63 protein-coding genes (2 of these 63 running past the window's edge) are annotated in these 54849 nt (G+C 63.2%); 28 read left to right on the top strand and 35 right to left on the bottom strand.

Annotated elements, in window-relative coordinates; translation table 11 throughout:
* On the bottom strand, positions 1-189 hold the 5' end (the start) of the coding sequence (locus Q0X62_RS10235) for a DUF2066 domain-containing protein (protein WP_297735040.1). 909 nt of this gene lie to the left of the window's left edge; the window shows 189 of its 1098 coding nt (coding positions 1-189); the start codon lies at positions 187-189; its stop codon lies off the left edge, out of view.
* Between the two features lie 130 nt (positions 190-319).
* Between Q0X62_RS10235 and purM the strand changes: the two genes are divergently transcribed.
* The gene (gene purM, locus Q0X62_RS10230; RefSeq protein ID WP_297735038.1) at positions 320-1360 is read left to right on the top strand and encodes a phosphoribosylformylglycinamidine cyclo-ligase; all 1041 of its coding nucleotides are present in this window, start codon (positions 320-322) and stop codon (positions 1358-1360) included.
* Positions 1361-1376: 16 nt separating this feature from the next.
* A complete protein-coding gene (purN, locus tag Q0X62_RS10225) occupies positions 1377-2027 on the top strand; it encodes a phosphoribosylglycinamide formyltransferase (protein ID WP_297735036.1) in 651 nt (216 codons plus the stop codon).
* 34 nt (positions 2028-2061) lie between these two features.
* On the opposite strand, the gene Q0X62_RS10220 is transcribed toward purN, so the two are convergent.
* On the bottom strand, positions 2062-2652 hold the full coding sequence (locus tag Q0X62_RS10220; RefSeq protein WP_297735033.1) for a TetR/AcrR family transcriptional regulator: 591 nt from the start codon (positions 2650-2652) through the stop codon (positions 2062-2064).
* Positions 2653-2786: 134 nt separating this feature from the next.
* Between Q0X62_RS10220 and Q0X62_RS10215 the strand changes: the two genes are divergently transcribed.
* The 3 genes from Q0X62_RS10215 to arfB all read left to right on the top strand — a co-directional run bounded on the left by Q0X62_RS10215 (position 2787) and on the right by arfB (position 4607).
* Positions 2787-3647: an NAD(P)H-binding protein gene (locus Q0X62_RS10215; protein ID WP_297735030.1), complete on the top strand. Its 861-nt coding sequence runs from the start codon at positions 2787-2789 to the stop codon at positions 3645-3647.
* Entirely contained in the window at positions 3644-4120 is a 477-nt protein-coding gene (locus Q0X62_RS10210) for an anthrone oxygenase family protein (RefSeq protein ID WP_297735027.1), read from the top strand. The genes Q0X62_RS10215 and Q0X62_RS10210 overlap by 4 nt, the downstream gene beginning before the upstream one ends.
* Before the next feature lie 67 nt (positions 4121-4187).
* Positions 4188-4607 carry an alternative ribosome rescue aminoacyl-tRNA hydrolase ArfB gene (gene arfB / locus Q0X62_RS10205; protein WP_297735024.1) on the top strand — a complete coding sequence of 140 codons (420 nt, stop codon included), beginning with the start codon at positions 4188-4190 and terminating at the stop codon, positions 4605-4607.
* A 49-nt stretch (positions 4608-4656) separates the two neighbouring features.
* On the opposite strand, the gene Q0X62_RS10200 is transcribed toward arfB, so the two are convergent.
* From Q0X62_RS10200 to Q0X62_RS10190, 3 genes are all read right to left on the bottom strand, one after another.
* A complete protein-coding gene (locus Q0X62_RS10200) occupies positions 4657-6015 on the bottom strand; it encodes a pentapeptide repeat-containing protein (RefSeq protein ID WP_297735021.1) in 1359 nt (452 codons plus the stop codon).
* 109 nt (positions 6016-6124) lie between these two features.
* Complete coding sequence (locus Q0X62_RS10195; RefSeq protein ID WP_297735017.1) at positions 6125-7150, bottom strand: adenosine deaminase; 1026 nt, start codon at positions 7148-7150, stop codon at positions 6125-6127.
* A 71-nt stretch (positions 7151-7221) separates the two neighbouring features.
* Complete coding sequence (locus tag Q0X62_RS10190) at positions 7222-8436, bottom strand: winged helix-turn-helix domain-containing protein (protein WP_297735014.1); 1215 nt, start codon at positions 8434-8436, stop codon at positions 7222-7224.
* A 126-nt stretch (positions 8437-8562) separates the two neighbouring features.
* Between Q0X62_RS10190 and Q0X62_RS10185 the strand changes: the two genes are divergently transcribed.
* Entirely contained in the window at positions 8563-10020 is a 1458-nt protein-coding gene (locus Q0X62_RS10185) for a S41 family peptidase (protein WP_297735011.1), read from the top strand.
* On the opposite strand, the gene Q0X62_RS10180 is transcribed toward Q0X62_RS10185, so the two are convergent.
* The 4 genes from Q0X62_RS10180 to Q0X62_RS10165 all read right to left on the bottom strand — a co-directional run bounded on the left by Q0X62_RS10180 (position 10017) and on the right by Q0X62_RS10165 (position 12578).
* A complete protein-coding gene (locus tag Q0X62_RS10180) occupies positions 10017-10637 on the bottom strand; it encodes a LysE family translocator (protein WP_297735008.1) in 621 nt (206 codons plus the stop codon). The genes Q0X62_RS10185 and Q0X62_RS10180 overlap by 4 nt on opposite strands.
* Before the next feature lie 159 nt (positions 10638-10796).
* A complete protein-coding gene (ndk, locus tag Q0X62_RS10175; RefSeq protein ID WP_297735006.1) occupies positions 10797-11219 on the bottom strand; it encodes a nucleoside-diphosphate kinase in 423 nt (140 codons plus the stop codon).
* Between the two features lie 106 nt (positions 11220-11325).
* Positions 11326-11703 carry a hypothetical protein gene (locus Q0X62_RS10170; RefSeq protein ID WP_297734996.1) on the bottom strand — a complete coding sequence of 126 codons (378 nt, stop codon included), beginning with the start codon at positions 11701-11703 and terminating at the stop codon, positions 11326-11328.
* The gene (locus Q0X62_RS10165; RefSeq protein ID WP_297734993.1) at positions 11700-12578 is read right to left on the bottom strand and encodes a M20/M25/M40 family metallo-hydrolase; all 879 of its coding nucleotides are present in this window, start codon (positions 12576-12578) and stop codon (positions 11700-11702) included. Before Q0X62_RS10165 ends, Q0X62_RS10170 begins: the two co-directional genes overlap by 4 nt.
* Positions 12579-12672: 94 nt before the next feature.
* Between Q0X62_RS10165 and Q0X62_RS10160 the strand changes: the two genes are divergently transcribed.
* The 3 genes from Q0X62_RS10160 (at position 12673) to Q0X62_RS10150 (ending at position 15135) form a co-directional block, all read left to right on the top strand.
* Complete coding sequence (locus Q0X62_RS10160) at positions 12673-14553, top strand: ABC-F family ATP-binding cassette domain-containing protein (RefSeq protein ID WP_297734991.1); 1881 nt, start codon at positions 12673-12675, stop codon at positions 14551-14553.
* A 121-nt stretch (positions 14554-14674) separates the two neighbouring features.
* Complete coding sequence (locus Q0X62_RS10155; RefSeq protein WP_297734988.1) at positions 14675-14824, top strand: hypothetical protein; 150 nt, start codon at positions 14675-14677, stop codon at positions 14822-14824.
* On the top strand, positions 14821-15135 hold the full coding sequence (locus Q0X62_RS10150; RefSeq protein WP_297734983.1) for a hypothetical protein: 315 nt from the start codon (positions 14821-14823) through the stop codon (positions 15133-15135). Before Q0X62_RS10155 ends, Q0X62_RS10150 begins: the two co-directional genes overlap by 4 nt.
* Positions 15136-15147: 12 nt before the next feature.
* On the opposite strand, the gene Q0X62_RS10145 is transcribed toward Q0X62_RS10150, so the two are convergent.
* The 4 genes from Q0X62_RS10145 to Q0X62_RS10130 all read right to left on the bottom strand — a co-directional run bounded on the left by Q0X62_RS10145 (position 15148) and on the right by Q0X62_RS10130 (position 17842).
* Positions 15148-15495 (bottom strand): I78 family peptidase inhibitor, encoded by a 348-nt coding sequence (locus Q0X62_RS10145; protein WP_297734981.1) that lies wholly within the window; start codon positions 15493-15495, stop codon positions 15148-15150.
* A 13-nt stretch (positions 15496-15508) separates the two neighbouring features.
* A complete protein-coding gene (locus tag Q0X62_RS10140) occupies positions 15509-15844 on the bottom strand; it encodes an I78 family peptidase inhibitor (protein WP_297734978.1) in 336 nt (111 codons plus the stop codon).
* The gene (locus Q0X62_RS10135; protein WP_297734975.1) at positions 15841-16293 is read right to left on the bottom strand and encodes a DNA polymerase III subunit chi; all 453 of its coding nucleotides are present in this window, start codon (positions 16291-16293) and stop codon (positions 15841-15843) included. Before Q0X62_RS10135 ends, Q0X62_RS10140 begins: the two co-directional genes overlap by 4 nt.
* A gap of 64 nt (positions 16294-16357) precedes the next feature.
* Positions 16358-17842 carry a leucyl aminopeptidase gene (locus Q0X62_RS10130; RefSeq protein WP_297734972.1) on the bottom strand — a complete coding sequence of 495 codons (1485 nt, stop codon included), beginning with the start codon at positions 17840-17842 and terminating at the stop codon, positions 16358-16360.
* A gap of 142 nt (positions 17843-17984) precedes the next feature.
* Here Q0X62_RS10130 and Q0X62_RS10125 point away from each other — a divergent pair, with 142 nt between their 5' ends.
* The 6 genes from Q0X62_RS10125 to rsmA all read left to right on the top strand — a co-directional run bounded on the left by Q0X62_RS10125 (position 17985) and on the right by rsmA (position 25703).
* Complete coding sequence (locus tag Q0X62_RS10125; RefSeq protein WP_297734969.1) at positions 17985-19106, top strand: LptF/LptG family permease; 1122 nt, start codon at positions 17985-17987, stop codon at positions 19104-19106.
* A complete protein-coding gene (locus tag Q0X62_RS10120; protein ID WP_297734965.1) occupies positions 19103-20200 on the top strand; it encodes an LptF/LptG family permease in 1098 nt (365 codons plus the stop codon). Before Q0X62_RS10125 ends, Q0X62_RS10120 begins: the two co-directional genes overlap by 4 nt.
* Before the next feature lie 116 nt (positions 20201-20316).
* Positions 20317-22458, top strand: coding sequence for an LPS assembly protein LptD (gene lptD / locus Q0X62_RS10115; protein ID WP_297734962.1), 2142 nt, complete (start codon positions 20317-20319; stop codon positions 22456-22458).
* Between the two features lie 88 nt (positions 22459-22546).
* A complete protein-coding gene (locus Q0X62_RS10110) occupies positions 22547-23815 on the top strand; it encodes a peptidylprolyl isomerase (RefSeq protein WP_297734959.1) in 1269 nt (422 codons plus the stop codon).
* On the top strand, positions 23815-24837 hold the full coding sequence (pdxA, locus tag Q0X62_RS10105) for a 4-hydroxythreonine-4-phosphate dehydrogenase PdxA (protein ID WP_297734956.1): 1023 nt from the start codon (positions 23815-23817) through the stop codon (positions 24835-24837). The genes Q0X62_RS10110 and pdxA overlap by 1 nt, the downstream gene beginning before the upstream one ends.
* The gene (gene rsmA, locus Q0X62_RS10100) at positions 24834-25703 is read left to right on the top strand and encodes a 16S rRNA (adenine(1518)-N(6)/adenine(1519)-N(6))-dimethyltransferase RsmA (RefSeq protein WP_297734953.1); all 870 of its coding nucleotides are present in this window, start codon (positions 24834-24836) and stop codon (positions 25701-25703) included. Before pdxA ends, rsmA begins: the two co-directional genes overlap by 4 nt.
* Before the next feature lie 12 nt (positions 25704-25715).
* Here rsmA and gmk read toward each other — a convergent pair whose 3' ends face one another.
* From gmk to fabD, 8 genes are all read right to left on the bottom strand, one after another.
* On the bottom strand, positions 25716-26372 hold the full coding sequence (gmk, locus tag Q0X62_RS10095) for a guanylate kinase (protein WP_297734950.1): 657 nt from the start codon (positions 26370-26372) through the stop codon (positions 25716-25718).
* A complete protein-coding gene (locus Q0X62_RS10090) occupies positions 26362-27243 on the bottom strand; it encodes a YicC/YloC family endoribonuclease (protein ID WP_297734945.1) in 882 nt (293 codons plus the stop codon). The genes gmk and Q0X62_RS10090 overlap by 11 nt, the downstream gene beginning before the upstream one ends.
* 1 nt (position 27244) lies before the next feature.
* Positions 27245-28291, bottom strand: a complete 1047-nt coding sequence (gene mltG / locus Q0X62_RS10085) for an endolytic transglycosylase MltG (RefSeq protein ID WP_297734942.1) — start codon at positions 28289-28291, stop codon at positions 27245-27247.
* Between the two features lie 21 nt (positions 28292-28312).
* A complete protein-coding gene (fabF, locus tag Q0X62_RS10080; RefSeq protein ID WP_297734939.1) occupies positions 28313-29596 on the bottom strand; it encodes a beta-ketoacyl-ACP synthase II in 1284 nt (427 codons plus the stop codon).
* Between the two features lie 9 nt (positions 29597-29605).
* Positions 29606-29842: an acyl carrier protein gene (locus Q0X62_RS10075; protein WP_121212052.1), complete on the bottom strand. Its 237-nt coding sequence runs from the start codon at positions 29840-29842 to the stop codon at positions 29606-29608.
* Between the two features lie 159 nt (positions 29843-30001).
* Positions 30002-30739: a 3-oxoacyl-[acyl-carrier-protein] reductase gene (fabG, locus tag Q0X62_RS10070; protein WP_297734934.1), complete on the bottom strand. Its 738-nt coding sequence runs from the start codon at positions 30737-30739 to the stop codon at positions 30002-30004.
* Between the two features lie 15 nt (positions 30740-30754).
* Positions 30755-31039 carry a hypothetical protein gene (locus Q0X62_RS10065; protein ID WP_297734932.1) on the bottom strand — a complete coding sequence of 95 codons (285 nt, stop codon included), beginning with the start codon at positions 31037-31039 and terminating at the stop codon, positions 30755-30757.
* Positions 31040-31042: 3 nt separating this feature from the next.
* On the bottom strand, positions 31043-31996 hold the full coding sequence (fabD, locus tag Q0X62_RS10060; RefSeq protein ID WP_297734929.1) for an ACP S-malonyltransferase: 954 nt from the start codon (positions 31994-31996) through the stop codon (positions 31043-31045).
* Positions 31997-32238: 242 nt separating this feature from the next.
* Here fabD and rpsF point away from each other — a divergent pair, with 242 nt between their 5' ends.
* The 11 genes from rpsF (at position 32239) to Q0X62_RS10005 (ending at position 41897) form a co-directional block, all read left to right on the top strand.
* Entirely contained in the window at positions 32239-32592 is a 354-nt protein-coding gene (rpsF, locus tag Q0X62_RS10055) for a 30S ribosomal protein S6 (protein WP_297734926.1), read from the top strand.
* A gap of 11 nt (positions 32593-32603) precedes the next feature.
* Positions 32604-32858 (top strand): 30S ribosomal protein S18, encoded by a 255-nt coding sequence (rpsR, locus tag Q0X62_RS10050; protein WP_011643151.1) that lies wholly within the window; start codon positions 32604-32606, stop codon positions 32856-32858.
* Positions 32859-32871: 13 nt separating this feature from the next.
* A complete protein-coding gene (gene rplI / locus Q0X62_RS10045) occupies positions 32872-33507 on the top strand; it encodes a 50S ribosomal protein L9 (RefSeq protein WP_297734923.1) in 636 nt (211 codons plus the stop codon).
* Between the two features lie 195 nt (positions 33508-33702).
* Complete coding sequence (locus Q0X62_RS10040; RefSeq protein WP_297734919.1) at positions 33703-35187, top strand: replicative DNA helicase; 1485 nt, start codon at positions 33703-33705, stop codon at positions 35185-35187.
* A 4-nt stretch (positions 35188-35191) separates the two neighbouring features.
* Positions 35192-36283: an alanine racemase gene (alr, locus tag Q0X62_RS10035; protein WP_297734916.1), complete on the top strand. Its 1092-nt coding sequence runs from the start codon at positions 35192-35194 to the stop codon at positions 36281-36283.
* A gap of 125 nt (positions 36284-36408) precedes the next feature.
* Positions 36409-36972 (top strand): hypothetical protein, encoded by a 564-nt coding sequence (locus tag Q0X62_RS10030; RefSeq protein WP_297734913.1) that lies wholly within the window; start codon positions 36409-36411, stop codon positions 36970-36972.
* A 73-nt stretch (positions 36973-37045) separates the two neighbouring features.
* Positions 37046-38422, top strand: a complete 1377-nt coding sequence (gene radA / locus Q0X62_RS10025) for a DNA repair protein RadA (protein ID WP_297734909.1) — start codon at positions 37046-37048, stop codon at positions 38420-38422.
* Between the two features lie 14 nt (positions 38423-38436).
* Positions 38437-39081 carry a CvpA family protein gene (locus tag Q0X62_RS10020; RefSeq protein WP_297734906.1) on the top strand — a complete coding sequence of 215 codons (645 nt, stop codon included), beginning with the start codon at positions 38437-38439 and terminating at the stop codon, positions 39079-39081.
* Entirely contained in the window at positions 39078-40559 is a 1482-nt protein-coding gene (purF, locus tag Q0X62_RS10015) for an amidophosphoribosyltransferase (protein ID WP_297734903.1), read from the top strand. The genes Q0X62_RS10020 and purF overlap by 4 nt, the downstream gene beginning before the upstream one ends.
* Positions 40556-41272: an SDR family NAD(P)-dependent oxidoreductase gene (locus Q0X62_RS10010; protein ID WP_297734899.1), complete on the top strand. Its 717-nt coding sequence runs from the start codon at positions 40556-40558 to the stop codon at positions 41270-41272. Before purF ends, Q0X62_RS10010 begins: the two co-directional genes overlap by 4 nt.
* A gap of 121 nt (positions 41273-41393) precedes the next feature.
* A complete protein-coding gene (locus tag Q0X62_RS10005; RefSeq protein ID WP_297734896.1) occupies positions 41394-41897 on the top strand; it encodes a GNAT family N-acetyltransferase in 504 nt (167 codons plus the stop codon).
* Here the strand turns inward: Q0X62_RS10005 and der are convergent.
* The 13 genes from der to Q0X62_RS09940 all read right to left on the bottom strand — a co-directional run bounded on the left by der (position 41894) and on the right by Q0X62_RS09940 (position 52317).
* Entirely contained in the window at positions 41894-43375 is a 1482-nt protein-coding gene (der, locus tag Q0X62_RS10000; protein ID WP_297734893.1) for a ribosome biogenesis GTPase Der, read from the bottom strand. The genes Q0X62_RS10005 and der overlap by 4 nt on opposite strands.
* 10 nt (positions 43376-43385) lie before the next feature.
* On the bottom strand, positions 43386-44756 hold the full coding sequence (locus tag Q0X62_RS09995) for a PQQ-like beta-propeller repeat protein (protein WP_297734891.1): 1371 nt from the start codon (positions 44754-44756) through the stop codon (positions 43386-43388).
* Positions 44749-45513: a tetratricopeptide repeat protein gene (locus tag Q0X62_RS09990; protein ID WP_297734887.1), complete on the bottom strand. Its 765-nt coding sequence runs from the start codon at positions 45511-45513 to the stop codon at positions 44749-44751. The genes Q0X62_RS09995 and Q0X62_RS09990 overlap by 8 nt, the downstream gene beginning before the upstream one ends.
* 49 nt (positions 45514-45562) lie before the next feature.
* Positions 45563-46390 (bottom strand): 3-methyl-2-oxobutanoate hydroxymethyltransferase, encoded by an 828-nt coding sequence (gene panB / locus Q0X62_RS09985; protein WP_297734884.1) that lies wholly within the window; start codon positions 46388-46390, stop codon positions 45563-45565.
* 76 nt (positions 46391-46466) lie between these two features.
* Positions 46467-46808 carry a hypothetical protein gene (locus tag Q0X62_RS09980; RefSeq protein ID WP_297734881.1) on the bottom strand — a complete coding sequence of 114 codons (342 nt, stop codon included), beginning with the start codon at positions 46806-46808 and terminating at the stop codon, positions 46467-46469.
* Complete coding sequence (locus Q0X62_RS09975; protein ID WP_295692232.1) at positions 46805-47347, bottom strand: sigma-70 family RNA polymerase sigma factor; 543 nt, start codon at positions 47345-47347, stop codon at positions 46805-46807. Before Q0X62_RS09975 ends, Q0X62_RS09980 begins: the two co-directional genes overlap by 4 nt.
* A 13-nt stretch (positions 47348-47360) precedes the next feature.
* On the bottom strand, positions 47361-47744 hold the full coding sequence (locus tag Q0X62_RS09970; protein WP_297734879.1) for a DUF6249 domain-containing protein: 384 nt from the start codon (positions 47742-47744) through the stop codon (positions 47361-47363).
* 76 nt (positions 47745-47820) lie between these two features.
* Positions 47821-48378: an NnrU family protein gene (locus tag Q0X62_RS09965; protein WP_297734876.1), complete on the bottom strand. Its 558-nt coding sequence runs from the start codon at positions 48376-48378 to the stop codon at positions 47821-47823.
* Positions 48379-48462: 84 nt separating this feature from the next.
* Positions 48463-48786, bottom strand: coding sequence for a hypothetical protein (locus Q0X62_RS09960; protein ID WP_297734872.1), 324 nt, complete (start codon positions 48784-48786; stop codon positions 48463-48465).
* Complete coding sequence (locus tag Q0X62_RS09955; RefSeq protein ID WP_297734869.1) at positions 48783-49313, bottom strand: sigma-70 family RNA polymerase sigma factor; 531 nt, start codon at positions 49311-49313, stop codon at positions 48783-48785. Before Q0X62_RS09955 ends, Q0X62_RS09960 begins: the two co-directional genes overlap by 4 nt.
* A 9-nt stretch (positions 49314-49322) precedes the next feature.
* Positions 49323-49733 carry a hypothetical protein gene (locus Q0X62_RS09950; RefSeq protein WP_297734866.1) on the bottom strand — a complete coding sequence of 137 codons (411 nt, stop codon included), beginning with the start codon at positions 49731-49733 and terminating at the stop codon, positions 49323-49325.
* Between the two features lie 135 nt (positions 49734-49868).
* Positions 49869-50732 carry a GyrI-like domain-containing protein gene (locus Q0X62_RS09945; protein WP_297734863.1) on the bottom strand — a complete coding sequence of 288 codons (864 nt, stop codon included), beginning with the start codon at positions 50730-50732 and terminating at the stop codon, positions 49869-49871.
* 100 nt (positions 50733-50832) lie between these two features.
* Positions 50833-52317, bottom strand: coding sequence for an alpha/beta fold hydrolase (locus tag Q0X62_RS09940; protein WP_297734860.1), 1485 nt, complete (start codon positions 52315-52317; stop codon positions 50833-50835).
* 146 nt (positions 52318-52463) lie between these two features.
* On the opposite strand from Q0X62_RS09940, the gene Q0X62_RS09935 reads away from it, so the two are divergent.
* Complete coding sequence (locus tag Q0X62_RS09935; RefSeq protein ID WP_297734857.1) at positions 52464-54026, top strand: LytTR family DNA-binding domain-containing protein; 1563 nt, start codon at positions 52464-52466, stop codon at positions 54024-54026.
* Between the two features lie 35 nt (positions 54027-54061).
* Here the strand turns inward: Q0X62_RS09935 and Q0X62_RS09930 are convergent, their stop codons facing one another.
* Positions 54062-54271, bottom strand: a complete 210-nt coding sequence (locus Q0X62_RS09930; protein WP_297734854.1) for a SlyX family protein — start codon at positions 54269-54271, stop codon at positions 54062-54064.
* Between the two features lie 105 nt (positions 54272-54376).
* On the opposite strand from Q0X62_RS09930, the gene Q0X62_RS09925 reads away from it, so the two are divergent.
* Positions 54377-54849: the 5' portion of a glutathione peroxidase gene (locus Q0X62_RS09925; RefSeq protein ID WP_297734851.1), read on the top strand. It continues 7 nt past the right edge of the window; only the first 473 of its 480 coding nucleotides appear in the window; it begins with the start codon at positions 54377-54379; its stop codon lies beyond the right edge, outside the window.

Here is a 54849-nt window from a genome sequence, read left to right as displayed (position 1 = left end):
CAGTGTCAGGCGCTCAACCAGGCGCCGGGCGGCATCCAGTTGCCCCTGCCGCATCGCGGCCGTCTGGGCCTGGAGGGCATTCCCGGCAGTGGCATCGATTTCGACCCCGGTGACAGTGTAGGGGTCTTCCGCCCGGGCCGCCGGAAGGCAGGCGAGGCTCAGGCTAAGCACGGCGAGAATGAAACGCACGGTGGCGACTCCTGTAACTTGGGCTTTGGGCGCACTATAACGACCCGCTGTCGGGCGTGAAGCCCGCGGCTTGCGTCCGGGGCGTGTTTCGACATACACCGCGCCTGATTTTACAGACTGGGGAAACGGCATGTCCGGAACCGGAAACGACGATCGCCCGAACGGGCTGACCTATGCCGACAGCGGCGTCTCCATCGATGCCGGCGACGCGTTGGTCGACCGCATCAAGCCGCTGGCCGCAATGACGCGCCGCGCGGGCGCCGCAGCCGACCTCGGCGGATTCGGCGGCGCATTTGATCTCAAGGCGGCAGGCTACACCGATCCCATCCTGATTTCCGGCACGGACGGTGTCGGCACCAAGCTCAAGCTGGCGATTGCCACCGGCAAGGTCGACACGGTCGGCATCGATCTGGTCGCGATGTGCGTCAATGACGTGCTGGCCCAGGGGGCCGAACCGCTCTTCTTCCTCGACTACCTGGCCTGCTCGAAGCTCGATCCGGCTCGCGGCGAAGCCATTGTTTCCGGCATTGCGGCCGGCTGCAAGGAAAGCGGCTGCGCGCTGATCGGTGGCGAAACGGCGGAAATGCCGGGCATGTATGAGGGCGATGATTTCGATCTGGCCGGTTTTGTCGTCGGGGCCGCCGAACGCGGCCGTCTCCTGCCGGACCATGACGCCATGGCCGCCGGTGATGTCCTGATCGGGCTTGCCTCTTCCGGCGTCCATTCGAACGGCTTCTCGCTGGTCCGCAAGGTTGTCGAACTGGCCGGGCTGGACTGGTCCGACGAGGCGCCCTTCGCGCCGGGCCAGACACTGGGGGAGGCCTTCCTCGCGCCGACGCGTCTCTATGTGAAAGCCTGCCTGCCGCTGATCAAGTCGGGGCTGTTGACCGGCCTGGCCCACATCACTGGCGGTGGCCTGGTCGAGAATCCACCGCGCATGACGCCGGATCATCTGGTGCCGCATATCGACTATGACGCCTTCACCCTGCCGCCCGTCTTCCAGTGGCTGGCAGAGACCGGTGGCATTTCCGCTCACGAGATGCACCGCACCTTCAACTGCGGTGTCGGCATGCTGCTCGCGGTCAGCCCGCAGAATGTGGATGCGGCGATGGAAGCGCTTGCGCTGACCGGCGAGACCGCCATGATCATCGGCGAACTCAAACCGGCCTGACGCGAGGAGCACCCAAATGGCGAAGACCAAGATCGCCGTGCTCATCTCCGGGCGCGGTTCCAATATGCAGGCTCTGATTGACGCCACGCGGGACGAGAATTTTCCGGCGGAGATTGTGGTTGTCGTGTCCAATAATCCCGACTCACCGGGCCTCGAGATTGCCCGCGCCGCGGGCATCGAGATCGATGTCGTCAATCATCGCGACTTCGATGACCGCGAGGCTTTCGAGGAAGCGCTGGACGCGACCATCAAACTCTATGGCGCGCGCATTGTCTGCCTGGCGGGCTTCATGCGCATCCTGACGCCCTCATTCACCGAGCGCTGGCGCGATCTGTTGATCAATATCCACCCCTCCCTCCTGCCGGCCTTCAAGGGCCTTCACACGCATGAGCGGGCGCTGGAAGCGGGCGTCCGCATCCATGGCTGTACAGTGCATTATGTGCGCCCGGAAATGGATGACGGCCCGATTATCGGCCAAGCCGCCGTGCCGGTCTTGCCGGGAGATACGCCAGAAACGCTGGCCGAGCGCGTCCTGCAGGCCGAACACAAGCTCTACCCGCAATGCGTGGCTCTGGCCTGCTCCGGCAAGGCGCGCGTCGCGGGCGAACGCGTGCGCCTCCAGGTCCGCGAATTCGGTGCCGAATTGCTGATGAACCCGCACGATTGATTATCGGGCCCGCGGCGTCTCGCGCAACTCACACTCAGGACGGCTTTGTAATCGCCAAACGCGCCAGACGTTTCATTTCAGCGACATAAGCCACTTGCGCCCAGCCACAGCCCTCTACGAGCTGTTCCCAGTTGCGTATGGACAGCAGTGTCCAAAGCAGATCGGTCGCGGCAGAAGCGGGATGCTGAGCTGACAGCTCATTGTCACTCGCAAGGGCGTTGACTGCCGCCTCGCAGCCTTCCCGCAAAGCCGTCATCCGGTCGTCCCAGGCCAGGCGTGCGGCCTCGTCACCGGGCGCCATCTCCAGCAGTGCGCGGCAAACCGGATGGACGACCGGAATGTAATTGCCCCATGCCTCGATGAACGCGTCCAGGCGTTCCAGACCGCATGACGCCTGCCGGCTGGCAGCCAGCCGCGCATCAATCTCGCTACGCGCATCGATAAAACGGGTCACCGCGACCAGCAGCTCGGCCCGGTTGGAGAAATGCAGATAGACCGCCTGGCGGCTGACGCCGGCTGCCTTCGCGACATCGCTCATTCGGGTTTGGCCGCCATCACCCTCTTCGAGCAATCGCCAGCACGCCTGCAGGATCCGGTCCCGCGTTGACCTCCTGTCATCCGCCATCTGCGCATCTCCCCGCTTCCACGACCCGTCCGCCGGGTGAGCGTCCGCCAGTCTGATATCACTTGACACTATGTCAAGGTCGTGTCACTTGACGCGATGTAAACTTTACATCACGTCAAGTCACGGAGATTTCGATGCCTCACACAACCACCCCGACCGAAACCCTCATCATCGGCGCAACCGGCAAGACCGGCCGCCATATCGTTCAACAGCTGCAGGCCGCGCATCATTCGGTGCGGATTGGCTCGCGCCAGGCCGAACGGCCTTTTAGTTGGCAGGATCGCGAGGGCTGGCCCGATGCGCTGCAAAATGTCCGCGCCGCCTATATCGCCTATGCACCGGACTTGGCCGTACCGGGCGCACAAGCGGATATCGCCGCATTCGTCGAAGCTGCCCGGCAAGCCGGCGTCGAGCAGCTCGTCCTGCTCTCGGGACGCGGCGAAGCCGAAGCGCAAGCCAGCGAAGAGATCGTCATGACGAGCGGGCTGCGCTGGACGATCATCCGGGCCAGCTGGTTTTTCCAGAATTTTTCCGAAGGCGCCTTCCAGCCCATGGTCGCCGCCGGTGAACTTCCCCTCCCGGTCGGTCAGACACCCGAGCCCTTTATCGACGCGCGGGACATTGCCGATATCGCGGTCGCCGCACTGACCAGCGTAGAGCATGACGACGAGCTCTATGAAGTCACAGGCCCGCAAGCGCTCACATTTGGCGCGGTCGCTAAGTTGATCTCCGCGCACGTCGGCAAACCTGTTGCCCATATCGACATCCCTCATGCCGACTTTTTGCACGGTGCCCGCCAGGCCGGCCTGCCCGCAGACCATGTCTGGCTGCTCGACTATCTGTTCAGCACGGTCCTGGACGGCCGCAATGCGGTCACCACCGACGGGGTCGAGCGCGCGCTGGGCCGCAAGCCCCGCAGCTTCGCAGATTTCGTGGCCTCGCTGCCGGAGACTGTCTGGATGCCAGCACCAACCGAGACAGAGTCGGCGGCATGAGTATCCTCACCCTCGCCGCTCTCGGGCTAGGCCTCATGGCCGGGCTGGTCGCCGGTATTTTCCTCGCCTTCTCCGACTTCGTCATGCGCGGTCTGGCTTTGGCTGGCGCCGATGCCGGGGCGGCGGCCATGCGTGGCCTCAACCATACCGTCTACGGCTCGAAATTCCTGCTCATGCTGCAAGCCTTGCCGCTGCTGGCCCTGGCTGCAGCGGGAGCGGCATTCCTGCTGGATCGTTCCGACATGGCGGCCTGGCTCGGCTTCGGGGCCGTCAGCCATATCGCACTCGTCATGTTGGCGACACTGACCCGCAATGTGCCGATGAATACCCGGCTCGAAAACCTCGCCAGCGATGCGCTGGGCAGCGCCACCTATTGGCCCGACTATGTCAGCCGCTGGACCGGGTGGAATCATGTCCGCACGCTGGGTGCCATGATCAGTTGTGTCTGTTTCCTCATGGCGTCTGCCGCGTGAGTGAGGGCAAGGCCTTGCGAGCGCGCCTGAAAACACGGCAAGTAGGGGCGCACTCGCGAGGCCGGACATGTTGATCGCCGACACTATTCTGATTGACGAGGCAGAGATCGAGGAGCGTTTCATCCGCGCCTCTGGTCCCGGTGGTCAGCATGTCAACAAGACGGAAAGCGCCGTCCAGCTTCGCTTTGACCTCGCCGGCAACACCACCCTGCCCGAAGTCGCGAAACGGCGCCTGGTGCGCCTTGCTGGCTCGCGCATGACCAAGGACGGCGCCCTGGTCCTGCGCGCCGACACCCATCGCGAACGCGAGCGCAATCGGGCCGAGGCGAGAGACCGGCTTCGAAAACTGATCGAACAGGCGCTGATCGCGCCAAAACCGCGCAAGAAGGCGCGGCCCTCCCTCGCCTCGATGAAACGCGTGAAGACGGCCAAGGCCCAGAAGTCGCAGAGAAAATCCTTGCGCAAGCGGCCTGGCTCCGAGGACTGAGTGCTGAGAGTCAACCGTCGAGGGCTAAGCGTCCAGCGCGTCCAGTCGCCTATCTCACGTCAATTTCGGCATTCGGACAGGTATAGCTGAAGACACTTCCATCATAGCCGATTGTGCGACAGAAAATTGTCTGCTCGCTCATCAGGATGCTGGCTATGTTCCGAACGGCCATGAGATTGGCACCCGTCAGGTCAGCATCAGCGATATTGGCACGGCTCATATCGGCATGACCGAAGATCGCCCCGGTCAGGGTAGCGCCCGTAAAATTGGTTTCGATCAGGGTGGTGCTCGACATATCGGCACGGTTCAGATTGGCGCGGCTGAAATCAGCACCGGACAGGTTGGCTCGGAAGAAATTCGCTCCGCTGAGATTGGCCCCGACCAGGGTGGCGCGGGTCATCTCAAGCCGCATCAGCTGATTATTGCCGAGTGTCACCTCATTCAGGTTGGCGCGCGTCAGATTGGTGTTCCCGAACTGGGTATCATTGAGCCATTGCTGGTGCAGATCAGCGCCCGTCAGATTCGCTCCGACAAAAATCGTCGACCGAAGATTGGCGCCGCTGAAATTGGCGCCGGAGAGATCAGCGCCGGCAAAATTAGCGCCTGTCAGTATGGAGCCGCTGAAATCAACATTGCTCAATCGTGCCCCACGAAAATCTTCCTGCAGGAAGTGCATCCGCGTGAGGCTGGCACCGCGCAGGTCGAGGCCGGTCCAGGCATCGAGCCGCGTGTTCATGTCCATTTGAGCACGCTGTAAATTGACGCGCTGCAGATTGGCACCACCAAGCTGGGCACCGCGCAGGATGGCACCGGTCAGATTGGCATCCGTCAGATTGGCACCGGTGAGATTCGCACCGGTGAGATTCGCGCCCGAAAAGTCCGCGTTCGACAGATTGGCTTGACTCAGATTGGCGCCGGCCAGGCTGGCGCCAGTGAGGTTGGCATAGTCGAACACCGCGCGCGTCAGATTGGCATTCGCGAAGTCGTCATTGGCCAGTTGGGCTCGGCTGAAAACGCTCTCGGAGAAATCGAAATCGCCACCGATCGGAGCGCCGTTCCAGTTTCGGAAATCGCAGCGGCGGCAGGCGCCACCTTCGCGGTGGACAGCAGCCGCGCGCGCTTCGGCCATACGCCGCTCAGCAACACACTGGCCTGGCTCGGCGAGACGGTTGCTGCGGTAGATGCCGAGCCTGTTTTCGTAGGGCCCGGGAGCGGTATTGACCAGAAAGTCGCAATCCAGCGCATAAATCCGAGCAATGAGGTCATCGTGGGTGAGATGTTGAGCCCCTTGCGGATAGGCCCGTCGTGGCAAAGCATTCTGACCCGAGACTGTGGCTCCGCACAGGCTCATGCCAGCCAGAATGGCGACGAGCGACCTCGCCGATACCTGCAAAATATTCAACAACATGGGATATCCTGACCGTTTCGATGACGCGTCGAGACGACCCAGTGTCGTGCAAATCCACCCGTGGAAATCAGTGTTAGACTGAAACCCCGGATCGGCAAGCGAATTGACGTCAGCTGGCGACCATCACATCGCGGACCGCCTCATCGATCGCCGCGAGATGGGCCTCGATCTTGTCCTCGGGCAGGAAGCTGCCGCGGAAGGAGTTCTTGGCCAGCTCGATGATCTCATCGGCGGTCAGACCGATCGCTTCGGCCGTGCGGATATAATTGTCATTCAGATAGCCGCCGAAATAGGCCGGATCATCCGAATTGACCGTCGCACGCAGCCCCAGCGAGAGCATGCGTTTGAGCGGGTGGTCTTCCAGACGGTCAATCACGCACAGGCGCAAATTGGAAAAGGGACAGACGGTCAGGGCCATCTGCTCGCGACCGAGCCGCGCCACCAGCGTTCCGTCCTCAAGGGCGCGATTGCCGTGATCGATCCGGTCGACCTTGAGCAGGTCCAGCGCCTCATGGACATAGGATGGCGGACCTTCCTCGCCGGCATGGGCCACACGCTTCAGACCGAGCGCGCCGGCCGTATCGAAGACACGCTGGAATTTCGACGGCGGGTGCCCCAGCTCGGAACTGTCCAGCCCGACACCATGGATGCGATCAAGATGCGGTTTCGCCATATCCAGCGTCTCGAAGGCAGCCTCTTCAGAGAGATGGCGCAGGAAGCAGAGGATGAGGCGGGATGTCAGGCCCCACTCGGTCTCGGCCTTTGCCAGCGCCCGGCTGATCCCGTCCAGCACGGTCCCGAAAGCAATGCCGCGATCCGTATGGCCCTGCGGATCAAAGAACAGCTCGACATGACGGACATTCTCGGCGTGAACACGGGACAGGTAAGCCCAGGTCAGATCGAAAAAGTCCGCCTCGGTCACGAGCACGTTCATGCCGACATAATAGATGTCGAGGAAGTCCTGCAGATTGGAGAAGTCATAGGCCGCGCGGATCGCCTCGACCGAGTCATACGGGATCTCGATGCCATTTCGCCGGGCCAGCTCGAACATCAGCTCCGGCTCGAGCGAGCCTTCCAGATGCAGGTGAAGCTCGGCCTTGGGCAGGGCTTGAACGAGACGGGCAAGATCGGTCATGGCAGCGCTCCGGCGATTGGCTTGGCGCATGGTCTGTCAGCTCGCCGGTTGGCGCAAGCGTGGCAGCCGGTTCAGCAGGTCGCGTCGGTTGAGCGTGCCAGCCCGTCACATAGCGCCGCTGCATCGGCTGCATTGCCCGACTGTTCCAGCAAGGCGGCCAGGCCCCGCACCGCCCGCGCATTGAACGGGTCCAGCGTCAGCACACGTCGATACCAGAGCTCGGCCTCTTCCGGTGCCCCGTCCGCGAGCTTCGCTTCGGCGACCGACAATCCGACGCTGGAATGCCAGGGCCGGATCTCGACCGGGTCACGGGCGTATCGCCGCTCCATGGATATCCAGGCCTGTTCCAGATAGGGGGTCGAGCGCTCCGGCTGGCCCATGAGGCGGTGGAGTCCAGACAGATTGATCATCGTCCCCCAATCATCCGGATCGATGACCAGGGCGCGCTCATAGCTGCGCTCGGCCCAGCTGAACTCGCCGGCCGCAGAGACGGCGAGCCCCAGCGCCCGCCAGGCTCGCGCATGAGAGGGATCAAGCTCGGTTGCACGCCGGGCCATGGCCACCGCGCGCTCGAGACCGGCGCGCGCGGCCTCGCTCTCCAGCCAGCCTTCTTCCAGCGCCTGGCTGAGCGAGCTTCGCACATTGCCCTCGCTCTCAGAGCCCTGGAAGCGGATCAGGCGCTGGGTCAACGCATTGGCGAGACCGGCCAGGGCGGCCGCATTGTCAGCGTCGTCATCCAGCACGCTTTCATAGAGGCGCAGCGCGGCTTCATTATCGGCGCGGGTATACTGATGGTAGAAGCCGTCGGCACGGGCCAAGCGGTCACTGGCGGCATGATTGGCGGGCGCGCTTCCCTCGCCGAACATCAAGCCCCAGCCCAGCATCGCCACGAAAAGAACCGCCAGGGTCACGGCCATCACGCCGAAGCCCCGCCGCCAGCTTTCTGCGCTCGCGGCAAGCCGGTCAACCGGGGTCGAGACCTCTGCCACCAGGCGATAGCCGCGCTTGGGTACGGTCGCGATATAGCGCGCATTGCGGGCATCATCCCCCAGCGCCTTGCGCAATTTGAAGACTGTCCGGGTCAGCGCATCGTCATTGACATGAACCTCGCCCCAAAGGGCCGCCGCGATCTCGTCCTTGCTGATCACCTCGCCCGGTTGCCCGGCGAACAGCATCAACAAGTCCATGACGCGCGGCTCCAGCTCGATCTCCCCCGCCTCGCCGGAGATCCGGTTGGCGGTCGCATCAACCAGCCATTCCCCGATTGTCACGCGCTTGCCCAGCATGTGCTGCCTCTTGCGAATTCAGGGGTAAAAATAAAAAGGTCAGAACTTCAGGACCCCCCGGTCATGGCTTTCCTACACGAGCCGGCGCTTTCGTAAAGCCGCACCCCGCAATATGGAAGGTAACCCATGCGCCTGCTTGCCCAACCCGTCTGCGCCCTCGCTGCGGCCTTGCTGACCCTGTCCACCCAGGCCTGCGCCCAGGAGGACCACGTCACCGCGCAACAAGCGCGCGAAGACCTGGACCATCTTTATCACGGCCTACGCGCTTCCGCCGCTGACCTCTATTCGGAAACGCCCGAATCCGTGTTCGAGGCCCGCTACCAGGAAATGCGCGCGGGCTATGACGCCCCGATCACGCCGCACGCCCTCTACACGGACTTTCAGCGCTTCACCGCCCTGGCGCGCCAATCCCATAACCGGATGGACGGTCTCAGCCCCGGCTGGCCGGCTTTCTTCTCCCGGGGCGGCCCGATCTTTCCGCTACGTTTCCAGGTCGCTCATGGTGAGGTGATCGTCTCCGCCGCCCCGCAGGGCAGTGCGGTGCAGCCGGGCGACCGGTTACTCGCCCTGAACGGCGAGCCCAATCCGGTCTGGCTGCAACGCCTGACACAGCATGTCTCTGCCGACACTCCGGCCCTCGCCTACTCAATCCTCAGCCAGGGCGAGTTTTACTATGTGTGGCTGGAATACGGTGTCCGCGACAATTTCACCGTCGAGATCGAGCGAGAGGGTGTCGCGCAGACCCTCACCCTGGATGCCATTCCCGCCGAATCCATGTGGGAGCTGGAAGAAATCGAGCCGGGTTTTTCACTGGTCGGCCGCGAAGCGAGCATGTTGACCACGACGACCGCCTATCTGCGTCCCGGTCCCTTCTTCGATGTCGACGCCGAGACACCGGACCAGGCCTATGCGCCGGCAGCGGTGCAGCGTTTTACGGGCTTTATCGATGCGGCTTTCGAGCGCTTTATTGAGACCGGCGCGACCGACCTCATCCTCGACCTGCGCGACAATCCGGGCGGTGATATCTCATTTTCCGATCCGGTGGTCGCGTGGTTTGCCGACGAACCGTTCCGGTTCGCATCGGACTTCCGGGTTCGCGTGAGCGCACAGACCGCCGCGTCCATCCAGGCGCGGATTGATGCCAACCCGGACGGCGACCATGACGTCTCGCGGGACCTGATCGAATTGTTCGCCAACACCGAACCCGGCGACCTCGTCTCCTACGACCTGCCCTATGCTCAGCCTCGCCACGGCCAACAATTCACCGGCAATGTCCATGTCCTGGTCAACCGCAACAGTTTCTCCAACGCGGTGACCACGGCGGCCCTGATCCAGGACTACAGTTTCGGCACGATTTATGGCGAAACCACGCGGGACATGGCGACGACCTTCGGCGCGATGGAATATTTCACCCTGCCCCATTCCGGTTTCCGTGTCGGCTATGCCAAGGCCCACATCATCCGCCCCAATGGCGAGCAAGAGACCCATCCGGTAACGCCGGATGTCAGCCTGCCCGCTCCGACTGTGCGCGGCGCTGATGATGTGATGCTGGACGCATTGCTGGCCCGCCTCGCCGAGGACTAGCTGACGAGGACCATCGCGATGGTCGCGACAATGATCAGGGCAATCCCCGCATTGAGTATTCGGGCCCAGCGGGGGTCGCCCAGGAAACGTTTCAGCGTCCCGCCGGCAAACATCCAGGCCAACCCGCCGGGCGAGCCGAAAATGATGAAGGTCACCACCATGATCAATGCCCGCTCGGGGGCGGTCTCGGCCAGGGCAACATAGGCGCCCGCCGCCGAGATCGTCATCATCAGCGCCTTCGGATTGATGATCTGGAAGAGTGCCGCCTCATGGACCTTGAAGGGGCGCGTGCGCGTTTTCCCCTTGGCACGCTGGGCGGCCGGCAGGGGATGGACCGCCGCTCGAACAAACTGGCTCGCCATCCAGGTGAGCCAGAGCGCGCCGCCGATCTTCACCACAAGCAAGGCGACCGGATAGCGCTGCACCAGCTCACCGAGCCCGAAGACGCTGGCGACAAGCAAAAGGTTGAAGCCGATATTCACGCCCAGCCAGTGCGGCAGCGTCCGGCGGATGCCAAACAAAGCGCTCGACGACATCACCATGAGATTATTGGGTCCGGGCGTGTAGGACATCGCGCAAACGAAGCCCACCAGGCTGAACCAGAGCGCGATATCCATACACGTCCCCGCATAAAGTCAGGATTGCCAGTTAGGGTCGCCCGCGATCCCGCGCAATCCGTTTCCTGCGATCACCAGGACAGCTGCCACCGCGTCTTCAGCCAACAAAAAAGGCCCGACGTTTCCGCCGGGCCTGTCAAGCTCGATCAGGCGTATGCCCTAGCCGACGATCTCGTCGTCGGAGAAGAAGAAGGGGATTTCCTCGGCGGCGGTTTCCGGCGCGTCGGAACCGTGCACGGAATTGGCTTCGATCGACTCGGCGAACTCCTTGCGGATCGTGCCGGCATCGGCCTGTTCCGGGTTCGTCGCGCCCATCACGGTGCGGTATTTGGCGATGGCGTCTTCGCCTTCCAGGACCTGGACGACGACCGGGCCGGAAATCATGAAGGTGACGAGGTCGTTGAAGAAGGGACGCTCCTTGTGGACGCCGTAGAAGCCTTCAGCCTGCTCGCGCGACAAACGGATGCGCTTCTGGGCGATGATGCGCAGGCCGGCTTCCTCGATCTTGGCGTTGATGGCGCCGGTAAGGTTACGGGCAGTGGCGTCAGGCTTGATGATGGAGAAGGTGCGTTGGATCGCCATGGGAGAAGTCCTTGAGACTGAAACTGTGATTGTCCGGGCACACACCCGGCCTGTGGATTCGCGCGGCTTATAGCGGTCCGCCGTCCTCTTGAAAAGCGGCAGAGTGTTATCCGGTCACGGCCGGTTCGACGGGCTTGCGCCAGGCGGCAACAAGATAGGCCCCGGCAAGCAGATAAAGCGCAGAAACGAGCATGAAGACCCACCCCGTATTCGCGATCGCGTGCGGCGAGCTGACCGGGGCGACGACAAGCAGGCCGGCGAGGCCGAGCCGGAACACCCCGTAAATCACAAGCCATAGCGCCCAGACACGCACAGCTACACGTCCGGCACCACGCCCGGCCAAATGAGCTGTGATCAAGGCGAGTGAGACAGCGAAGATGAAGACCAATGGCAGGGGAGAACCAATCAGGGCGTAGATGACGGCCCGCACCGTGAAGGCAGCCAAGGTCAGAGCCAGAACGCCAACAGGTAGCGACAACCTCATGACGCCTGCCCCCGCATCAATCTCAACAAGACACCCTGCATGAGGCGCGTATTGCGAGCCAGATAGGCGTGATTGAGCGTGTCGGCCGTGTCGGTAGACCGGTGTCGGTGCGGCGAGGAATCGCGCAAGCGAAAAGCTTCGCCCAGACAGACGGCATCAATGCCGCGATCCCGAAAAGAGACGTGATCGCTGGAATCATAGGTCACACGCGTGATGGGAATATCCATCTCCCGCGCGGCCCGCTCATAGCGCGGGTACCAGCTGTCCGGGGCATCAATCTCGATTGCCCGGTCGCCATCACTGTCCCAGCCTGCCATGTCGATGGAGTGCATGGAATGAATGTCTTCGCCGGCATTCACCAACTGGCGCGCAAACGCCGCACTGCCGATCTTGCCCTCCTCTTCCTGGTCAAAGAAAACGAGGATCACGGTGTAGTCCCGCCTCGGCTCCGCAGCGATCGCCTCGGCAATACTCAGCATGGCCGCAATGCCACTGGCATTGTCGTCGGCCCCCGGACTGCCGGCTTCGCTGTCATAGTGGGCGCCAAGGATGACAACCGGAGCATCGTCGAGCGTGGCCGGGATCGTCGCGGTCACATTCACCCCGCTGAAGGGCGGCATGATCAGATCCAGCAGCGGATGGACATTGGGTGCGCGATAAGGCTTTCGCTCAGCCGTCAGACCCCGGCGCTCGATCTCCGCCATCAGAAAGTCAGCAGCGGCGCCGCGCTCACGGCTTGAGCTGCGGGCCGGCGCAGTCGCCGCCTGGAAACGGGCAATGAATTCGCGCTGCGAGTCGGCCAGCGCTTCCTGCGCCTGTCCCGGCCCTGCGGTGAACAAGACAATCGCCAAACTCGCCACAAGACGCAAAGCCATCGCATTCTCTCCCCATCGCGAAGCTGGGCAGCCTTTATGGCAAGAGTAAGACCTGCTTGCGCGCCCTGCCGCTCCGCGCTAACCGCGTCTCGCCATGTTGCACATCAATGACCTCACCTATCGCATTGAAGGGCGGATGCTCTTTGATCAGGCGACGCTCTTCCTGCCGGCCAAGACCAAGATGGGTCTGGTCGGTCGCAACGGGACAGGCAAATCGACCCTGTTCCGGCTGATCCGTGGCGAGGCGGCGACCGAGGGCGGTGAGGCGCGCGTGCAAAAGGGTGCCCGCGTCGGCTCGGTGGCCCAGGAAGCGCCGGGCGGTGATGACAGCCTGATCGATGTGGTGATGGCCGCCGATACCGAACGCGCTGCCCTGCTGGCCGAAGCGGAAACGGCAACCGAACCCAATCGCATCGCCGAGATCCAGACCCGACTGGCCGATATCGACAGCCACACCGCCGAAGCTCGCGCCGGGTCGATCCTGGCCGGGCTGGGTTTTACGGGTGAGGAACAACGCCGCCCCTGTCGCGAATTTTCCGGCGGCTGGCGCATGCGGGTGGCCCTGGCCGCCACCCTGTTCGCCCGGCCCGACCTCCTTCTGCTGGACGAGCCGACCAACTATCTCGATCTGGAAGGCGTGATGTGGCTGCAGGCCTATCTCAAGACCTTCCCCGGCGCCGCCCTGGTCATCTCGCACGACCGCGACCTGCTCAACGGCGCCATGCAGAAGATCGCTCATCTCAAGCAGGGCAAGCTGACCGTCTGGGATGGCGGCTATGATGATTTCGAGAAGGCGCTGGCGGAGCGGCAACGCTTGCAGATGAAAATGGTCGAAAAGCAGGAGGTCGAGCGGCGCCATCTGCAATCCTTCGTCGACCGCTTCAAGGCCAAGGCGTCCAAGGCCAAACAGGCCCAGTCGCGGGTCAAGCGGCTGGAGAAGATGCAGATCGTGGCGACCCAGGTCGAGGACCCGGTGGCGCCCTTCAACTTCCCCAGCCCGCAACGCCGCATGGCCCCGCCGATTGTGCGCATTGTCAATCTCCAGGCCGGCTATGCGCCGGGCAAGCCGGTCCTGCGCGACGTCAATCTCAACATCGACACCGAGGACCGGATCGGCATTCTCGGCCGCAATGGCGCCGGCAAGTCGACCATGGCCAAACTCCTGTGCGACCGGCTCGTTCCGCTCGAGGGGCATCTGCGCAAGCACAAGAAGATGCAGATCGCCTATTTCGCCCAGCACCAGATCGACAGCCTGTCACCGGACATGTCGGCCTATCAGCACATTATCGAGCTGATGCCGGACGCCACCGAGGCCCAGCGCCGCGCCCGGCTGGCGACATTTGGCCTGCCCGGGGACCGTCAGGAAACTCCGGCCGACACGCTGTCCGGCGGCGAGAAGGCGCGCCTCCTGTTCAACCTCATCACCTTTGAGGGCCCGCACCTCCTCATCCTCGATGAACCGACCAACCATCTCGACATGGACAGCCGCGCCGCCCTCATCCAGGCGATCAATGAGTATGAGGGCGCCGTCGTCCTGATCTCGCACGACCGGCATCTCATCGAGAGCTGTGTCGACCGGCTCTGGGTGGTCGGTGATGGCACGGTCAAACCCTATGACGAGGATATCGAGACCTATCGACAGTCTCTACTCGGCCGCGCCCCGAAGGATGGCCCGAAAAAAAAGACCGCCGCGATGGACGAAAAGACCGTCGCCCGCCGCTCCGCCGCGGACCAGCGCAAGGCCCTCAAACCCCTGCGCGACGAGATCGCCCGCTGGGACAAGGAAGCCGACCGCCTGCGCGGCATCATCGACGTCATCGACAAGGCCCTCGCCGCGCCGGGCCTCTACCAGAAAGACCCCAAGACCGCGACCGACCTCCAGATCAAGCGCGCCAAAGCCGTCGAGCTTCTGGATGCGGCGGAGATGAGCTGGCTGGAAGCGGAAGAAAAGCTGGAAGCGGCGCAGGCGGGGTAGAGCCCATTCCTGTTTTATGACGATTGCTTGCCGCATTATTGCGCCGCCCTCGTCCCGTTAAGAAACCATTCGTAATTGCGCTCATATAATATGAGCTCCTTAGAACAAGGTGGATGGATCAATGAGATCCGCAGGCGCACTGCCGGGCGTCATCTACCAAAAGGGTGACCGACCGGCGGTAGAAAAACTGGCTGATCTGGCCGAGGCCGGACCTATCGGGTCCGGCACTTTTCCTGTTCGGGTTCTCGCCCGCGCCGGAGGCCTGTCATGAAGATCGATGCCATACCGCCGTCGCGCCCGCTTCCCGCCCGCAAGACCGGTTCGCCCACGGCACCGAAACAGCCGGCCCCACGCCCCGATGACAGCTATCACAGCCCGGACGAGATCCGGGTCGATATCGTGTTGCCGCCGGATCCGGACTCCCATGACGCACCTGACAACCCGCAGGCTGCCGACGGGGATTTGCTCAATCGTGAGGCCGCGATAGAGACGGCGCAGGCACTCGGCGCCTGGCTGGCACGGCACACACGCTCATTGACCAGCCATCACGCGGCCCGTCTGCAGCATCTCTTCATCGCCTAGCGAAAAAGGCCGTCAACCGCAGGCCAGGCTTTCGACCACGTCATTCTCGTCGACGCGAATGGTCAGACGATCCGGTCGGTAATCCATGGTCACCACCGAATTGGGACCGACGACCCGGTAATTCTCCGGCACGGCCGAGCGCGGCACACTGACACGCGGCTGACCGACAAAATGCTGCAGGTCTTCCATGCCGCATGTGCCGGTGATCGGCGCGCGAACCTCACTGCCATCCACATCCTCGGCCGCTCCCAATGGCGGCAGCTCACCTGCCGATGCAGGCTGGGTTGCAGGCGCAGGCCCTCGTGTTGTCAGCGCGCACCCGGCAACGAGACAGCTCAAAAGGATCACACGCATCTTCATGACAGGAACTCGCTCAACCACACCAGGGCCGCAGGATGACACCGGCTTCGGAGAGGTCAAGATTGAGGCGTTCACGGCGATAATCACGGGTGACGGCGGTATCCGGATAGATCAGGCGGATATTGCCGTGCAGGGTGCCCAGATCGACCTCGTCGACCGACTGGCCGACCAAATAGCTCATCGCATTGGCGCCGCAGAAAGCGTCCGGGTCCGTCGGCTCGCCGTTGTCCACTTCGCCGGAGAAATCAGGCTCCGGCATCATTGTGTCGCCACCATCAATCGGATGTCCGCCCGTCGAGCAAGCCGTGACTGCCAGTCCGGCCAGTGCGATCAACAAAAAACGTGTCATGCCTTCTTCTCCCATCGGCCTTCCGGCGACTGGCGCCAGTAGGATACTGTACAGCCCTGCCCCGAGGCTTTCTTCCACAAGGCGCGGGCGTCGTTCACCGCCATCTCGTCCTGCCCGTCAAACATGACGATCATGCGGTCAAAGGATGACGGATTTTCGGGTTCGGCACCATCCAGCAGGAAGAGGCACTGGGCTCGATTGGGATTGGCTTCATCCTCGGCGATCAGAACCGGCTGGCGCTCGGCATCCCCGGCCTCGGCCTGGGCATGCGGCAGGAAGCTGTCGGGACGCCAGGACCACAGGAGCTGATCGAGTGTTTCGCGACGCTTGGCGTCGGGCGAACGCACCAGAGCCCGCCAGCCCCGCGCCAGCGTCTTCTCCAGCAATTCGGGCAGGACCTCGTCCAGCGAGGATCGCTCGAGATGGTAGAACCAGAGATCGCCGCTCATGCCCTCACCTCTTGCCTGACATGAAAAGGGCGGCCGCTCCGGCCGCCCTCATCACCTGCAGGGCCTAGCCCTCGTAGTTGTCGCGGACGAAACGGTCGAGGATGCGCACACCCCAGCCCGTGCCCCAGCTCGGCTGGCGCGGATCGTCCTTGCCACCCATGCCGCCCATGGCGGTACCGGCGATGTCGATATGGCACCACGGCTTGTCATTGACGAAGCATTTGAGGAATTCCGCCGCCGAGATCGAACCGGCGAGACGGCCTTCGCCAACATTCTTGATGTCAGCATTCTTGGTCTCGATATGCTTTTCATAGTCCGGACCGAGCGGCAGACGCCAAACCGGCTCGTCGGAGGCATCACCGGCCGAGGACAGCTGGGCGGCGATATCATCGGAATTCGTGAAAATGCCGGCGCGGGTATTGCCGAGACCGATCAGGATGGCGCCCGTGAGAGTCGCCAGGTCGATGATCAGCTTGGGATCGAAGCGGTCCTGACTGTACCAGAGCACGTCGGCCAGAACGAGGCGGCCTTCCGCGTCCGTATTGAGAATCTCGATCGTCGTACCGGACATCGCCGTGACGATGTCACCCGGGCGCTGGGCGTTGCCGTCGGGCATGTTCTCGACCAGGCCGACAATGCCGATCGCATTGACCTTTGCCTTGCGGCCCGCCAGAGCGCGCATCAGGCCGACCACGGCGGCCGAGCCGCCCATGTCACCGCGCATCTCGTCCATACCGGCACCCGGCTTCAAGGAGATGCCGCCACTGTCGAAGGTCAGGCCCTTGCCGACGAAGAGAAGCGGTTTTTCGCCTTCCGGCCCGCCGCTCCACTTCATGATGGCGATCTTGCTTTCGAATTCCGAGGCCTGGCCGACACCCAGAAGCGCGCCCATGCCGAGCTCGGTCATCTGGACTTCATCGAGGATCTCGATCTCGAGCCCGTGCTCGGCCATGCCCTCGATCTTCTTGGCATAGGTCTCCGGGTTGAGAATATTCGGCGGAAGATTGGTGACTTCCCGCGCCAGGTCGACACCATCGGCGACCGCGCCCCAGGCTTGCCAGGCCGCCTTGGCCCCATCGACATCGCTGACAGCGATGGTCAGCTCGGTGAGGGACGGCTTCTGGTCGTCCTTCAGCTTGGTGCGGAACTGGTCATAGCGGTAGGAGGCCAGACGGGCACCAAGGCCGGAACGGGCCGCGCCCTCGCCATCGGTCTCACCGTCAAACTGGATCGACAGGGTCGTCTCGCCGCTCAAAAGGAGCTTGGCGACCACGGCCGCAGCAGCCTTTTCCAGGGTCGACCCGGTACGCTTGTCCTTGGCACCGAGACCAAACAGGACGATTCGGCTGGCTTCGCTGCCGGTCGGCGCGATGATGTCCAGCGTCTGAGCCGGCTTGCCGGTGAAGCGCGAGCCGGTGATGGCCCGCTTGATCGCACCATTGGAGGCCGAGTCGAGCGCGGCGGCCGCCGGCGACAGGGTGGCATCCTCATAGACGGGCACGGCGATCGCGCCGGCAGCGTTCGGAGCGGCAGCGAATTCGATTTTCATGGTCTTCCCTCTCATCCAGTCGCAATGGGTGGCAGTCCGGCTGATCGCGGGTGTGTACCCGGTGCCGAAAACTTGTGTCGCGGAAGTGGTATCCGATCACGACGTGAGATAGAAGGCGGAACGCGCAGCACAAGCCGGCTTCATGATTCTCGTTCAGCGGTACTTCTTCAATCAATTGCTCTGGCCATTCATGGCGGCGACCGCGGCCTTCGCCGGGCTGGCCCTGTTGACGCAGAGCCTGTCCAATGTCGACCTGGTGTCGGGCTATTCTGAAACCGCGCTCACCTTCATCAAGGTCACGGCGCTGGCGCTGCCTCACCTCACCGCCCTCCTGGTCCCGATCGCCCTCTTTGTTGCCGTCCTGTCCGGACTCAACCGGCTGACAAATGACAGTGAGACCGTGATTGCTTCGGCGGCCGGTGTGAGTCGTTTTGGCCTGCTTTCGCCTGTGATGCGACTGGGTGTCTATGTCCTGCTGGCCAATCTCCTTGTGAACTTGGTCGTCCAACCGGTGGCCTACAGGGAAATGCGGCGCTCGCTGCATGATCTGCGCTCTGACGTCGCTGCCAGCCTCGTGACGCCGGGGGCCTTCTCCCAGCTCGGCCAGGGCGTCACGATCTATGCCCGCGAGCGCGGTCGCGATGGCCGCATGCAGGACATCCTGATCCATGACAGCCGCGGCCAGGATGAGGCCTCGACCTATTCTGCACGCGAAGGGGTGGTCGTGCGCTCCGGCGACCGCTCCGCCATGGTGCTGATCGACGGCAATCTCCAGCAGATCGATTCGGCCGGCGAACTCTACTACGCCAATTTCGATCGGTATGAATTCGACCTCGGCGAATTTGTCGGACCGGTCGACGCCATGTTCTTCAAGGAGTCCGATCGTTTCCTGCATGAATTGCTGTGGCCGTCGGCCGCCGAGATCGCCCGGACCAACGGGCCGGAGCGGGCCTGGGCCGAGGCGCATTACCGGCTCGCCGCGCCGCTGTACAATCTGGCATTCGCACTGATCGCAGCCGCGGCCTTCCTCGCGGGAGACCATTCACGCATGGGCTATGGGCGGCGTGTTATAATCGCCGTCGGCGCCGGGCTGACGCTGCGCCTCATCGGCTTCGCGATGCAATCAGCAAGTGCCGATGATGCGGCCATGAATATCGCCCAATATCTCGTCCCCATTCTCGGCATGGTCGGCGCGATCGCCGTGATTTACTGGCCCGCTCGGACCAAACCGGAATACTCCCAGCCGAACGAGGCCGCGGCATGATCGGCGGACGCCTGAACCGGTATATGGCCAGTCAGACAGCCGGCGGGCTTCTGCTCGCCTTCCTGACGATTGCTACCGTGATCATCCTGGTCGATTTCGTCGAGCAATCGCGGGCTGTCGGCACGCGGGTCGATGTTTCCACACTCGACCTGCTGGGCCTGACCCTGCTGCGGGCGCCCGCCTTGCTGGAAAGCACGCTGCCCTTCGTGTTCCTGTTCGGCACGCTTACGGCCCTCTTCCGCCTCAATCGCTCGTCGGAATTGATTGTGATGCGCGCTTCCGGTGTCTCCGGCTGGCGCATCCTGGCGGCGCCCATGATTCTCGCGGTCACGGTCGGAATCATCGGTGCGACAGGCCTCAACCCGCTTGCCGCGAATCTCAACGCTGAGTTCGAGGCGCGCCGCGACAACCTGATGAATGTGCGGCGCGTGGAGGGAATGGAACAACCTGTCTGGTTGCGCGAAGCCAACCTGGACGGCTTCACGGTCATCGCGGCGACCCAGCTCGAGGAGCAACGGCAAGTCCTGCAGGATCCGGTCTTCTTCCAGTTTACGTCCAGCGATGACGGTACACCGCGGCTTGAGCGCCGGATCGATGCGGAGACCGCCGAATTGCGATCAGGTTTCTGGGAGGTGACAGGCGCGGTGGAACGGACACCGATGCCATCCCGCCTCGAGCTTGGCACCATCACCATGCCCACATCGATCAATCGCCAGGCGCTCTTCGAGCGGGCACGATCGGCCGATGGGGTCGCCTTCTGGGACCTGCCACGCCTCATCAATTCCGCGCAGGAAGCCGGACTCGCGACCCGGCGCTACGAATTGCGGCTGCACGGGCTCCTGGCCCTACCGCTCACCCTTCTGGCCGCCACTCTGATCGCCGCAGCCGCGACGCTCCGCCTTCACCGCCTGGGCGGCGCCGCTGCGTTTGCGATGGCGGGGGGCATTGCCGGCTTCGTGATGTTCTTCTTTCAGGAGATGCTGAGCTCGTTCGGCATTTCCGGTGCCCTGCCGCCAGCCACCGCAGCCTGGTCGGCGCCTGCGCTAACGGCCTTGCTCGCACTCATTTATATCGCCTCGACCGAAGACGGTTGACGGCGTGGACGCCGCCGCCGGCTTCGGCTAGTCATAAACAAGACCCGCCTGCGGGGGCCGGGAGACCAGAAGGAGTGACGCGGATGGCGTCGCAATTTCGCCGCCTAGCGGCAATCTTGCTGAGTACATCGGCACTCGCCCTGACGGCACCAGCTTTGGGCCAGGTCGGTGCCACTGAAAACGCACCGATTTATCTGGAGGCCGATCAGATCCAGGACATTGAGGGCGGTACCGGATATATCGCTCGGGGCAATGTCCGTGTGCGGCAGGATCCGCGCACGCTGCTCGCAGACGAGATCGAGTACCACCCGGATCAGAACCGGGTCGTGGCCCGGGGGCATGTCATCATTCTGGGTCAGGGCCCCTTCGCTCAATACGCCGACGAGGTAGAGCTCGACAGCCAATTGGCTACGGGTGTGGCGCTTGGGTTTGCAACCATGCTTGAGAACAGGGGGCGGGTGGCGGCCGCAACCGCGATTCGCCGGGAAAATGGCTCCCTTCAGCTGGAAGACGCCTACTATACAGCCTGCGAGCTGTGTGAAGATGGCGAAGGCGCACCAACCTGGCGCTTGCGCGCTCGCGAGGTTGTTCAGGACGCTGAAGAGCAGATGATCTACTATCGGGGCGCACGCTTGGAAATCGGCGGCGTCCCGGTCCTCTACGCTCCGGTTTTCGCCCATGCCGACCCGTCATCCGAGCGCCGCTCCGGCTTCCTTTTCCCGAAAGTAGGCGTTTCGTCCCGATTGGGCTTCACCTACCAGCAGCCCTATTACTGGACGATATCGCCGTCCCAGGACCTGATCATCGCACCACGCGTCATGGGCAATGTGAACCCGCTAATCTATGGCGAATACCGCAAGCGCTTCTGGTCAGGATTCGTGGAATTGGAAGCCAGCTTTACGCGCGAACTCGACATCGACAGTGATGGGGAACTCTTTGGCGAGGAAGCGGATCGCTGGCACGTCTTCGGTGGCGGCGAATGGGCGATCAATCCGGACTGGCGCTGGGGATTCGGCGTACAGCGGGCTTCGGACAATCTCCACCTTCGACGCTATGACTTCAGTGAGGAAGACAAGGATCGTGGCGCTCCGATCACACCGCAGCGTCGCCAGCTCGTCAGTCAGCTCTATGTAGATGGACGGACACAGAATTCGGCAGGCCTGATTGCCTTTGCCGAATTCCAGACACTCGCGACCGATGCCGACGATGATATCGTCCCGACCGTCGCCCCGATCGCGAGCTATACGCGTGTCTTTACGGCGCCGGAGTCCTGGGGCCGTATCGAAACCAGTATCGATGCAACGAGCCTGCGGCGTGACGTGGGCGTCAATTATGACAGGGCAACAGCCAGCGTAGACTGGCGCACACGCTGGACCACACCGGGCGGCGTCCTTGTCTCACCCTTTGTTTACGCGCGCACAGATGCCTACCGGTTCGAGGACGCACAGGCCGGAACGTCGAACACGGTCAATCGCGCGCTCGGCCTTGCGGGAGCCGACGTCAGCTGGCCCTTTTTCCGCGCTGGCGACTCTGTCGACATGATTGTCGAACCGGTCGTGTCCCTTATCGCAGCGTCCGACGACGAAGACGCGGCTCGAGTCATCAACGAGGACAGCCTCTCGATCGACCTTGACGAGAGCATGCTCTTCCAACCCGTCCGCGCGCCCGGCTTCGATCTATGGGAGGACGGTCAGCGCCTGAGCTACGGCGTCCGTACCACCGCGTATTGGGGTGAAACCGGGCAAGCCCGACTCTTCATCGGCCAAAGCAACCGGCTCGATGGATCGCCGGTTTTCAATGCCTCCAGCGGGCTCTTGGCCGACCAGTCGGATTATGTTGTCGCCGGCTCCATCGAGATCGCCGATTTCGACGCGGAAGTGTCCGCCCGGATCGATCCCGATACCTATGCCAGCAACCGACTGAGCGTGGAACTCGGCTATACCGGCGAGCGCTTATCGACCGCCGTTCGCTATCTCGATATCAGCGATGTCAACGTAACCCAAGGCGCCCAGCGCGAATTGGCGATGAATTTCGAGCTTGCCATCGCTGGAAACTGGAGTGCGATTGGCCGCGTATTGCGTGATCTTGATAGTGAAGTTACCCGGCGTCAGGATTTTGGAATCCGGTTTGAGGATGACTGCGCGCAATTTGATATTGTGTATCAGCGAGAAATCCTGGGAATCCGTGATCTGGGACCATCCGAGTCGATCCAATTCCGTGTTACGCTCTTCACCTTGGGAAGTGTGGCGCCCGATTAAGTTACAATCACCTGCTCTACAGTGTCCGGCGATTGCGCCGCGGCCGAGTTTGGGTAATGTTCCGCGCCGAACCGATATGCGATTGCTGATGACCTGCGCCAAACGAATTGTCCTTTCCCTGCTTGCCTGCGCCCTGACTCTGGGTACCGCGTCCGCGTACGCCCAGACCACCGAAGGCGTGGCCGCACTGGTCAATGACGAACCGATTACCACGGTCGATGTGCGTAACCGGATGCGCCTCATCATCGCGTCGACCGGCATGTCGCAAATCGACGAAGCCACGCTGGTGCGAATCCAGGACCAGGCCATGCGCGGCCTGATCGATGAGCACCTCCAGCTGCAGGCTGCTGCCGATTACGAGATTGAGGTTTCAGACGAAGAAATAACCAACTCCCTGCTCGATCTGGCGGACCGCAATAATACGACGGTCGACGTCATCGTGCAGGACCTGCGCAATTCCGGTGTAGATGTCTCGACGCTTCGCCATCAGCTGGAAGCAGAGATTGCCTGGCAGATCATCGTCAATGGTCGTTATGGCTCGCGCATCCGGATTTCCGAGCAGCAGATCGAGCTTGCGCTCGAACGCCTCGCCGCCAGCGCCTCCCAACCGCAATATCGCATCTTTGAAATGCTCTTCGAAGTGCCCGCCGCTGGTCAGGAAGAACAAACTGTCCAGCGCGTCATTACCGTCATGAACCAGCTCCAGCAGGGTGCGACCTTCCCGGAATTGGCCCGCCAGTTCTCCGACGCTCCGTCTGCGGCCAATGGCGGCGATATTGGCTGGATTACCGCTTCGGAACTCCAGCCGGAAGTTGCGGCCATCATGCCGCAAATGCGCCAACAATATCAGCAAAGCGGTGGTCGCGGTGCCCTGTCGAACCCGATCGAGGTGCCCGGCGGTTTCATGGTCATCGCCCTCGTCGGCGCTCGCGACGGCACGACCACGCTGCAATATGACCTGGTCCAGATCTCGGTCCCGACCAGCGCAGTCACCGACGCCACACGCACGAATTTCCAACGCGAACTGGCAGACAACCCGACCTGTTCACAGGCGGAGACCGTGGCCGGGCGCATCAATGGTGCGATCTATACCCCGCTCGGCAGTATTTCAGCCGAGGCCGTCCTGCCGGCCGTGCGCGATGCGCTCCAGCCGCTGGATGAAGGCGAGAATACCGGCGTTATGCAATCGGGCAGCGGCCTGCAGGCCCTGATTGTCTGTGACCGGACCATCGCCGGTCCGGGCGTTCCGACCCGCGACGACCTGGAAGGCCAATTGCGGGGACAGCAATTATCGCTGCTCTCGCGCCGCTGGCTGCGTGACCTGCGCCGCGACTCCACGGTCGAGATTCGTAACTGATGACCCACCCATCACCCGTCGTCGTGTCGATGGGTGATCCGGCCGGTATCGGCCCCGAGATCATCCTCAAGGCATGGACCATCTGGCGCGACCGCGCCGGCGTTCCGCCTCTGCTTGCGCTAGGCGATCCCGCCGCCTTCGAGACGACGGCCCACGCACTGGGACTGCCGACTCCGCGCGTCGTCGGTACGCCATCGGCCGCCGCAGATACACAGCCAGGCGGCCTCCCTGTCTTTGAAGTGGGCATCAATCTGGATGCGCCCGCCACCCCCGGTAAGCCGGACGCTGCCAATGCCGCCTGTATCAAGGCTGCAATCGAAACCGGCGTCCGGCTCTGCCTGGACGACCAGGCTCGCGCGCTCGTGACGGCGCCCATCGCGAAAGCCGTCATGTATGATGCGGGCTTCAGCTTTCCAGGTCATACCGAGTTTCTCGCCGAACTGTGCGCCGAGCACCCGATGCAGACCCCGCGCGGCCCGGCCATGATGCTCGCCGGCGGCGGGTTGCGGGTCGTTCTCGTGACAATCCACGAGCCGCTCGCGCGCGCCATCTCGTTGATCACGCCTGAACGGGTCGAATCCATCGCTCGCCTCTGCCATGCAGCGCTGCAGCGGGACTTCGGGATTGCGCAGCCGCGCCTGGCCCTGGCCGGCCTCAACCCACACGCTGGCGAAGGTGGGGCCCTGGGTGAGGAGGAGCGCGATATACTCGACCCGCTGGCCGAGCGTCTTCGTGCGGACGGAGTGGACATTACCGACGCGCTGCCGCCGGACACCATGTTCCATGCCGAGGCACGCGCCGACTATGACGCCGCAATCTGCCTCTATCATGACCAAGGCCTGATCCCTGTGAAGACCCTCGATTTCCATGGCGGCGTGAACATCACGCTCGGCCTGCCCATTGTGCGAACCTCGCCCGATCACGGCACGGCCTTCAATATTGCCGGACGGGGCGAAGCCCGGCCGGACAGTCTTCTGGCAGCCCTCGACCAGGCTTGCGCGATCGCGGAGTGCCGGGGATGAGCCTCGACGACCTGCCGCCGCTGCGTGATGTCATCACCAGCCATGATCTCGGCGCCAAGAAGGCCTTCGGGCAACATTTCCTCCTCGACCTCAACCTGACCGCCAAGATCGCCCGCCTCGCCGGTGATATGAGCCGGGACCAGGCAATCGAGGTCGGCCCCGGTCCGGGCGGGCTGACCCGCGCCATTCTCGCGGAAGGTGCCGGATCCCTGCTGGCCGTGGAGAAGGATTCGCGCTTCCTCGATGCCTTGGCCGAGATCAATGCCGCGTCGGGTGGACGTTTGACAGTCGAGCAGGCCGATGCGCTGGAGGTTGATGAAACCGACCTTCTGACCGGCCCGGGCGACAAGGTCATCCTGTCCAACCTGCCGTATAATGTCGGCACCCAATTGCTTATCAAATGGCTGCAGGCCGAGCCGATCTGGTGGCGACGGGCCGTGCTGATGTTCCAACGCGAAGTCGCCGACCGCGTTGTCGCCCAGCCGGGCGACAAGGCCTATGGCCGGCTAGCCGTGATCGCCCAGTCGCGCTGCCAGGCACGCCTCGCCCTGAAAATACCGGCCCGCGCCTTCACCCCGCCGCCCAAGGTCGAATCAGCAGTCGTAGTGCTCGATCCGCTGCCGGAGACGCAGCAGTTCAAGGATGTGATCGCGCTGGAACGGATCACCGCCTCGGCCTTCGGCCAGCGCCGCAAGACCTTGCGCCGCAGCCTCGCCCAGGCGGCCGGTCAGGCGTCGACCAGCGCCGATGCGCTGCTCGAAGCAGCCGGAATCGACCCCGGCGCGCGCGCTGAAGTTATTGATATTCCTGGATTTCAGACGCTGGCGATTGCTTGGCGCACCGCTTATCAAGCGGCCCGCGCCTGAGGCGCGCCGGACCTATTGGTCCATGATGGCGTCGACGAATTCTTCCAGCCAGGGATGGCGCTGGCGCTTGAGGCGTTCAGCGTGGAGAATTTCGTTTAGCTTCTCCAGCGCCCGCGCGAAATCATCATTGACGATGACATAGTCGTATTCATGCCAATGTGAAATCTCGTCCTTGGCCCGCGCCATGCGGTCCTTGATGATATCCGGGCTGTCCTGCCCGCGCTTGCGCAAACGGTCTTCCAGCAAAGCCAATGACGGCGGCAGGATGAAGACGCGCACGGCATCCTCCGGCGCGGCCGCCGCCAGCGCCTGGGCACCCTGCCAGTCGATATCGAAAACCACGTCACGGCCATCCTCGACCGCCTCCATGACGGGTGATTTCGGCGTGCCATAATAGCGCCCGAAGACCTCGGCCCATTCGAAGAATTCATCATCCTCGATCTTGGCCTTGAACTCGTCAACCGAGATGAAGTGGTAGTCCTGACCATCAACCTCGCCCGGACGCGGCTTGCGCGTGGTCGCGGATACGGACAGGACGACGTCGGGATTCTGGCTCAGCAGGCGCTTGGAGAGCGTCGTTTTGCCGGCCCCGGACGGGCTCGACAGGGCGAGCAGAACACCGCGGCGACGGCCACGAAAGATAGGCGCGTTATAGCCGTCACTCGACATTCTGTATTTGCTCCCTGAACTGGTCGACCGTGTTCTTGAGCGAAAGCCCGATCGCGGTCAGCGAAGAATCGGCGGACTTCGAGCATAGAGTGTTCGCCTCGCGATTAAACTCCTGTGACAGGAAGTCGAGCTTGCGGCCAACGGGCGAGCCCTGGGCAAGCAGCTCCCGCGCCGCAATGATATGGGCGTCCAGGCGGTCGAGCTCCTCGCGCACGTCCAGCTTCACCGCCAGTGCGGCCGCCTCGGTGGCGAGGCGGTCAGCCTCCAGCCCCTCGGGGAGAAGCTCAGCGAACTTGGCGGCCACGCGGTCGCGAATGGCGTCGGTTCGGGTGGCAGCATGGCTGGTCGCGTCGAAAGTCAGGCGCGCGATGTCGTCCATATGACCGGACAGGACTGCGGCAAGGGACTTGCCCTCCTCGCGCCGCGCTGCCACCAGCGCATCAAGCGCCGAGCCCAGACTATCCAGCAAAGCCGCGTCGAGGGCCTTGCTGTCATCGGCATCATCAGCCTGCTCACTATCGATCATGCCCGGCAGGGCAAGCAGGCCGTCGAGAGACGGCCGCGTCACCTCACCGCTTTCCAGAAGCGGAGCGGCCTGATCGAGCAGGCTGCGCAGGCGCGCCATATCGATCCGCGCGCCACTCGCCTCGGTTTCGCGACGCAGATTGAGCGTGGCATTGACATTGCCGCGGGTGAAACGGGCCTTGGCCTGCTCCCGGGCCTTCACTTCCAGCCGCTCGAAGCCGGTCGGCAAGCGGAAACGTGCTTCCAGCCCCTTGCCATTGACGCTGCGAGCTTCCCAGGTCCAGCGCCAGCCCGGCACCTGGCCGTCCGTCCGCGCAAACCCGGTCATGCCCGACAGGACGCCCATCTCAATTGCCCCCATTGCGCCGCTGACGCTCGATACGGCGCCAGTTCGCGACATTGCGCAGGTGCTCGGCATAAGTATCGGCAAAGGCATGCCCGCCTGTCCCGTCGGCGACAAAGAAGAGCGCGCTACTCTCGGCCGGATTCAGCACCGCCGCGATTGATTCCGAGCCGGGATTGGCGATCGGCGTCGGTGGCAGACGCGGGATCTGATAAGTGTTCCAGGCGTTCTCGGCATTGTCGATTTCCGAGCGCCGCAGACCGCGTCCGAGCGGTTCCCCCTGCGAAATCCCGTAGATAATGGTCGGGTCGCTCTCCAGACGCATGCCGCGGCGCAGACGATTGACGAAGACGGCGGCGACCTCGGGGCGTTCGGCACCGACGCCCGTTTCCTTCTCGACCACCGAGGCGAGGATGATCGCCTCCTCACGCGTCTCGATTGGCAGGTCTTCCGCACGCGATTGCCAAAGCTCATCAAGCAGGGCGTCTTGGGCGGCCGCCATGCGATCGAGAACATCCTGGCGGGACGTCCCGCGGGTAACGAGATAGGTTTCCGGGAGCAGGGTGCCCTCCGCCGGGATGGCGGCAATCTCACCCGTCAGAACCTCAACCGCGTTCAGCGTGTCGACGATCATGGCACTGGTCAGGCCCTCGGCGAAGGTGACCGGGTATTGCACCGTCTGGCCGACCCGCAATTGCTCATAAATCTGCGCCATGGAAGCGCCCGCCGGAATGCGATATTCACCCGCGCGCAAAACGCCCTCACCGCCATCCAACGTGACCATCGCGCGAAAGATGCGGCGGTCCGAGATCAGGCCTTCGGACTCTAGCTGATTGGCAATCGAGATCAGTCCGGCACCGCGCGGCAGGAGGATAACGGTTTCCTCGGCGGCCGGACCGGGTGCAGCAAACTCGGCCTGAACCCATTTATAGCCGCCATAGACGGTTCCGGCCGCCGCGAGAGCGAGCACCAAGAGCACGACGACCAGCCAGAGAAGAATGCGGAGCAGGCCGGATTTGGCCTTGGCCTTGGGCGCAGGCGCGTCGCTCATGATGAAATCCCCGAAAACGCGTTACTCAGCCGCGACAAATACCACGGACGCATTGGTGCCGCCGAATCCGAATGAGTTTGACAGCGCCGCCTTTACCGGCCGCGTCACCGCCTTGAGCGGCGCCAGGTTGAGCGCAGTCTCGACCGACGGATTGTCGAGATTGAGCGTCGGCGGACACTGGCCGTCCCGGATGGCCAGGATGGAGAAGATTGCCTCGACAGCTCCAGCTGCTCCCAGAAGGTGGCCAATCGCGGATTTGGTCGACGACATGACCGCATGCCCCGCCGCCTCCCCAAACAGGCGCTCGACCGCGCGCAGCTCGATCTCGTCACCCTTGGGGGTCGAGGTCCCGTGCGCATTGACGTAGTCGATATCCGCGGGCGTCAGGCCGGCATCACGAAGCGCAGCCGACATGGAGCGGAAACCGCCGTCACCATCCTCGGCCGGGGCGGTAATGTGATAGGCATCGCCGGACAGGCCATAGCCCTTCACCTCGGCATAGATGGTCGCGCCACGCGCCTTGGCATGCTCGTATTCTTCCAGCACGACGACGCCGGCCCCCTCGCCCATGACAAAACCGTCGCGGTCCTTGTCATAAGGGCGCGAGGCCCGCTCGGGCGTGTCGTTGAAACCTGTGGACAACGCCTTGCAGGCGATGAAGGACGCCACGCCGAGACGGCAGACCGTGGCTTCGGCGCCGCCGGCCACCATCAGATCGGCATCGCCACGCGAGACCAGGCGGGCCGCGTCGCCGATGGCGTGGGCACCGGTGGAACAAGCCGTGACGACGGCGTGATTGGGGCCTTTCAGACCATGCTTGATCGAAACCTGGCCAGAGGCGAGATTGATCAGCATGCCTGGAATGACAAAGGGAGAGAGGCGGCGCGGCCCCTTCTCGTGAAGCAGGATCGAGGCGTCATAAGTGGTCTCCAGGCCACCAATGCCCGACCCGATCATGACGCCGGCCCGGTATTTGTCCTCTTCGGACTGCGGGACCCAGCCTGAATCGGCGATGGCCTCATCGGCCGCCGCGATTCCGTAGAGGATGAAATCATCCACCCGGCGCTGATCGCGCGGGCTCATGACGGTGTCGGGGTCAAAGACCCCGGCCTCGCCAGCGCGTCCGCCGCCACGTCCGTCCTTGCGCGGGACCAGCCCTGCCACACGGCAAGCCAGATCCTCCGTCTCGAAATGCTCGATGGAGCCCAGACCGGACTGACCGGCGAGAAGACGTTCCCAAACGACTTCCCGCCCGCAGCCCAGCGGCGTGACGAGCCCGATACCGGTGACGACGACGCGGCGCATGAGGGGGTGTTAGCCCACCTTCTCGGAGATGAATTTCACGGCATCACCGACCGTCTGGATGTGCTCGGCAGCGTCATCCGGAATTTCGATGTCGAATTCTTCTTCGAACGCCATAACGAGTTCGACATTATCCAGGGAGTCGGCGCCCAGATCGTCGATGAAGCTGGCTTTGTCGGTGACCTTTTCGGCCTCGACATCAAGATGCTCAATGACAATTTTGGTAACGCGCTCGAGAACGTCAGACATTTCAGACCCTCATAGTGATTCACCGCGCCATAATAGCGGTGCAGGACAGGACGGGAAGCGGCGAAACAGTGGGCCATTCCCGGGATGCGCGGGCAGTTAGCATGTTTCCCCTGGCAAGACCAGAATGGGAAACCATACCCGCAGGTTCAAGTTCGGCAGTTAAATCATCGCCATGCCACCATTCACGTGCAGCGTCTGACCGGTGACGTAACCGGCCTCTGCACTGGCAAGATAAACAACAGCATTGGCAATATCATCGCCCGAGCCCAGATCACCAGCCGGAATCTTGGCCAGGATGGTCGCGCGTTGATCCTCATTGAGCACATCGGTCATCGGCGAGGCGATGAAACCGGGTGCGACGCAATTCACGGTGACGCCGCGGGCGGCGACTTCCTGGGCCAGCGACTTGGAGAAGCCGATCATGCCCGCCTTGGAGGCGCAATAATTGGCCTGGCCCGGATTACCGGTAACGCCGACCACGGAGGTGATGCCGACAATCCGGCCCCACCGCGCCTTCATCATGCCGCGCAGGGCCGCACGGGTCAGACGGAAATAACTTTCCAGATTGACCTTGATGACCGTGTCCCAGTCCTCATCCTTCATGCGCATGAGGAGCTGGTCCTTGGTGATGCCGGCATTGGCGACCAGGATATCCATCGAGCCCATCGCTTCGGCCGCCTGTTTCGGCAGCGCGTCCACGGCGGCGCCATCCGACAGGTTGCACGGCAGCACATGGACGCGTTCGCCCAGATCATCGGCCAGGTCCTGCAGCACGTTTTCGCGGGTGCCGGACAGCGCCACAGTGGCGCCCTGGGCGTGCAGCTTGCGCGCAATCGCATTGCCCAGCCCGCCGGTGGCACCGGTCACGAGGGCATTCTTGCCAGTCAGATCGAACATTCGATTTCCCTCCACTCAGGGCGTATTAAAGAACAGAAACAGCATTGGCACGACGATGAAACCCACAAGCGCGGCCAGATAACCCCAGCCGATCAGCGTCGGCACCCGGACCGCGACGCGCGCGCCCACGAAGACGAGAATTGAGCCCAAAGTCCAGCCAAAGGCGATCAGGACAAAGATCGCAGCGGCATCAAGCCCCCAGCCCAACCACACGATCTCGCCTTCGCGCGACTTTCGCGCCTGGCGCAAGCGATCCAGGATCGCGCCCCTGGAATAGGCCCTGGGCTCACCTTCGCTCAAGCCTCAGACCTCCGCCTTGAGGCTGGCCGCGAAGGCTTCCAGATCCGCCGCCGTGTTGAGCGGGACGCCGGTCGCCTCCTTGGTCGTGCGCTTGAGCATGGTCGAGAGCACCTTGCCGGAGCCCGCTTCCGCGAGCGTCGTAATGCCGGCTTCCTCGACCATCCACAAAACGCTTTCACGCCAGCGGACACGGCCGGTGACCTGCTCGACCAATTGCTTGCGGATCGTCTCGACATCATCGGTCGGCCGCGCGGTGACATTGGCGACAACCGGCACCGAAGGCGCATTGATGGTCGCAGCAGCGAGCGCTTCAGCCATGGCGTCTGCGGCGGCCTGCATCATCGGGCAATGGAAGGGCGCGGATACGGGCAGCTTCATTGCCTTCTTCAGGCCCAACTCGCCGGCCTTGGCGATCGCCGCATCGATGGCAGCCGTGGAACCGGAGATCACGATCTGGCCGGGTGCATTGTCATTGGCAATCGCGCACACGCCGGCAGCTTCACCCGCCGAGACGGCAGCAGCAGCAAGCTCTTCGTCCGCGCCCAGAAGCGCCGCCATCGTACCCTCGCCGACCGGCACGGCCTTCTGCATGGCCAGACCACGCAGTTTGAGCAATTTGGCCGCATCCGAGATGGACAGGGCGCCCGCCGCCGCCAAGGCTGAATACTCGCCAAGACTGTGACCGGCCACGAAGTCGGCGGTATTGACCTTTACGTCAAACTCACGCTCCAGCACCGCCATCACGGCAAGGCTCGAGGCCATCAGCGCCGGCTGGGCATTCTCGGTCAGGGTGAGGGTCTCGATCGGCCCTTCGGCCATCAGCGCGCCGAGTTTCTGGTCCAGCGCGGCATCGACCTCGTCAAGCACAGCCCGGGCCGAGGCAAACTGTCCGGCCAGTTCCTGCGCCATGCCGACGGCCTGACTGCCCTGTCCGGGAAAGACAAAAGCGAATTTCATGGCGTTCCCTCCCCCATGAAGATTTGTGTTGGGGGCTGACTAGCGCCTGTCACGGGCCGGGCGCAAGGGCTCATGCGGCTTGCACATGCAGGCGGTATGGGCTATGGCCCGCGCTTCGCTTGGTTGCGGTCTCCCGTTCATGGCGTTGAAGCATGGTGTTTCATCCGAATTGGAGAGCCGCCGCAGACCTGCCCGACCCTTCGGCATGGTCTGCGCCGCAACCGCTATCGAAGGGAGCCATCATGGCACTTTACGAGCACATCTTCATCGTGCGCCCGGACGTTTCGCCGGCGCAGATGGAATCTCTTCTTGAAGAGACCAAAGCCCTTATCGAAGAAAAGGGCGGCAAGGCCGGCAAGACCGAATACTGGGGTCTGCGCAATCTTGCTTACCGCATCAACAAATCCCGCAAGGGCCATTACGGCCTCATCGACATCGACGCCCCGGCTGACGTGATCGACGAGCTGGAGCGCCTGCAGCGTCTGTCGGAAGACGTCATCCGCTACATGACCCTGCGCGTTGAAGCCCACACCGAAGAGCCGTCGGCCATCCTCACAAAAAAGGATGATCGCCGCGGTCGTCGCGAGCGGAACTAGGAGAACGAACGATGTCTTCAGGCAATATCTCGAATCTGCCGGCGCGCCGTCCGTTCATGCGTCGCCGCAAGGTCTGCCCTTTCTCCGGTGAGAATGCACCGGCGATCGATTTCAAGGACCCCAAGCTCCTGCTTCGCTACATGTCCGAGCGTGGCAAGATCGTCCCGTCCCGCATCACCGCGGTGTCGGCCAAGAAGCAGCGTGAACTGGCCCGTGCGATCAAGCGCGCCCGCCAGCTGGCCCTGCTCCCCTATGTGGTCGATTGAGGAGGACTGAACAATGAAACTGGTTCTTCTTGAACGCGTGGAAAATCTCGGCGTCATCGGTGACGTCGTGACGGTCCGCCCCGGCTTCGCCCGCAACTTCCTCCTGCCGCAAGGCAAGGCGCTGCGCGCAACCGAAGCCAATATGGCCCGCTTTGAAGTCGAGCGCGAGCTCCTCGAAAAGCGCAATGCCGAACGGGCAGCGGAAGCCGCCGAATCCGGCAAGACGATCGATGGCGAAAGCTTCATCATGATCCGTCAGGCCGGCGAAAGTGGTCAGCTCTACGGTTCTGTCACCTCGCGTGACATCGCCGAGACCGTTTCGGAAAGCGGCACCAAGGTTGTCCGCTCGCAGGTTGCTCTGAACGCGCCGATCAAAACGCTTGGTCTGCACGAGCTGAAAATCAAGCTGCACGCTGACGTCTCCGTGACCGTGACGATCAACATCGCCCGCTCGCAGGACGAAGCCGAACGCCAGGCGGCCGGTGAAGACGTGATCGCGGCCCAGGCCGATGAAGATCGCGCCATCGCCGAAGCCCAGGCGGCCGAACTCTTCGAAGCCAGCGAGGAAGGCCAGGAACTGGCTGCCCAACGCGAAGGCGAAGAAGAGGCCGCGACCGGCGAAGAGGAAAGCGAAGAAACCGAAGCCTAAGCTTTGGATGCTTCAATGCTTTTACGGGAAACGGGCGGGCCGCAAGGTCCGCCCTTTTTCTTTGGTCGGGTCCGGTGTCGGGCGCTGGCAAGTTATCCACACTTGTCCACAGCACGCCCATTCAACTGTGGGCAATGACAGCCTGCGCGGTTTCAGGGGGGTGTATCCCCGGCCCGCCTTTAGTATCCCAGAGCCATGACCACAGCGCTCCTGCCCTACGAAGACGAATCCTCCGTCGCCGAGCTGGATTCGGCCCCGCACAATCTCGATGCCGAACAGGCCTTCCTGGGGGCGCTGCTGTATGACAATGAGATGTATCACCGGGTCGCCGACTGGCTGAAGGTCGAGCATTTCTATGATCCGGTGCATGGCCGCATCTTCGAGACTGCGACCGACCTGATCGGGCGCGGCTCGCTGGCCGATGCGGTCGTCCTGAAAAGCCATTTCGACCGCGATGACGGGCTGAAGGATATTGGCGGGACCACCTATCTCGCCGTCCTGATGGAAGGCGCCGCGACCGGCAATGCCGCCGTCGAATATGCCAAGATCATCTATGAACTGGCCCTGCGCCGCGAACTGATCCGGATCGGCAATGACCTGTCCAATTCGGCAACGGCGGACACCGATGTCCATGCCCGCGAGCTGATCCAGGCAATCGAGCAGAAGCTCTTCAACCTGGCCGAGGAAGGCTCTGCCTCACGCGGCTTCGTTTCCTTCAAGCAGGCGCTAACCGAGTCCGTCGAGTCTGCCGCGGCGGCCTATGAACGTGATGGCGGCCTGGCCGGGATTTCCTCCGGCCTTATGGAGCTTGATCGCAAGCTGGGCGGCATGCACCCGTCTGACCTCATCATTCTGGCCGGTCGCCCGTCCATGGGCAAAACTTCACTGGCCACCAATATCGCGTTCAATGTGGCCAAGGCTTATGAGTACGAGACCCAGCCGGATGGTACGAAGAAGACCACAAAGGGCGGTGTCGTGGGCTTCTACTCGCTGGAAATGTCGGCCGAGCAGCTCGCCACGCGTCTGATTGCCGACCATACCTCCATTCCCGGCTACATGATCCGCCAGGGCACGATCGACGCGACCCAGTATGAGGAAATCCGCGACGGTGTGCTGGAAATCCAGGGCCTGCCGCTCTTTATCGATGACACGGGTGGCCTGCCCATTTCCGCCCTCGCCGCCCGGGCGCGACGCCTGAAGCGGACGCATGGCCTTGACCTGATCGTGGTCGACTATCTCCAGCTCATCACCTCGACCAAGGCCGGCAATGGCGGCTCACGTGTGGAAGAGGTCTCCGAGGTGACGCAGAACCTCAAGGCACTGGCCAAGGAATTGTCGGTCCCGGTGATCGCCCTCTCCCAGCTCTCCCGCCAGGTCGAGAACCGGGAAGACAAGAAGCCGCAATTGTCCGATCTGCGTGAATCCGGCTCGATCGAGCAGGACGCCGACGTGGTGCTCTTCGTGTATCGCGAAGCCTACTACAAGGAGCGCGAAAAGCCGCGTGAGGACACGCCGGAATACCTGGCCTGGGAAGAGGAGTTCCGCCGCATCGAACGCGTCGCCGAAGTCATTATCGGCAAGCAGCGTCACGGTCCGATCGGCACCGCGAAGCTCGCCTTCGACGGCATGCTGACCAAGTTTACCGATCTGGAAACCCGTTTTGACGACCCGCACGAGTGAGCCCATGCCGGCCTCGGGCCTGGCTCATCCGGCACCGCGCCTGATCATCAGCCTCGCCGCGATCCAACGCAATTACGCGCGCCTGCAGGCGCTTGCGCCGGACGCCCAGGTCGGCGCCGTTGTGAAAGCCAATGCCTATGCGCTGGGCGCGACCGAAGTCGTCCCGGCCCTGGCCGAAGTTGGCTGTCGGCATTTCTACACCGCTCACACCGCCGAAGGGGTCGAAGCCCGCGAAGCGCTCGGCGATCATGTGGCGGAGATTTATGTCTTCAACGGATTCTGGCCGTCGGAATTGCCGGCCCTGCGCGCGGCGCGCCTGATCCCGGTTGTGAACACGCTGGCGCAGCTGGACAGTTTGCGCGCGCACGCGCCGGACCTGCCCTGTGCCATCCATCTGGACACCGGCATGAACCGGCTCGGCCTCGACAGCAATGAGACCGAAACACTGATTGCCGATCCCTCCCGCCTTGATGGGCTGGATGTGCGACAGATCATGAGCCATCTCGCTTGCGGCGATGACCCTGCCCATCCCCAGAATGCGCAGCAGCAAGCCCGCTTTGCCCGCATTCGCGCGGCCTTTCCGGATATCCCGGCCAGCCTGGCCAATTCCGCCGGCGTGCTTCTCGGGCCGGATTATCACTTCGACGTCCTGCGGCCGGGCTTGGCCCTTTATGGCGGCAATCCGGCCCCGGGCGAAACCTCGCCCTTCGAACCGGTCGTTCGAGTCGACGCCCCGATCCTGCAAATCCGCGACCTCAGGGCGGGTGACACGCTGGGCTATGGCGCGACCTGGCAGGCCGACCGTCCCATGCGGATTGCAACGGTTGCGGCGGGCTATGCGGACGGTCTGCTCTGGGCCAGTGCCCAGGGCGGGGCCGGCTATTTCGGCGCCATCCGCACCCCCATTCTGGGCCGGGTTTCGATGGATCTCATCGCCGTCGACCTCAGCGCCATCGACGCTGCCGTGGAACCGGGCGACTGCATCAGCTTTCTGGGCGAGCATCTCGACGAAATCGCGCAGGCGGCCGCCACGATCTCGTATGAATTCCTGGTCCGCCTCGGCATTCGCTTCGACCGGGTCTATCAGCGCGACTGAATGACCGGCTCCGGGCAATCGCCTGACCGCCTTCATCCCTCGCCTCGCCGCACTCGTCCCAATGCGCTTGCCGAACCGGACACTACCGACTCACCTGTTCCGGGGTTACGTCACGAGAGGCCGGTATGAGATACGTCCTGATCACGCTTTTCCTTGCCATGAGCCTTGGCGCGCCGGCCTGGGCACAGGAGAGCCGCACCGACACACGACATGCGCTCGACTTCTTTCTGGGCGTGTGGAGGACCGAAGGCGGCATTCCGCTCGAGGATGGCAGCTGGTCTCGCAATTCGGGGGTTCTAACCGGCGAGCGTGCCTTTCGAGGCAGTGACACACCATCCGTGATGGTGCGAACCCAAAGCGTGCCAGACTCGGCCGACACGGGTAGCCCTTTTGACATCCGCTATTTCGAGGACATCACACTCTACGTCCTTGAACCGTCGAGCGGCGAATGGCGCGGCATTTCCCACAACACGCTGGGTAATCGCAAATGGCGGGATGTCACGATCAGCGAAGGGAGTGTCAGCTTCATCCAGCGCGGTGAACTCTTCCAGGTGGATCAGGGCGAGGTGCGCTTCACCTATTCCAACATTACGGCAGACCGGTTCGAGATGCGTGTGGACTATCGGCCCGACACCGAATCAGACTGGCAGATCGGCACGTATCGCATGACCGCAACCCGGATCGGATAGCACCGTAAATGCCCCTTGCACGGGCCCGAAAGTTCCGGTTTTGTTTCCCTGAAGCAATCTGGACTCGATTCGTATGGCGCGTGCCGAAACCATCTATGTCTGCCAGTCCTGCGGCGGTGTTCATTCCAAATGGGCAGGCCGCTGCGATTCCTGCGGGCAGTGGAACACGCTGGTCGAGGAAACGCCTTCCGCCCCGCTCGGGACCCAGGCCAGCAAGCCCAAGCGCAGTGGGCGCGCCGCGCGCCTTGATCTGGTCGACCTCGGATCGGAAAGTCCGGAGCCCGCTCGCCTGCAATCGGGCATCAGCGAGCTCGACCGGGTCTGCGGCGGCGGCCTGGTGCCGGGCTCGGCCATCCTGGTCGGCGGTGATCCGGGGATCGGCAAATCGACCTTGCTCCTGCAGATGATGGCCCAGATCGCACGTTCGGACGCCCGCACGATCTATGTCTCCGGCGAAGAGGCCATCGACCAGGTCCGGCGCCGGGCCAAACGGCTCGGGCTTGCCGACGCACCGGTTTCGCTCGCTTCGGAGACCTCGCTCAACAATATTCTCGACGGGCTGAAGTCGGAAAAGCCGGACATTGTCGTGATCGACTCCATCCAGACGGTCTGGTCCGATCAGCTGGCGGCCGCGCCGGGAACGGTGGCCCAGGTCCGCGCCTGCGCCCAGGAACTGGTCCGCTTTGCCAAGAAGAGCAATTGCACGGTCATCCTGGTCGGCCATGTCACCAAGGATGGTCAGATCGCCGGGCCGCGCGTCGTCGAACACATGGTCGATGCGGTGCTCTATTTCGAGGGCGAGCGCTCGCACCAATTTCGTATCCTGCGTGCGGTGAAGAACCGCTTCGGCCCGACCGACGAAATCGGTGTCTTCGAGATGGGCGACAAGGGGCTGGACGAGGTGATGAACCCGTCCTCCCTCTTTCTTGACGGGCGTGGTGGCGACACGCCCGGCGCCGCCGTTTTCGCCGGTATGGAGGGCACACGGCCTGTCCTGTCGGAAATCCAGGCCCTGGTCGCGCCTGCCGCCTTCGGCACACCCAGGCGGGCCGTGGTGGGTTGGGATAGCGGCCGACTGGCCATGGTGTTGGCCGTTCTTGAGGCACGCTGCGGCGTGGAATTGGCCGGGCGGGACATCTTTCTCAATGTCGCCGGCGGCTTGAAGATATCCGAACCGGCCGCCGATCTGGCCGTCGCGGCGGCCATCGTCTCCTCGGCGCTGGATGTCGCCCTGCCGGCCGATGGTGTCGTTTACGGAGAAATCAGTCTTTCCGGCGATGTTCGTCCGGTCGGACGCAGTGATTCGCGCCTCAAGGAAGCTGCCAAGCTCGGCTTCACGCGGGCCATCGCCCCCCAGGCTGCTGCCGACGAGACCGCTCCGGTCCGGGTCGATGGCGTGGCCACCGCACTCGAATTGGTGCAGTCTCTCAGGGCAATGGCGGGCGAATAGGGAGTGTCGCGCCCATGGAATCCTCACTGACCGCCTTTGACGGCATCGGTCTGACCATTCTTCTGGCCTCCGGCCTTTTGGCTCTGGTCCGCGGTTTCGTGCGCGAGGCCCTGTCCGTGACGGCCTTCGTCGCAGCCTCCCTGGCGACGCTATGGGCTCTGCCCGCCTTCATCGGTCCGGCGCGCGACATGATCGATCCGGACTGGCTGGCGCCGCTGGCGATTGGCGCCATCGTCTTCATCATCATCTATCTGGCGGTGACCTTCGTCACGAGCTCACTCTCGCGTGGCTTGGCCAAGGGGGAGGATGTCAATGTCGTCGATCGCACGCTGGGCTTTGCCTTTGGCCTCGTCCGCGGCCTCGTCCTTTTGGGTCTCGGTGTCATCTTCATGGCGGCGACGTTCGGTGAAAATGGCCGCCCGCCCGAGAGCATTACGCAAGCCCGAATCTATCCGCTGGTGAATGCGACCGCCCGCGCCCTGCAGACCCTCGCGCCGGAGAGCTCACGCATCGGTTCCAGCGCGCCCCTGCCGGGCAGCACAAATGACCCGATTGCAGAAACAATAAGAAATAATGACACGTCCTATGGCAGACGCGACCGAAACCGACTAGATGACCTCATCGGTTCGACCACGGATGACCAGGAAGACGATGGATGAGCGACCAACACGCCATTCCCGCCACACTGACTTACGATCCGGAGAGTGATCGCCCCCAGGAAGAGTGCGGTGTTTTTGCCGTATATGGCGCCGACGACGCTGCCATCCTGACCGCGCTCGGCCTCCACGCTCTCCAGCATCGGGGCCAGGAAGCGTGCGGGATCGCGACCCATGACGGATCGCGTTTTCACATCGAGCGCTATCTCGGCCTGGTCGGGGAGAATTTCACCTCGCCCGACATGCCGCAGCGCCTGCCGGGCCGTGTCGCGATCGGCCATGCCCGCTATTCCACGCAGGGTGCATCGGTCTTGCGCAATGTCCAGCCGCTCTTCGCGGATGTCCGCGGTGGCGGCATTGCCCTGGCGCATAACGGCAATCTCACCAATGCCCGCGTCCTGCGCGAGGAATTGGTCAATCACGGCCAGATCTTCCAGTCGACTTCGGACAGTGAAGTGGTCCTCCACCTCGCCGCCCTGTCGAAAAAGAACAAGCTGACCAATCGTGTGCTCTCCGCCCTCAAACAGGTCCAGGGCGCCTTCGCCTTTGTTGCCGTCGTCAATGACCGGCTGATCGTGGCGCGCGACCCGTTCGGCATTCGTCCGCTGGTCATGGGCCGTCTCGGTGAGGCCTATATCTTCGCCTCGGAGACCTGCGCCCTCGACATGGTCGGCGCGACCTTCGTGCGCGAAATCGAGCCCGGCGAGGCCCTGGTGGTCAATGAGCAGGGCATCCGTTCGGAACGCTTTGCCCCGGCCCGCAAGGCTCAGCCCTGCGCGTTTGAATACATCTATTTCGCCCGTCCCGACTCGGTCATTGAAGGCCGCAGTGTCTATGAGGCGCGCAAGGAGATGGGTCGGCAGCTGGCGCTGGAAACCCCGGCCGATGTCGATGTCATCATTCCGGTACCCGATAGTGGCGTGCCTGCCGCGATCGGCTACTCCGAAGCCTCGGGCATTCCCTTCGAGCTGGGCATTATCCGGTCGCACTTCGTCGGCCGGACTTTCATTCAGCCGACCCAGGACCGTCGCGATCTCTCGGTCCGTCGCAAGCACGCGGCCAATGCGGCCGTTGTGCGCGGCAAGCGCGTCCTTCTGATCGACGATTCGATCGTGCGCGGCACGACCTCGCTGAAGATTGTCCGCATGATGCGCGAGGCTGGCGCCTCGGAGGTTCATTTCCGCTCCGCCTGTCCGCCGATCAAATTCCCGGATTTCTACGGCATCGACATGGCCGGTCAGAAGGAATTAATCGCCGCCAACATGTCGGTCGAGGACATGGCTGCGAAGCTTGAGGCTGACAGTCTCGGCTTCCTGACCGTCAACGGCCTCTACCAGGCCGTAATCGGCGCGCCGCGCAATGACAAGGCGCCACAATTGGCGGATCACTATTTCACGGGTGAATACCCGACCATACTGGCCGATCACGACCGTGACCTCTCGGCCAAGGAATTCCAGCTCTCCTTCCTGGTGGACGCATGACCCAGATCGATCTTAAAGGCCGCCTCGCTCTGGTGAGCGGGGCGTCACGCGGTATTGGCCGAGCCATGGCGCTCGAACTTGCCAAGGCGGGCGCCCACGTCATCGCAACCGCGCGCACCACGGGTGGCCTGGAAGAGCTGGATGACGACATCACCTCGGCCGGCGGCAGCTGCACGCTCGTTCCGCTCGATCTGATGAGCCAGGACGGAATCGAAAAGCTCGGCGGGATCATCACGGAACGCTGGGAAAAGCTGGACATCCTCCTGGCCAATGCCGGTGCGCTAGGCGTGCTGACTCCGGCCTCGCAGGTGAAGTCCAAGACCTGGCATGAAGTAATCGGTGTCAATCTGATGGCCCCCGCCCGCATGATCCGGGCCTTCGAACCGCTCCTGCTGGCCTCGGACGCCGGTCGCGCTGTCTTCATCTCCTCAGGCGCTGCCGCCTCCCGTCGCGCCTTCTGGGCACCGTATGCCGCCTCCAAGGCGGGTCTGGACGCACTCGTCGAGAGCTGGGCCAATGAGCATGTGAATAATCCGAAGCTTCGGATCAACACGGTCTATCCGGGGGCCTTGCGTACCCAGATGCGGGCCAAGGCTTTCCCGGGCGAGAACCCGAACGACCTGTCAGAACCGAGAGCGCTGTGGCCGACCATCGCCGAATTGGTCGCTCCGGACTGCACGCGCAATGGCGAAACCGTGAAGTTCGAGGGCTGAGCCGCTCCGCCACCTTCACGCGACTTCACCTTCGCGTTTGACCCGCATCTTCGGTCTGGGCGAACCGGTCAGGCAGAGCTAAACCGGCCCTCCCGCCTGCGGTCACCCGGATCACTTGAATATGCCTCGCCCCGCGCCCACACACCTCGCCTTCGTACGCCTGAGCGAGATCTCACGCGACGCGATCTCCCGTCACATGTCGGATCCGCGCCTGGCCGAGCACATGCCGCTCCTGCACGGCGACTGGGACCGCGCGCGGTGCGAGGCCTTCATCTCGGCCAAGGAAGCCTGCTGGGATCGCGACGGATTGGGACATTGGGCCTTTATGGCCAACGGTGACTATGTCGGCTGGGGCGGATTCCAGAAGGAGGGCCTGGATTGGGATTTCGGCCTCGTCCTGCGGCCGCAATATTTCGGACTCGGGATTGCCCTCACGCGCAAGGCGCTCGCATTTGCCCGCAGCGATGACCGGATCCCCTACGTCACATTCCTGCTACCACCGACACGCAAACATGTGCGCGGGCTGGAACGCCTGGGGGCCAGCGTCGTCGATACCATCACATATGACGGTGAGATCTTCATGAAATACCGGCTCGAAACCGGACCCGGCGGCGCTGCGTCCTAAGGCTTGCGCCCGGCGGCCTTGCCCTTGGCCTGGTGCTGCCCCTTGGGCGGCTTGACCGGACGGTTGGGACGCGCGGGTTTGGCTGTTTTCGAGGCCTTGTCGCCCGGACCACTCCCGCCACGATCACCCTCGACATAGGGGTTCTTGCCAGCCTTGACGATCAGGCGGATCGGCACTCCGGGCAGATCGAAAGCGTCGCGCAAGCCATTGACCAGATAGCGCTTATAGCTTTCCGGCAGGTCCGAAGCGCGCGAACACATCATCACAAAGGTCGGCGGGCGCCCCTTGGTCTGGGTGATGTAGCGCGGCTTGATACGGCGGCCATTGACGGCGGGCGGCGGGTGCCGCTCGGTCATTTCGTGCAACCAGTCATTGAGATCGCGCGTCTTGACCTTGGCGTCCCAGTTTTCATGGAGCTTGGCCAGGGTCGGCATGATGGCGTCGAGGCCCTTTTTCTTGAGGGCCGAAATCGGCAGCAAGGGCGCGCCCGTCATCTGCGGCAGCAGGCGTTCGAACTCGAGACGGATTTCCTTGAGATAGGCTTCGCGGTGCGGGACGAGGTCCATCTTGGACACGCAGATCGCGACGGCCCGGCCTTCCTTGTAGGCCATATCGGCCAAGTGCAGATCCTGCTTCTCCAATGGATGCTCGGCATCCATGAGCAGGACCACGACCTCGGCGAACTTAACCGCGCGCAGCGTATCCGCAGCACTCATGCGCTCCAGCCGGTCGGCAACCTTGCCGCGTCGGCGCAATCCGGCGGTGTCGTGCAGGCGAACACGCCGCCCGTCCCAGACCCAGTCGACGGAAATGGCGTCGCGCGTGATTCCGGCCTCCGGGCCGGTGATCAGGCGCTCCTCGCCGATCAGCGTATTGATCAGGGTCGACTTGCCGGCATTGGGGCGACCAATGACCGCAATCCGCAGCGGCGGGTCGCCCTCATCCTTGCTGGCGCGACGCGCCGCCTTGGCCATGGGGCCCAGCGCGGCGAACACGGCATCATAGAGATCTCCGATACCGGCACCATGCGCGGCGGACATGGCGATCGGTTCACCCATGCCCAATTCATAGGCATCCATGAGGCCTGACTCGCCGGCCTTGCCTTCACACTTGTTGGCCAGCAGCAGGACAGGCTTTCCCGAGCGGCGGATAACATCGGCAAAGACCTCGTCGAGCGGGGTAACGCCCGCTCGGGCATCGATCAGGAGGAGGCAGAGATCGGCATCATGGATGGCCATCTCGGTCTGGGTGCGCATCTCGGCATCCAGACCATCTTTCTCGGCATCGTCATATCCGGCGGTATCAATCAGCAGAAGCGGCAGATCACCCAGACGCCCACGCGCCTCGCGCCGGTCCCGAGTGACACCGGGCCGGTCATCGACAATAGCCAGGGGTTTCCCGGCCAAGCGATTGAACAAGGTCGATTTTCCCACATTCGGACGTCCTACGACGGCGATGCGGGGCAAGTGAGCAGTCATGCGTTTGCGCCTAGCGGAGCGCGATCATCCGCGCGTCATCGGTGACGACATATACGGTTTCATTGGCAATGACAGGGGGGATGAACACATCGCCGGGCAAATCCCGGTTGGACATGATCGTCCCGTCATAGGCGTTGAGCACCCGCATTTCACCGCGGCTGGAGGCCACGACGATCCGCCCACCGGCCATGATGGGGCCGGTCCAGGCGAGCCGGTTCTTGCGCTCGCGGGCATTCTCGAACAGGTCGAGCTGGGTGATCCAGTACACTTCGCCATCAAGACGATTGATGCAGACAATCTCCGCCTCGCTCGTTGTGACGTAGAGGAAATCGCCAGCCACCCAGGGGGCGTGCAGGCCACCGGCAGGCTGGCTCCAAAGACGCTCACCGGTGCGCAGCGAAATCGCCACAAGCAGGCCGGAATGGCTCATGGCATACACGGTGTTGTCGACAACGACCGGGCTGCCCGCGACATCATTGATCTCGGACATGGCCGTCAGGCCACCGGCACGGGTCAGGCTGTCCTGCCAGATCGGGTTTCCATTCTGGACCCGTAGCGCGATCAGCTCGCCCGAGGCGAAAGGCGCCACAACGATATCACCCAGCACAGCCGGGCTTGGCGCCGTCAGGAGGCGGGCCGATTCAACGATGCCCTGATAGGTCCACAAGACCTGGCCGCTGTCGGTATCCAGCGCCAGAAGCTCATTGTCATCGCTCGACACAAAGACTCGGCCATCGGCCACGGTCGGCGCCCCGTGGAAAGGCACCAGCGTCTCTGAGCGCCACAACTCGGCACCGCTTGACGCGTCGAGGGCAACGAAGAAATTCAGGCCCGAATGAACATAGATGCGGCCACCATCGAAGGCGAGGCCGCCGCCGAAGGACATACGGTCATAGCGATGCGTCGCCTCAATCCGGTGGCGCCAGACGGTTGCGCCGGTCTCCGCATTCATTGCCACGACTTCACCCCGGGCGTCGATCGCATAGATATTGCCACCCGCGACGACCGGGCGCGCATTGATGCGGCGACTATTGTCCGAGCCTGCACCGAAACTCTCGCGCCAGGCCACATCCAGCGAGCCGGATGCCTGGGTGTGCTGGACCGCATTGGTCGGATAGCCGCCGGGCTGTGGCCAGACAGTGTTCACATAGGCGGTTGGCAGATCGACGACACCAGCAGCCTCGCCATCAAGGCGCAGGCCCTGTTCAAAATTGAGGATGGAGACCCGGCCGTCGGTTGGCGCGTCTCCATTGAGGCCCTCCTCATCGCCATTGCCCCGGCCCGGGATCATGTCCAACGGATTGGGCACAGACGAACAGGCGGCCAGCGGCGCGATCAGGGCTACACCCAGAAGGATGCGGATACGCTTTACATCAATCATTGCCTGCATCCCCGGCATCAGGAGTTTCTTCGGTCTCGACGGGCGTCTCTTCAGCCGCCGTATCGTCGGCAATTGTCTCGGCCGGTTCAGCGCGTTGCGCGATAAGCGCCAAAGCCTCCTGCGCCCGCGACTGCACGCCCGCCGGCGCGTCGGTGGCGAAGGCCAGGAATTGGTACTGGGTCCGAGCGCGCTCATGATCCCCGGCTCGCAGGGCTGCGGTCGCGATTGTCTCTCGCGCCAGGTGCCGGAAGGGCGACTGCCCGTTCACCAGCCTGCTCAGGCGCAGATCAATATCAGAGAAGGACAGCGTGTCCCATGACGCCCAGACGGCGCGGATCTCGGCCATATCCTGCAGTAGCGGGTCGTTGGCCGCGGTCGCGGCCTGCTCGAAGAATTCGGCGGCGATCGCGTTTTCGCCTTGTTCCAGAGCGAGATTGCCACGCTGAATCAAGGCCAAGGGTGCATATCCAGCTGTCCCCTGATCCGCGAGCGTTTCGAGGCTCGCGGCGGCCAGCGCGAGCTGCCCGTTTTCGACCTGTGTCATCGCAACGAGATAGGAATCCGAGGCCGTTTCACGATTGGAGGTTTGCCAGGCTTCAAACCCTTGCCACCCGACCGTTCCCACAATGATGGCCAGAGCGCCGCCAAGCGCCCACGGTCCATATTTGCGCAACAAATCCTGATACTTGTCTCGGCGAAGTTCTTCGTCGACTTCTTCAAAAATATCGACCACGTCGGCGCGGCTCCGTTCAAACATTCAATGTGCGCGGGACCCTAGCGCCACTACCCCCTTGCCGCAACAGAGGTCAGCGGTCAGATCGCTTCATCGCGTAGACCTCGCTTGAGGAAGGAAAGCTGCGATCACGGACTTCACGAGCATAGCGGGCCACCGCCTCGTCCGTACGCTCCGACATGTTATCGTAGCGCTTGACGAATTTCGGGGTCCACTCAAACACGCCCAGCATGTCCTGCGTCACGAGGATCTGACCGTCACACGCCACCGATGCGCCGATCCCGATGGTGGGAACGGCAACGGTCTGCGTGATCTCGCGAGCGAGGTCTTCGGCCACACCTTCAATAACAATGGCAAAGGCGCCCGCCTCCGCGGTGGCCACGGCTTCGTCGATGACGCGCTGGCGCTCACTGTCAGTCCGCCCCTTGGCCTTGAATCCGCCATCGGCAAGTGCCGCCTGGGGTCTCAGGCCAATGTGGCCGATCACCGGGATTGAGCGTTCGGCCATGAAGCGGATGGTGTCGGCGGCATAGGTGCCGCTCTCGATCTTGATCGCCTGGCAGCCGGTCTCCGCCATGATGCGCGCGGCATTGGCGAAGGCCTGCTCCGGCGAGGACTCATAGCTCCCGAACGGCATGTCGACAGCGACCAGGGCACGTTTCGCGCCGCGCATGACGGCCTGACCATGCAGGATCATCATGTCGAGGGTGACACCGATTGTTGAATCAAGACCATGCACCACCATGCCGACACTGTCCCCGACGAGCAGAAGGTCGCAATGCGGATCAAGAATGCGCGCCATGGGCGCATCATAGGCGGTCAGGCAGACAAGCGGCTCACCGCCCTTGCGGGCACGGATATCCGGTGCGGTGATGCGCCGGACCTGGGTTTGGGCAGACATGGAATGGCCTTCTTGAAGTCGGGTGCCCGGAATGCGGCGACCGGACCCTAGCGCAGCATGCTGCGCTGCAAAAGCCTCACGCGATGCGGCGCGGCAAAACCGTGGCGACCATGCCCACCGCCACCGCCATTGCGGCCGCCGCCATCACTTCCGGGCTCATCAGGAAACCGATATTGGCCATCAGCCCGTCGGTCGGCACCTGGACCTGGCTGAGCAGGCCTTCCAGCTGGGTCCCCGCAATCGCAGACCCGGTCGACCCGGCCCCGCCGAGCAACAGAATTCGCTTGCGATCCGGATTGGACAATTGCTTGATCACGCGATGCGAGAAGGCATCGGCCTCCCGTTCGGCCTCAAGCGGCTCGGCTGCCTGGGCGAAGGCGGCCTTGAGCCGGGCATCGAATGCATCATCCATCGTCATGACGCCATCACCTCCGCGTCCGTAAAGAACGCCTGCAACTTGGCCCGGCCGCGATTGACGTGCGACTTGACCGTTCCCAGTGGCATGCCGGTCGCCTCAGCGGCTTCCGAGTGTGACATGCCACACGAATAACATAGCACGACCGCGATCCGTTCTTCATCCTTCAATGTGGCAAGCCCGCGATCGAGATCAACCACATTGCCCATATCCCGGGGCGCTTCGGACTCCTCCATCCCGCTCTGGAATTTCTCCAGCACCCGGTCCGCCGCCTTGCGCTTGCGCGCCGACATCAGGAATTGGGTGTAGGCGATGGAACAGAGCCAGGACTTGAATGAGCCCGTGCCCTTGAAGCTTCCGACCTTCTCAAACGCCTTGATAAAGGCATCCTGCGCAAGATCGTCCGCGAGGGCGTGGTTGCGGCACATGCGATGCAGCATGCCGCGAACCAGGCCTTGATGGCGCCGGACCAGTTCCCCGAAGGCCGCCGGGTTCTTCGTGGCGACCACCAGGGCTGTGAGTTCTTCGTCCGACGCCTTCATCAGCCCGCTCCGATTACTCGGAGGCCTCTCTTTTCCGCCCCATCAGGCCGAAGCCGACAAGGACCAGACCGATAAAGCCCGGGAAGGACGCGATCGCCGGCATGATGTACATTGCCTCGTCTTCGCCCTCGACCATCCCGATCGTCCAGCCGAGCACCAGGAACGCCGCGGCCACCGCGATCAGGATCAGGCCACCTTTCAGGTCACCATTATTGTCCTTGCGCGGCATTCCGAGCGCGCGGATTGTCTCCGGCGTCATCGCCTGGCCGGCGCGGATGGCCTCTTCGACCACTTTGAGCGTGGCCTTGCGCTTTTGCATCGACGCGTTCACGGCGACCCAGACGATGCCCAGGACCATCAGGAACATACCAGTGGGAACAACAATATCCGGTCCCATATCAACCTCCGTTTTGAGCCGCACCACGCGGCCTTTGTCGATGAGATGCGGCGCGGTTCGAATTTGGATGCAGAAATTATCCGATAACGGCAACGCCGAACAGATACATGTGAAAGTTCAATATGATAAGCGCTGCGATGAGACCGAGAACAATCGCGGTGAGATCACCGCCCCACCCTTTCACCACGGGCGGGGGCGTCTCGCGGAAGCAGGCGGCGATGAAAGTGATCAAAGACCAGGCAAAGAAACTGCCGAACAGAAGGACGGCTGACGCCTCGCTATTGGCCAGCAGATGGGCGCCCGACCAGACCACAACACCGGCCAGCATCGGATGGCGCACCCAGCGGCGGATATGGCCCGGCGCATAGGCCGACGTCAGGAGGATAATCCCCAGCGGCACGGCGAACAGGGCCAGATGGCGCCCCCATGCCGGAGCCTCCCAGACGGCCGGCGTCGGATGGGCGATGATCTTGCCGTAAATGATGAGCACAAAGCCGACCAGCGAGATCGCCGTATAGATCAGCTTGTAGGGCGTGGCCCCGAGTTTGGTCTGCAAGCCGTCACGAACGCCGGGCACGACCCGCAGAAAATGAACGCCCAGAAACAGCACCAGTCCAACAGACAGCAGCAACATGCGCGCCTCCCCCTTGTCCGTCCGACTATAGGCGATTCATTGCCATGTCGCGGAGCAAATCCTCTCGCCTTGACGGGAATGGGTTCAAAAGAACCGCAAGCGCGGCAGGCGCAGGATGGGCTGCCGGGTCAGCCAGAAATGGCCCAGATAAGCGACCGTGCCGGCCACCAGCATCACCAGAAGAACCTGGGACAAATCCTGTCCGAGCAATTGGGCAAAGCGTTGCAGGACCGGTGAGACCAGCGCAACGCCCAGCAATAGCAAAAGCGTGGCCAGGCTGCGCAGCACCAGCTCGACGCGCAAGCGGCGCGCCGCGACCTTCTCCATCACAGCCATGCGAAATCCGCGATCCACCGCCGGAGCGGTATCCGCGGCAAAAAAATCGGCAAGCGGGTCAGGCTGGCTCATGAATCCACTCCCAGTAGCTCCGCAAGACGCGTTCGGCCTCGAAGCACATGTGATTTTACAGTACCCAGCGGCATATCCAAGACCCCGGCCGCGTCGGCGTGGGTCCAGCCCTCTCCCAGGCAGAGCGAGACGGCGGCGCGCTGGTCCGGCGGCAATTGCGCCAGGGCCTGATGCAGCGCTATCGCATGCTCGGTTTGCGGCGTTTCGCAATCCGGCCGCATATCCTGCCAGTCATGATCGCGCTGCCGGTCGCGCGCCATGGTCCGGGCCTCGCCCTTGGCCTTGCGCCAGGCAATCGAGAACAGCCAGGATTTGAGCCGGGCCGGCTCACGCAGGCCTCGCAGCTCCGTCCATCCGGCCAGGAAGGTTTCCTGGGCCAGGTCATCGGCATCGGAGTCGTACGGGCAGAGGCGTCGCAGAAATGTGCGGATCGGACCCTGATACCGGTCGACGATCCGCGCAAAAGCCGCGTCAGAGCCCGAGCGGGCCGCCGCGACCAGCGCGGCGTCCGTCGGTGGCGAGCTCATGGATCCGTCCTAGGATTTGCGCTTGAAGAAAGACGCCACAAAGAAGGACGCCGAGAGCACGACGAAGATCAGGGCGACGAAATAGGCCACCTCGCCCATACCGATAAAGCCGCGATAGCCCTCATAGGCAAAGACCGCCGCGAAGCCCGCGAAGAGAATGACGAGGAAGGCGTTGGAGCCGGTGCCATGGCTGGCGCGATCGCCGCCGTCCGTGTCCGTCCAATCGTTACGGCCATCGCCGGGATCATCCAGGCTGGCGATCAGATCGGCTGGCGGCTCCTTGCCCGCAGCCGCATAGGTCTTGAGCAGGTCAATCTTCGCCTGCGTCCGCTTGTAACGCATGAAGCTTCCCCAGCCCGCGGCCAGAAAGAAGCCCAGCGGGAAGAGCAGCCACCAATACTCCTCAAAAATCTCGGCCATTGATTTCGTCTCCTGTCGATCGGTTCCAATAGGGCCACAACACGCAACCTTTGTCCCTAGGTCGCCGCCGAACAGGCATTTGGATGCACCAGGCTGCAATTCGCCTTTCCAGGCGCCCTGGCAACCACCCTGCCGTCAATCCGGTGCGAGTGGCAGATAAATATCCGAGCGCCACTCCGCTTCGGGTCGGCTTTCCGGATCGTCGACATAGTGTACGAAAAGCGGTTCATCACCGATCTCCTCGGCCTCACGAGCGAGGACTGCGGCATAGAGACGGTCAATACTGTCATGAAGCGTGTCATACCCGCCGACATGACGCAGGCGTGCGTGCCGCCCTCCGGCCAGCGCAAGCGGTTCGACGCCGTCGGGTGGCACCAGGTCCCCAACAGCGATCGCGCAGTCAAAATGCAACGCCGCCGCATTGGTAAAGCGCGGATCCTCGTGCCAGATGCCATAAATCCCGGCCAGGGCCTCCAGCGAATGCTGTGCAAACACGTGTTCGAACAGGCGCTTATAGGTTTGGTCGAGTTCGGCATAGGCACCGATATTGCGGATTGCGAGCAGGCGCAGTGGGTCCGTTGAAACGATCTCCACTGCCAGCGGCGCCTGAGCCGCGTGCTCCGGATCCGGTCGCAACAGCCGCTCCATGAGATCGCTCCGCCCGGCCCGCAACTCGCTTGCCGACCCGCCCGTCATCGCCTTGAACGCGCGGGCATAGGCCTGGCTGGAGCCGTACCCGGCCCCGGCGGCGGCGCGGGTCACCGTTTCGTCGGGGTTTGCCAGGCCTGGCAGCGAGCGGGCAAGCCGCACCCGGCGCACGGTCTCTGCGAGGGTCTCCCCGGTCATCAGCCGAAAGACGCGGTGAAAATGAAACGGCGAAAGGCAGGCGATCCCGGCCAGCCTGTCCAGCGACAGCTCGGCCTCGTCGGTGATGGCTTCGATATGCGCCAGCACCCGCTCGATCCGTTCGACATGGCGAACCCGGTTATCCGGCATCATGGTCGTCTCTCCCTTATGATGAACCATGAAACCGGTTTAGCGCTGACGGCAAGCCCGCGCGGTCCCGATCTTGCGATCTTTCCGCGCGGGCCTCGACGGCCTACCGCTCGAAGGGGTTGGCCAGGAAGTCAGGCAGATCGATCACGATCTCTATCTGCTCGACCGGTTCGCCACGCATGAAGCGGTGCATGACCTCTCCAACTTCCGGCGTCGTCATGAAGAGGTTGTGGCCGGCATTGCGCACGATGACCTGGGTGACCTGGCTCAACCCGACAACGGCCTCACGCTGGCTTTGCGGATAGGTCCGCCCATCCAGCGTGCCGGTCAGCAGGAGGACCGGCGTATCGCCGGTCGGACCACGGCGGAAATCGGAGCCGAGATCCAGCCCGTCGATGGACTCATTGAGCTGAGGCATGGGGAAATTGAGATAGAGGCCCAACAGACCGCTCTCGGCTTGCGCCTCAACCTCTGCCAGACGGTCCGGCTCGATCCCGGAGGCAATATCCATCGCCGTCGACATGGCATTCAGCGAGATCGGCTCACCGGGCGTCCAGAAAAAGCCGAGAAGCCGCGTCGCCAGTGTCGTGTCGCCCTGCTCCAGCGAGGTATAAAGCGCCGGCAGCAGACCGGCATTGGCCGGGTCGGCGATCAGGCCGGAGGCGAATTGCTGCACATGATGACGCTGCAGCAGGAAGGGAATCGCGGGGCCCTCTTCCCGCGGGACCTCGATCAGGATCGGGTTCGCTTCGAGTTGTGCGTGCACACGGCGCATCAGTCCGGCGATATCCGGGTAAAGCGCGGCTGCCGCCGGCTGCGTGTCGATCGCCGCTTGCAAGCGGCCAATATAGGAGTCGGTCCGGGCTGGATATTTGACGGTCTGATCGAGCCCCTCGGCGCTGGCAAGAATGACCCGGTCAATCTCGTCCGGTATGGCGTTGATCGCCGCAAGGGCAAGGTGACTGCCATAGGAAATGCCCCAGAGCGAGATCTCATCGGCGCCGAGATGGACGCGCAGATCGGACAGGTCAGCGACGCTCTCAGCCGTCGTATAGCCGAGCAGGTCGACACCCTCGCCCTCCCAGAACGCCACGCATTCCGCCAGCGCGGCCTGATAGGCCGCCACGATGTCCGCATCGCTGATCCGCGCCGCCTCATCGGGCTGCTGGCTGCTGGTGCAGCGCGGCGGGCGCTGGCTCTCGCCGGTGCCACGCTGGTCGAAGGCGATCACGTCGGCATGCTGGCGCATCGCCATGAAAAGCGGGAAGCGGCGTCCTCGAGCCGTGCCCGAACCGGAGCCACCGGGCCCGCCTGCAAGATAGACGATCGGCGGACCGGACGTTTCGCCGGTCGCCGGAAAACGAACATAGCTCAGCGTGATCATCCGGCTGTCCGGATCGGCCCGGTTCTCGGGTACCTGGATTTCACCGCGAAAGGCCTCGACATTGTCGCCGCTCTGGGCGGTGAAGGTAAACGCTGCTTCCCCCTCGCTCTGGGCAACGGCGTCTGGCACTGGCCCGACGGCAAGGCTGGCGAGCAGGGCGCTTCCCGCCATCAGGCTGGCGCGTGTGATCTGGGTGAGTGTCATGCGTGCATCTCCGAATTGGCTTGCCCCCGGGGCGAGCCGTCATCAGACAGTGTCGGGCGCTGCACCACACCTGACATTCGCTCAGCGGTGCCGATCCGCCGACAAGCGGCGGGACGCCCCGGGCCGTAACCGCTAACCTGACAATCATGACCGTTCGCCCGATCTTTGCCCGTGACCTGACGACCTGCCTGCTGGCCGGCCTGATGGCCGTGCTCGCCCTCACCGCATCCGCCAGCGGCCAGCGGACCACCCATGTCGCCATCGAGGATGTAACCGTCTGTCCGGCGCGCGATGGCGACATCGCGCCACCGGATTTCACCGCGACTGCGTGCGAGACGGTTTCGCTCTACGACCTGGACCCGCAGGGTCGGCATCTCTGGGTCCGTCTGCGCCTGCCCCTGACCGATGGCGAATGGGAAGGTACGGGCCCATGGGGGTTGATGGTGATGGGCAAGATGTCCAGCGAGGTGTTTTTCAACGGCACCCGTATCGGCGCCAATGGGCACCCCGCAGACACGGCGAGGGCCGAAGAACCGGGCCGCATCGATGCCAGCCTGTTTGTCCCGCACACGCTCGTTCGGGCGGGCGACAACACGATCGACATGCGCCTGTCCAGCCATCATGGCTGGCTGCGCCTGGTCTCGCCCATCCATGCCATCCAGTTCAGCCGCTACCGTGACCCGACCAGTTTCATCATCACCGGCTATTGGCCCAGCCTGATCACCTTCGGTGTCTTTCTGGCCGCCCTGGTCTTTTTCGGAGTCACGGCCTGGCGCAATGAGGACCGGGAAGCCTCGCTCCTCCTTGCCGGCGCCTCCTTCTTCGCGGGGACCGAGCTCTTCGTGGAATCGGCGCGCGGCCTGATCGCCTATCCCTACCCGTTTCACGATACGCGCCTCGTCCTGATCACTGTATGCGCCGCCGGTTTCATGCTCTGCCTGCTCGACTGGCTGATGCTGCGCATGACCCGGCTGCACCGGCGATCCAGAGCCGGTCGCCTGACGGCGGTCGCCGCCATCATGACGATTGTCGTGGTGCTGGTGCCGGGCTTTGACGGCAAGACGGCTGGCGTCTTGATGACCGGCTGCGCTGCCGGGCTGGCCCTGTCTTCGGGTTGGGCCATAGGCAGGCGACGCGGCGCAATCGCCCTGGTCGGCCTGTTTGCCCTCGCCCTCATGGCCATCCTCTATTACGGATCCCGATTTCTTGATGTCGGCTATTTTCATGCGGCCGCCGGCGTGCTCGCCTTCGGCATCTACCAGCAGGCCCAACTTCTGGTTCAGGCGCGGCGTCAACACCGACTCGAAACCGGGCGCGCATTGCAGCTTGAAACCGCCCTCGCCCAGGCGCGCCAGAAATCAGCCCCCGCACAGATCCAGCTCGTGAGCGCCGGCCGGGTCGACTATGTCTCGACCGATCGGATCGTCCAGCTCAAGGCGGCCGGCGACTATGTCGAGCTGCATTTCGAAGACGGCGCGACCTCGCTCTATACCGGCACGCTCGGCGGGCTGGAGGACCAACTGCCCGCCGCCTTCCTGCGCGTCCATCGCTCGCACATCGTCAATACGCTCTTTGTGTCGGCGCTCGAGCGCGAGGCCAGTGGAACCGGCCGACTCCTGCTGTCCAATGGCAGCGAAGTTCCGGTCAGCCGCCGCATCATGCCGGCGGTGCGTTCAGCGCTGGCGGAGAAGGCTGTGGAGGCTGGCTGAGACAGGTCTGCCGGACTGTCTGGTGGGCGCTGCCATCAATAATGCGGCGGCTTGGTCACTTCCGGCGCGGGAGCGGCCGCTTCAAGCTCATCGATCTGCGACATCATGCGATTGATGCGGCGGGTCAGGCGGTCGAGTTCCTCGCGCTGGGCGAGGATGACGCCATTGAGGTCCTCCACCGTCGCGTCCTGATGGGCGACATGGATTTCCAGCGCTTCGATGCGGGCCTGCAGCGTGTCGATCATGATGGTCATCCCGGCTCTGGTTCGGCGGCAAATTAGCGTAATCTCCGCGCTTGTCCCGCATCGCAATCACACCACATATGCTGGCAAGAGACAGAGGAGATTTCCATGTGCCGCATTCACGACTTCACGGCCACCGATATCAAGGGTGACGAGGTGTCCCTCTCTGCCTTCAAGGGCCAGGTGATACTGATCGTCAATACCGCCAGCAAATGCGGCTTCACCCCCCAGTATGAAGGTCTGGAGACGCTTCATGAGGATCTGGCCGACAAGGGACTCGCCGTGCTCGGCTTTCCCTGCAACCAGTTCGGCAAACAGGAACCGGGCGATGCGGCAGAAATCGCCAGTTTCTGCTCGCTCACCTATGACGTGAAATTCCCGATGTTCGCAAAAATCCAGGTCAATGGCCCCGAGACCCACCCGCTCTATGAATGGCTGAAGACCGAAGCCAAGGGGCTGATGGGCTCGACCTCGATCAAATGGAATTTCACCAAATTCCTGGTCGATCGCGAGGGCCGGGTGGTCAAGCGCTTCGGGCCCCAGGACACACCGGAGAAGATTCGCGGCGAGATCGAAGCCCT

The organism is uncultured Maricaulis sp. (assembly GCF_947259345.1).
Taxonomy (GTDB): Bacteria; Pseudomonadota; Alphaproteobacteria; order Caulobacterales; family Maricaulaceae; genus Maricaulis.
Note: the sequence above shows the minus strand (reverse complement) of the source record. Positions and strands in the feature narration are given on the sequence as shown.

Coding starts and splice junctions, on each gene's coding strand:
- purM (WP_297735038.1), top strand. CDS start 320: ATGTCCGGAACCGGAAACGACGATCGCCCGAACGGGCTGACCTATGCC.
- purN (WP_297735036.1), top strand. CDS start 1,377: ATGGCGAAGACCAAGATCGCCGTGCTCATCTCCGGGCGCGGTTCCAAT.
- Q0X62_RS10220 (WP_297735033.1), bottom strand. CDS start 2,652: ATGGCGGATGACAGGAGGTCAACGCGGGACCGGATCCTGCAGGCGTGC.
- Q0X62_RS10215 (WP_297735030.1), top strand. CDS start 2,787: ATGCCTCACACAACCACCCCGACCGAAACCCTCATCATCGGCGCAACC.
- Q0X62_RS10210 (WP_297735027.1), top strand. CDS start 3,644: ATGAGTATCCTCACCCTCGCCGCTCTCGGGCTAGGCCTCATGGCCGGG.
- arfB (WP_297735024.1), top strand. CDS start 4,188: ATGTTGATCGCCGACACTATTCTGATTGACGAGGCAGAGATCGAGGAG.
- Q0X62_RS10200 (WP_297735021.1), bottom strand. CDS start 6,015: ATGTTGTTGAATATTTTGCAGGTATCGGCGAGGTCGCTCGTCGCCATT.
- Q0X62_RS10195 (WP_297735017.1), bottom strand. CDS start 7,150: ATGACCGATCTTGCCCGTCTCGTTCAAGCCCTGCCCAAGGCCGAGCTT.
- Q0X62_RS10190 (WP_297735014.1), bottom strand. CDS start 8,436: ATGCTGGGCAAGCGCGTGACAATCGGGGAATGGCTGGTTGATGCGACC.
- Q0X62_RS10185 (WP_297735011.1), top strand. CDS start 8,563: ATGCGCCTGCTTGCCCAACCCGTCTGCGCCCTCGCTGCGGCCTTGCTG.
- Q0X62_RS10180 (WP_297735008.1), bottom strand. CDS start 10,637: ATGGATATCGCGCTCTGGTTCAGCCTGGTGGGCTTCGTTTGCGCGATG.
- ndk (WP_297735006.1), bottom strand. CDS start 11,219: ATGGCGATCCAACGCACCTTCTCCATCATCAAGCCTGACGCCACTGCC.
- Q0X62_RS10170 (WP_297734996.1), bottom strand. CDS start 11,703: ATGAGGTTGTCGCTACCTGTTGGCGTTCTGGCTCTGACCTTGGCTGCC.
- Q0X62_RS10165 (WP_297734993.1), bottom strand. CDS start 12,578: ATGGCTTTGCGTCTTGTGGCGAGTTTGGCGATTGTCTTGTTCACCGCA.
- Q0X62_RS10160 (WP_297734991.1), top strand. CDS start 12,673: ATGTTGCACATCAATGACCTCACCTATCGCATTGAAGGGCGGATGCTC.
- Q0X62_RS10155 (WP_297734988.1), top strand. CDS start 14,675: ATGAGATCCGCAGGCGCACTGCCGGGCGTCATCTACCAAAAGGGTGAC.
- Q0X62_RS10150 (WP_297734983.1), top strand. CDS start 14,821: ATGAAGATCGATGCCATACCGCCGTCGCGCCCGCTTCCCGCCCGCAAG.
- Q0X62_RS10145 (WP_297734981.1), bottom strand. CDS start 15,495: ATGAAGATGCGTGTGATCCTTTTGAGCTGTCTCGTTGCCGGGTGCGCG.
- Q0X62_RS10140 (WP_297734978.1), bottom strand. CDS start 15,844: ATGACACGTTTTTTGTTGATCGCACTGGCCGGACTGGCAGTCACGGCT.
- Q0X62_RS10135 (WP_297734975.1), bottom strand. CDS start 16,293: ATGAGCGGCGATCTCTGGTTCTACCATCTCGAGCGATCCTCGCTGGAC.
- Q0X62_RS10130 (WP_297734972.1), bottom strand. CDS start 17,842: ATGAAAATCGAATTCGCTGCCGCTCCGAACGCTGCCGGCGCGATCGCC.
- Q0X62_RS10125 (WP_297734969.1), top strand. CDS start 17,985: ATGATTCTCGTTCAGCGGTACTTCTTCAATCAATTGCTCTGGCCATTC.
- Q0X62_RS10120 (WP_297734965.1), top strand. CDS start 19,103: ATGATCGGCGGACGCCTGAACCGGTATATGGCCAGTCAGACAGCCGGC.
- Q0X62_RS10110 (WP_297734959.1), top strand. CDS start 22,547: ATGACCTGCGCCAAACGAATTGTCCTTTCCCTGCTTGCCTGCGCCCTG.
- pdxA (WP_297734956.1), top strand. CDS start 23,815: ATGACCCACCCATCACCCGTCGTCGTGTCGATGGGTGATCCGGCCGGT.
- rsmA (WP_297734953.1), top strand. CDS start 24,834: ATGAGCCTCGACGACCTGCCGCCGCTGCGTGATGTCATCACCAGCCAT.
- gmk (WP_297734950.1), bottom strand. CDS start 26,372: ATGTCGAGTGACGGCTATAACGCGCCTATCTTTCGTGGCCGTCGCCGC.
- Q0X62_RS10090 (WP_297734945.1), bottom strand. CDS start 27,243: ATGGGCGTCCTGTCGGGCATGACCGGGTTTGCGCGGACGGACGGCCAG.
- mltG (WP_297734942.1), bottom strand. CDS start 28,291: ATGAGCGACGCGCCTGCGCCCAAGGCCAAGGCCAAATCCGGCCTGCTC.
- fabF (WP_297734939.1), bottom strand. CDS start 29,596: ATGCGCCGCGTCGTCGTCACCGGTATCGGGCTCGTCACGCCGCTGGGC.
- Q0X62_RS10075 (WP_121212052.1), bottom strand. CDS start 29,842: ATGTCTGACGTTCTCGAGCGCGTTACCAAAATTGTCATTGAGCATCTT.
- fabG (WP_297734934.1), bottom strand. CDS start 30,739: ATGTTCGATCTGACTGGCAAGAATGCCCTCGTGACCGGTGCCACCGGC.
- fabD (WP_297734929.1), bottom strand. CDS start 31,996: ATGAAATTCGCTTTTGTCTTTCCCGGACAGGGCAGTCAGGCCGTCGGC.
- rpsF (WP_297734926.1), top strand. CDS start 32,239: ATGGCACTTTACGAGCACATCTTCATCGTGCGCCCGGACGTTTCGCCG.
- rpsR (WP_011643151.1), top strand. CDS start 32,604: ATGTCTTCAGGCAATATCTCGAATCTGCCGGCGCGCCGTCCGTTCATG.
- rplI (WP_297734923.1), top strand. CDS start 32,872: ATGAAACTGGTTCTTCTTGAACGCGTGGAAAATCTCGGCGTCATCGGT.
- Q0X62_RS10040 (WP_297734919.1), top strand. CDS start 33,703: ATGACCACAGCGCTCCTGCCCTACGAAGACGAATCCTCCGTCGCCGAG.
- alr (WP_297734916.1), top strand. CDS start 35,192: ATGCCGGCCTCGGGCCTGGCTCATCCGGCACCGCGCCTGATCATCAGC.
- Q0X62_RS10030 (WP_297734913.1), top strand. CDS start 36,409: ATGAGATACGTCCTGATCACGCTTTTCCTTGCCATGAGCCTTGGCGCG.
- radA (WP_297734909.1), top strand. CDS start 37,046: ATGGCGCGTGCCGAAACCATCTATGTCTGCCAGTCCTGCGGCGGTGTT.
- Q0X62_RS10020 (WP_297734906.1), top strand. CDS start 38,437: ATGGAATCCTCACTGACCGCCTTTGACGGCATCGGTCTGACCATTCTT.
- purF (WP_297734903.1), top strand. CDS start 39,078: ATGAGCGACCAACACGCCATTCCCGCCACACTGACTTACGATCCGGAG.
- Q0X62_RS10010 (WP_297734899.1), top strand. CDS start 40,556: ATGACCCAGATCGATCTTAAAGGCCGCCTCGCTCTGGTGAGCGGGGCG.
- Q0X62_RS10005 (WP_297734896.1), top strand. CDS start 41,394: ATGCCTCGCCCCGCGCCCACACACCTCGCCTTCGTACGCCTGAGCGAG.
- der (WP_297734893.1), bottom strand. CDS start 43,375: ATGACTGCTCACTTGCCCCGCATCGCCGTCGTAGGACGTCCGAATGTG.
- Q0X62_RS09995 (WP_297734891.1), bottom strand. CDS start 44,756: ATGATTGATGTAAAGCGTATCCGCATCCTTCTGGGTGTAGCCCTGATC.
- Q0X62_RS09990 (WP_297734887.1), bottom strand. CDS start 45,513: ATGTTTGAACGGAGCCGCGCCGACGTGGTCGATATTTTTGAAGAAGTC.
- panB (WP_297734884.1), bottom strand. CDS start 46,390: ATGTCTGCCCAAACCCAGGTCCGGCGCATCACCGCACCGGATATCCGT.
- Q0X62_RS09980 (WP_297734881.1), bottom strand. CDS start 46,808: ATGACGATGGATGATGCATTCGATGCCCGGCTCAAGGCCGCCTTCGCC.
- Q0X62_RS09975 (WP_295692232.1), bottom strand. CDS start 47,347: ATGAAGGCGTCGGACGAAGAACTCACAGCCCTGGTGGTCGCCACGAAG.
- Q0X62_RS09970 (WP_297734879.1), bottom strand. CDS start 47,744: ATGGGACCGGATATTGTTGTTCCCACTGGTATGTTCCTGATGGTCCTG.
- Q0X62_RS09965 (WP_297734876.1), bottom strand. CDS start 48,378: ATGTTGCTGCTGTCTGTTGGACTGGTGCTGTTTCTGGGCGTTCATTTT.
- Q0X62_RS09960 (WP_297734872.1), bottom strand. CDS start 48,786: ATGAGCCAGCCTGACCCGCTTGCCGATTTTTTTGCCGCGGATACCGCT.
- Q0X62_RS09955 (WP_297734869.1), bottom strand. CDS start 49,313: ATGAGCTCGCCACCGACGGACGCCGCGCTGGTCGCGGCGGCCCGCTCG.
- Q0X62_RS09950 (WP_297734866.1), bottom strand. CDS start 49,733: ATGGCCGAGATTTTTGAGGAGTATTGGTGGCTGCTCTTCCCGCTGGGC.
- Q0X62_RS09945 (WP_297734863.1), bottom strand. CDS start 50,732: ATGATGCCGGATAACCGGGTTCGCCATGTCGAACGGATCGAGCGGGTG.
- Q0X62_RS09940 (WP_297734860.1), bottom strand. CDS start 52,317: ATGACACTCACCCAGATCACACGCGCCAGCCTGATGGCGGGAAGCGCC.
- Q0X62_RS09935 (WP_297734857.1), top strand. CDS start 52,464: ATGACCGTTCGCCCGATCTTTGCCCGTGACCTGACGACCTGCCTGCTG.
- Q0X62_RS09930 (WP_297734854.1), bottom strand. CDS start 54,271: ATGATCGACACGCTGCAGGCCCGCATCGAAGCGCTGGAAATCCATGTC.